Raw genomic sequence first — 57671 nt, 5'->3', positions numbered from 1 at the left:
TGCTGGCCGCCGGAGAGCTTGTCGAAGCTGGTCCGGCGCTGTTCGGTCAGCTCGACCAGGTCGAGCAGTTCGGCGGTGGGCCGGGGATCGGGGTAGAAGCTGCGGTAGAGGTCGACCAGCTCGCCGACCCGCAGCGCGTGATGCAGGTGGGCCTGCTGCAACTGCACGCCCAGAACCTGTCGTAGCCGGGCCCGGTCGCGGCGCGGATCGAGGCCGAGTACGCGTACCCGCCCCTGTTCGGGTACGCGTAGCCCGGCGATCATCTCGACGGTGGTCGTCTTGCCCGCGCCGTTCGCGCCGACCACCCCGACCGCCTCGCCGACCTCGACTCGCAGACTCACCTCGACGACCGCCCGGGTACCGCGGTAGCTCTTGGCGAGCTGCTCGGCGAGGACCGCCGGTTCGGCGCTGTTCATGTCTCGACGCTACGAACGCGCCCGGCCGGTGTCGGGTCCCGAAAGTCATCACCTGCGGGCATTACTTCCGGCACAGGTGGGCTCGTCACGGCCCGACCTACAGTGGGGTTCATGCGACGGGTCGGGACTGACGAGTGGTCCGGCCTCGCGATGCTCGTGGTGGCGGTCGCCGTCGCCGGTCCCGGCCTCGTCGGTGCCATCGGCACCACGATTGCGCGTGGCTGGTGGATCGCGATCTTCGCCGGCTACCTGGTCGCCCTCCTCGGCGCGGTCGCCACCCGGGTGTCCCGGCTGGTGCGGTACGCGGCGTTCGCGGTGACCGTCGTCGCCGCCTGGGCCCTGCTGTTGACGGCGTCCACCCTGGGGCTGCTGCCGGTGCTGCTGGTCCTGACCGCCGCCGTGAGCGTGTACGTGGTGCCGGTGCCGGTGGGCCTGGCGGTGGTGGTCGCCAACACGCTGGTGATCACGTTGGGCGCGGCGTCGCTGACCCGGGCCCCGGCCGACGGCGCCATGCTGCTGATCTTCTACCTGCTGATCCAGGTGGCGACGCTGCTCAGCTCGGTCACCCTGCTGCGCGAACAGCGCATGCGCCGCGAGTTGGCCGAGGCGCACGTCGAGTTGCAGGCCGCCAGCGTCCTGCTCTCCGAGTCGGCCGCCACGGCGGAACGGCTGCGCATCTCCCGCGAACTGCACGATCTGATCGGCCACCAACTGACCGTGCTGACCCTGGAGCTGGAGACCGCCCGCCATCTGGAGGGGCTGGCCGTGCGTACCCACCTCGAGCGGGCGGACCGGGTCGCCCGGGACCTGCTCGGCGACGTGCGCGCCACGGTCGGGCGACTGCGCACCGAAAGCCCCGATCTTGAGCAGGCGTTGCGTCGGGTGACACAGGACCTGCCCGGTCTCGACGTGACGATCGACGTCTCGCCGGGGGTCCGGATCGACGAGGACGACAGCGCGGCGTTCGTCCGCGCCACCCAGGAGATCGTCACCAACACCATCCGGCACGCCGACGCTCGTACCCTGCGGATCGCGGTGACCGGCGACGAACGGGAGATAGTGCTGGATGCCCGCGACGACGGCCGGGGGGCACCGGAACCGTCGCTCGGCAACGGGCTGCGTGGCCTGGGCGAACGGTTCGCCGCCCTCGGCGGTGAGCTGTCCGTGGACGGGTGCGACGGGTTCCGGGTGACCGCCCGGGTGCCGGCGCGATGACCAGGGTGGTGGTGGTCGACGATCAGACCCTCATCCGGCAGGGCATCCGTGGGCTGCTGGAGGTCGCCGGGATCGACGTGGTCGGCGAGGCCGACGACGGTCGCGCCGCGCTGCCGGTCGTCGCGGGTAGCGCCCCTGACGTGGTCCTGCTCGACCTGCGGATGCCCCGCTTCGACGGCATCTGGACGCTGGAACGGCTACGCGCGGAGGGCATCGACGTCCCGGTGTTGGTGCTGACCACGTTCGACGACGACGAACTCGTGCTCGCCGCGCTGCGCGCGGGCGCCCGGGGTTATCTGTTGAAGGACGTCACGCTGGAACAGCTCACCCGGGCCATCCGCACACTCGCCGACGGTGGCACGCTCATCGCCCCGTCGATCACCGACCGGATGCTGCGGGCGATCCGCTCCGGGCCGTCCCCGGCCGGACCGCAGGCGCCACCGGTGCAGAGCCTCACCGAACGCGAACAGGAGGTGTTGCGGCTGGTGGCGCATGGTTACAGCAACCGGGAGATCGCCGAGGGGCTGTTCCTCGCCGAGGGCACCGTCAAGAACCACGTCTCCATGATCCTCACCAAGCTCGGCGCCCGGGACCGCACGAACGCGGTGCTCCGCGCGCTGCACGAGGGCATCCTCGGGTGAGCGCCGACCGCCCGGGCCACCGCCGGTGCGGGACGGCGGCCGGGCGGTGGTACGGCTATCCGGTACTGAGCCCCAGGCTGATCGTCCTGGTCAGGGTGGCGCGGTCGTCGTCACCGTCGAGCGACCAGATCATCGCTCCGCCTAGGCCCGCCCGGCGGATGTAGAGCATCTTCTGCAGCACCACCACCGGATCGTCGTACGTCCAGAAGGTCGTGCCGTCGAACAGCCAGGCGTGCCCGGCGCGCAGGTCGCGGTGGACGGTGAAGCCGTCCCGGTCCAGGTTCTTGAGCTGCTTGTAGTCCTCGAACCCGGCGGCGTGGGTGGCCGGAGCGGGCCCGGTGGCCGGCTGGAACAGCCCGTCGCCGCCGCCGGTGACGCCGGTCCAGCCCTGGCCGTAGTAGGGGATGCCGAGCACCAGCTTGTGCCGGGGCGCCCCACGGGCGATCCAGCCGTCGACCGCCACCTCGACGGAGAAGTCCGGGTCGTCCGGTGCGCCCTTCGGTACGCGCAGTGCGGACTGCTGGTTGGTCACCGCCTCCCAGGTGCCGTGGAAGTCGTAGCCCTGCACGGTGGCGAAGTCGAGGTACTTGAAGATCTTGCGTCCCTCGTAGCCGGCGTCCATGGTGGCCGGGTTGGCCGGGAGGAAGGCGGTCAGCGGGTGATGGCGGCGAGTCTGCCGGCCGTACGCGTCGAGCTGCCGGCGGAATTCGGCGAGCAGCTTGGTGAAGTTCTCCCGGTCTTCGGGGCGGATGACGTTGCCGGGCTCGCCGGGCCAGTTGGGCCACTCCCAGTCGAGGTCGATGCCGTCGAAGACGCCCGCGGCGGCACCGGGACCGCCGCTGCCGCCGTCCAGCACCGGCAGGTTGCCCTTGAGGTAGAGGTCGATGCAGGAGGCGACGAAGGCCCGGCGGGAGGCGTCGGTGCGGGCGGCGTTGGAGAAGTACGTCGACCAGCTCCATCCGCCCAGCGAGATCATCACCTTAAGGTCGGGGTGCTTGGCCTTCAGCTTGGCCAGCTGGCCGAAGTTGCCGTTGAGCGGCTCGCCCCAGGCGTCGGCGACCCCGTCGACGCTCTCCTCCGCCGGGACGGGTCGCTGGTAGTCGGCCCACGCGTCACCCTCGCCCGGACCGCCGTCCACATGGCACCGTCCGTCCGCACTGACGTTGCCGAAGGCGTAGTTGACGTGGGTGAGGCGGCTCGCCGCGCCGGAGGTGTCGAGCTTTTTCACCGGGAACGCTCGGCCGTAGATGCCCCACTGGGTGAAGTAGCCGACCCGGTGGTAGCCATCGCTGCGGCCCGGCTTTCCGGTCGCGTTGGCGGCGGCCGGCGGCGCGGCGGTGATCAGCAGGGTGCTCAGGGCGAGGAGGGCGGTGAGGCGGCGGGGACGGAATGATCGCATCGGCACTCCCGGGAGGGGTGAGGCGAAATCAGTAAAGAGACCTTCCTGATCGATGAAGCTAAGCCGATCACGGTTTGACGGTCAAGGGCCGCCACGGGTGTACGCACGCTGCAGGTCAGTCCCGCGCTAACATCCGGCCAACCTCGACGACGGCGGGAGTCACGTGGTGCTGGGTGTACGGGTCCGGGAGTTGCTCGGCCGATCGCGCAGGTTGGTGCTGATCGAGCTGATGGTGTTGGCGGTGCTGGTCGTCGGGGTCACGCTGGTCCTCCGGTGGCCGAGCGGCGATTCGGAGCCGGCGGCGACGTCGGGTGGTACGCCCGCACCGATCGAGCTGCCGGGGATGCCCGACGTCACCGCGCCGGTGCTGATGCCCGGACGCCCCGGCGAGCCGGCGACGTCGCTGCCGGCGAACGAGATGTCGGCGATGCCGCGCCCACCGCACAACAACGCCGACGTCCGCTTCGTCACCATGATGATCCCGCATCACGAGCAGGCGCTCGTGATGGCCCGGTTGGCGCCGGAGCGAGGCGAGAACCCGCAACTGAAGATCATCGCGGACCGGATCCTGGCCGCCCAGGGGCCGGAGATCAAGGTGCTGGAGGCGTGGCTGGCCGACCGTGGCCTCGACCGCGACTCCGGTGGCGACCACGAGCATGACATGTCCGGCATGCAGTCGGCGGCGGCGCTGAACCGCCTCACCGCCGCTCGGGGGGCCGAGTTCGATCGCCTGTTCGTCGAGATGATGTCCGATCATCACCAGGGCGCGATCGACATGGGCAAGGAGGCGTTGACGCTCGGCTCCGACGTGACCGTCAACGAGCTGGCCAGCAGCGTCGTGGTGGAGCAGGGTGTCGAGATCAACCGGATGCGCGAGGCACTGACGCAGGGGACTGTCGGGGGTGGCCAGTAGCATCCGGTCGATCGCCGACGAAGGGCCGACCATGACCGGAACCGACCTGCCAGCCGAGCGTGCCGACCTGCTCCAAGCCCTGCGCCAGCACCGCTTCCTCCTGCGCAACACCGCCCGGGATCTGACCGACCAGCAGGCCGCCGAGCGCAGCACCGTGAGCGAGCTGTGCGTGGGCGGTGTGATCAAGCATGTCGCGCACACCGAGCGCGACTGGGTCGACTTCATCCTCAAGGGCCCCACGGCGATGGGCAACTCGGATGACCCGGGCGCCTACGAGCGCCACGCACGGTCGTTCCAGATGCTGCCGGGGGAGACCCTGGCCGGCATTCTGGCGGCGTACGACGAGGTGGCCCGCCGCACCGACGACCTCGTCGGCACTCTGCCCGACCTCGACGCCGGTCAGCCGTTGCCGGAGGCGCCCTGGTTCGAGCCGGGCGCCCGCTGGTCGGCCCGCCGGGTGCTGTTGCACATCATCGCGGAGACCTCCCAGCACGCCGGGCACGCCGACATCATCCGTGAGTCCATCGACGGCGCCAAGTCGATGGGATGATCCCGCGTGACGGACGGAGTTCCGGCACCCGGTCCTGATGCGACACCCGCCGTCGGGTCCGGACCCGGTCCGCCGGACCGGCCGGTTGTATCGAGGGACGTCGACTGAGAGACTCGGGCTCATCGACCGCATCTGGGAGCCGGTGCGGTCTCTCGACGGGCGTCGGCGCGCCTGGTGTGCCACGCATCCGGGCAGTGCTCTCGCGCGTGCCGCCACCGTGACATCTGCTGTCGACGCCGTCAGCGGTCCGTTGGCCGGTGCCCGACCACCTATCGGCCGTCGGCTGGAGGTCCGGCCGACTCCGCCGTCCCCGTCCCTTGGAGGTAACGGATGCTTCGCACGATTGGCGTGCTGCTGACCGCAGTGACGCTGGCCGCTGTCGCCGGAGTCACGGCGGCCGGTGCCGCCGACACCCAGGCCGCCCCGGCCCCCGTCCCCCTGTGGACCCCGAGCCCGAGCCCCAGCCCGACTCCGACTCCGACTCCGACGGTGGCGTGCCCACCGGCACTACCGATCAGCGGCATGGTCACCGGGGTCACCGCCACCACCGTCACCATCAGCTACTCGCTGATGTTCAGCGGCCCGCCCTGCGGTTACGACCTGCCGATGACGGTCCTGCTCTTCACCAGCCGCGATGACGCGGCGACGTGGCAGAATCCGGTGGCCGAGGCGGTCACCGGGCTGGAGCGCAACGGGCAGGTGACGCTCGACGGGCTGACCCCGGACACCGAGTACTGGTTCCGGTTCAGCGACGTCGAGGCCCGGCGTGACCCGTACGTGATCGGTGGGCCGGCGCGGACCGAACCGTTGTCGACGTGCGGCGCGACGGCGACGATCGACGCTCGTTGGGGCAGCGGCTTCGTCGCCACGGTCACCGTACGCAACACCGGCAGCGAGTCGCTCGACGGCTGGCTCGTCCGCTGGCGGTGGACCGGCGACGAGCGGATCCAGTCGGTCTGGGGTGGCGTGTCCGACGGCGCCGGCGCCGACGTCACGATCCGCAACGCTTCGTACAACGGCACCGTCGCGCCGGGCGGCACCACCACGTTCGGGCTGCTCGCCTCGGCCAGCACGGTGCCGTCCGGGATCACGGCGACCTGCGCAAGCTGACAAGCGATCACGTTGGTCTGCGGACCGCTGACCGGTCCGCAGACCAACGGGGTGCACCGCGCCGCCGGCAGGCTCACAGTCAGCGCGCTTGACTTTGCGGTTTAAAGTAGTTTGCGTGATCGCCGACGATGATCTGCCCCCCGAGGACCCGGCCGCCGCCCTGCGCCTGATCGACGAGCAGCGGGCGACCGCCGCCCGTCAGTTGGAGCCGGATCCACGCGCCTACTACTGGCCCTGGGGAGTGGCCTGGCTGATCGGCTTCGGGCTGCATTTCCTCTACTACTCGCCGGGTGACGCAGCCCTGGTGGAGATGCCCTCCTGGCTGCCGCTGACCACCTTGTTCGTCCTGCTGGCCGCCGCCGGCGCCGTCACGGCGACGGTCGGCACGCGGGCGTACGGGCAGGTGGCCGGGGAGTCCGCCCGGCGGGGCGCCTGGTACGGCTGGTCCTGGGGGCTGGGTTATCTCACCCTCTTCGTGCTCGCCGGCCGGCTGTCCGACAGCCTCCCGCCGGAACTGGTCGGCCTGCTCTGGTCGGCTCTCGCGGTGGGTCTGACCGGCATCCTGCACATGGCCGGCGGCGCGATCTGGTTGGACCGCACCCTGTTCCTGCTCGGCGTCTGGATCACCGTGGTCAACCTGCTGGGCACCATTGCCGGTCCCGGCTGGCACGCCCTGGTCGTCGCGGTGGCCGGCGGCGGTGGAATGCTGCTCGCCGGGCTGCTCGGCTGGCTGCGTCGTCGGGACTGGCAGTGACCGAACTCGATCCGGTGATCCACGCTCAGGCCCGGCTTCGAGTGGTCGCCTCCCTGTCCGCCCTGCCCGATTGCGATCAGGTGGCCTTTCCCCGTTTGCAGGAGATCCTCGGGATGACCGCCGGGAACCTCTCGGTGCACCTGCGGCGGTTGGAGGAGGCCGGCTACGTCGCCGTCACCAAGACCCACCGGGGTCGGACCCCGGCCACCCTGATCGCTCTCACCCGTCGCGGTCGCCTGGCCTTCGAGGAGTACACGGAGGCGATCCGTGCGCTGCTCGCACCCGCCGACACCAAGGAGACGCCATGATCCTCGCCCGGGCCGAACAGGCCACCCGACGCTACGGAGACGTCCTGGCCCTCGACCGGGTGGACCTGGACGTCCGGGCCGGCGAACTGGTCGGTCTGCTCGGGCCGAACGGCGCCGGCAAGAGCACCCTGCTCAACCTACTCGTCGGGCTGCGCCGCCCCACCGGTGGCCGGGTGCTGCTGTTCGACGGCGACCCTCGGGATCCCGCGCACCGCCGCTGGGTCGGGGTCACCCCGCAGGAGACCGGCCTGCCCGGCTCGCTGCGCGTCGGCGAGGTGGTCGACTTCGTCGGCGCGCACTTTCCCGACCCGGTTCCACGGGCCGAGTTGCTCGACCGGTTCGGGCTGGCCGATCTGGCCCGGCGGCAGACCGGTGGTCTGTCCGGCGGACAGCGGCGTCGGCTGGCGGTGGCGCTGGCCTTCGTCGGCCGGCCCCGGCTGGTTCTGCTCGATGAGCCGACCACCGGGCTCGACGTCGAGGCCCGGCACGGGCTGTGGGAGGCGATCCGGGCCTTCCACGCCGACGGCGGCACGGTCCTGCTCACCAGCCACTACCTGGAGGAGATCGAGGCGCTGGCCCAGCGGGTGGTGGTCATCGGGCACGGTCGGGTGCTCGCCGACGACAGTGTCGCCGCGATCCGCGGCGTGGTCGGCCTGCGTCGGGTCAGCCTGACCGCCGACGAACTGCCGACCCTGCCGGACGTGGTCCGGGTGGAACGGGACCGGGACCGGGTCCACCTGCTCACCAGCGATGCCGATCAACTGGTCCGCGACCTGGTCACCGCTGGTGTGGCCTTCCGCGACCTGGAGGTCCGACCCACCTCGCTGGAGGAGGCGTTCCTCACCATCACCGCCGAGAGCCGGCCGGCGGAGGCCGGCGTACCGACCACCGCCTGAGGAGACCGCCGTGCAGTACGCCCTGGCCCACGCCCGCTATCAACTGCTGGAACTCGTCCGGACCCCGGTCGCGGTGTTCGGCAGTGCGTTCTTTCCCGCCGTCGCGATGCTCTTCTTCGTGGTACCGGCCGTCGGCGACGACGCCGTCGGAGCCACCTACGCCACCGCCGCCATGGTCACCTTCGCGGTGCTCAGCGCGAACGTCTTCCAGTACGGCGTCGGCGTCGCCGAGGACCGGGCCCAGCCGTGGGACCCGTACCTGCGGACCCTGCCCGTGGGGCCGACACCCCGGTTCGCCGGCCGGGTGCTGGCCGGCCTGACGCTCACCTACCTGTCGCTGCTGCCGGTGGTGCTCATCGCGGCCCTGCTGACCGAGGCGCGCACCACCGCCGCGGGGTTCGCGCTCGCCGCCGCCACCGTCGCGCTGGTGTCGGTGCCGTTCACGCTGATGGGGCTCGCCATCGGGTACGCCCTGCCGAGCAAGGCGGCGATCGTGGTCGCCCAGCTGGTCTTCTTCCCCCTGGCCGTCGGCGGTGGTCTGCTCACCGCGCCCGGGCAGGCACCCGCCTTCATCGAGGCGATCGCGCCGTTCCTGCCGACCCGGGGGGCCGTGGAACTGATGTGGACGGCGGTCGGCGACTTCCGGCCCGAACCAGTCTCGATGATCATGCTGGCGGTGTGGATCGTCGGGTTGGCGACGCTGGCCGGTTGGGCGTACCGGCGTGACGAGGGGCGCCGTTTCTCCTGACCTCGTCACCGACGGCACCGAGGTGATCGCGCGTGTCACCATGCAAAGGTGAGTCGACTTCGGTACCGAGGGGTGGCGCATGCAACCTGATCATTCTCGGCGCAGACACGTGGAGCCGATCCGCTCCGGTCAGGTGGAGTTCTTCGCGGAACTGCTGGACGGTGGTGGCCCGGAGAACGTCTCACCGGCGAGACTGCTCTCCTTCGACGGCGTCCGCGAGACGGTCGAGGTCATCGCCGACGAGCTGTCCCGGGCCTGGCAGCAGGCCAAGCCGACGGAGGCGACCGTCGAGTTCGGCCTGTCGCTGACCGCCAAGGCGGGCCCCCTGACCGGGCTCATCGTAGCCGGCGACGGCGCGGCCACCTTCAAGATCACACTGGTCTGGAAAGGCGGTTCGTGACCCGGGCCGGTCAACCGCCCGGCGGTGGCCCGGTCGCCTCTCGCCAGCTTCGCCGGCACGTGGTCCGGGTGGCTGGTCCGCACGGGACGTTGCTGGGCACCGGATTCTTCATCGCCCCCGGCTGGGTGGTGACGGCCGCGCACGTCGTGTTCGACCGCGACCGGCAAGGCTTCCGCGAGGCGGTCCGGGTGACGCCGGCCGCCGCTGATGTCGGTGACGGTGCGGTGCCCGCCGACGTGGTCGCCCACTCCGACCCGCCGGAGCGCACCATCCTGTGGCCGTTTCCGGATCTGGCCCTGCTGCGCCTGAAACCCGTCCGGCCATGGGTGGGCCGGCACCCTGTGGTGTGGACGGCGAGCGGTGAACCACTCGGCGACGACTGCCACGCCTACGGATTCGCGGCGCGGGAGTCGACCGGCCCGCCGCCGGGCGCACCGGCACGGTTCGTCTTCGAGGGGGTCGACGGCGACGGGTTCTTCCGGCTCAAGTCGGGCCAGGCGGCCCCCGGCCTGTCCGGGGCGCCCCTGCTGTGCCCGACCCGGCGAGCCGTCGTCGGGGTGCTGACCGGCACCCGGGACCGCGACGGTGACCTGGGGGGCTGGGCGGCACCGATCTCGGCGCTGCTCGGCGAACTGCCCGGTGTGCCCGAGGCACTCGTGGCGCACGGGCGCGATCTGCTGCGGCTCGGGGCGCAGGCGGTGCTGGCCGACCGCCGGACGTGGCACGCGGTCCTACCGGTGCCGGAGGCCACGGCCCTGCGGCCGAGCTGGGAGGGGTTCGTCCGGATGCCCGGCTCGCTGCCGGCCGAGATGCTGCTCGCCGACGCGCGCGTGGTGCCGTACCGGCTGCGCGACGAGGATCTCGCGCACGCCGTGCGGTGGTGTGAACGGCCCACCGCGATGGAGGTGTGGCGTTTCGCCGGGGTCGGGGGCGCCGGCAAGACCCGGCACGCCATCGAGTTGTGCCGGGCCATGGATCGGCGCGGCTGGCTGGTCGTCCGGTGGACCGAGCTCACTGCCCTGCCCAGCGCGGTGCAGGAGGTCGCCGGACTGCCACTGCCCCGGTTGATCGTGATCGACTACGTCGAGGCGATCGCGATCGACACGCTGCGGGCGCTGCTCGACAAACTGCGACGCAACGCCAGCCAACTCGCGCCGGTACGGGTCGTGCTGCTGACCCGGACGACGGCCCGTGGCGCGGCGGCCAACGGGGACCTCCTCCGGGAACTCGGCAAGGGCGCCGAGCCGGCCCTGCGCACGATCCTCAGCGGCAGCGGGGACCCGATCGCGATCCGTGGTCTGCCGCTGGCCGAGCGTCGTGATCTGTACGGGGCGTCGTTCAAGGCTTTCCGGCGTGCCTGGTTCGCCGAGAAGTCACCGCCGCCACCTCCGGTGCCGCCGCTCGGCGGAAAGCGGTACGAGGTGCCGCTGGAGGTGCTGCTTGAGGCGTTCGACCGCGCGCTGTCCGACCAGGACGCGCCTCGTGATCGAGCGCCTGTGGACCGCGCGCTCGATCACGAGGCGCGTCACTGGAACGGGCAGGCGCCGGCGGCACTTGCCGAGCGGACCCGCCGGGCCGCGGTCGCCCTGGCCAGCCTGGCCGGCGCCGAGGACGACGACCAGGCCGACGAACTGCTCCAGATCCTGCCCGAGCTTCGCGGTGAGCGCAGGTCGGCCCTGCGCGGCGAGACCCTGCTCTGGCTCTCGGCGCTGTACGCCGGGCCGTTGCAGATCAATCCCGTCCGTCCGGACCTGCTGGGCGAAGCGCTGGTCGCCGAGACACTGGCCGGCCAGCGTGACGCGGGACGTGGACTACTCGCGGCGGTGTTCGACCTGGCCGACGACGGGCAGGTCGCACGGAGTCTCGACCTGCTCGCCCGCCTGGCGGCCAGCGACGCTGTGGCCGCCACGGCGGTGGCGGCGGCGCTGTTCGACAGGCACACCCGCCTCGCCGACCGGGCGGAGGTTCGGGCGCACGGCGGCGGTGACCGGCCGGGCAATCTCGACCTCGCGATCGGTCTGCAACGGCTGCTCACCGGCGGGGTGGAGGCGCAGGTGGAGGAGGCGGCGCGGTCCGGTCAGGCCGACGACAGCAGGATGATCGAACTCTCCACCTCGTACAACCGGATCGGTGACCTGGCCCGGGACTCCGGGCAGAGCGAACGCGCCGAGGCCCTGTACACCCGCGCGCTGGGCATCCGGGAGCGCCTCGCCTGGGCGCGGCCCGACGACGAGCAGCTCGCCCGGGAGCTGTCGATCTCGTACAACAAGCTCGGGCGGCTGGCGGCCTGGCTGGGCCAACCGGAACTCGCGCGTGGGCTGTACGAGAAGGGCCTGGCCATCCGGGAGCGACTGCACAAGGCGCACCCCGGGGACAGCGCCTCCGCGCGTGACCTGGCGGTGTCCCGGCAACGGCTCGCCGAGGCCATCCGCGAGACGGGTGATCCCATCCGGGCGGAGGCGTTGTACCGGCAGGTGCTGGACATCCGCGAGCGGCTGTTCACCCAGGAGCCGAACAATCCGACCTTCGCCCGGGACCTGTCCATCTCCTACGACGTGCTCGGTGATCTCGCCCTGGAGAGTGATCCCACGCAGGCGCGGCACCTGTACGAACGCGGTCACCAGCTGCGGGAGCGACTGGCGAGTGACGATCCGGACAACGTCACGTTCGCCCGGGATCTGTCGGTCTCCTACGAGCGTCTGGGGGATCTCGCGGCGAAGGCGATGCAGTTCGCGGAGGCCCGGCGACGCTACGAACTGGCGTTGGACATCCGGCGTCGGCTGCGGGACGTGCAGCCGCGCAACACCGAGTTCTCCCACGATCTGCTGGTGTGCCACGGCGGGCTGGGCGAACTCGCCGCCCGGGAAGGGCAACCAGCCGACGCCGAGCGGCACTACCGGCTGGGGCTCGATGTCGCCGAGGACCTGCTCGCCGTCGAACCTCGCAATGCGACGTTCGTCCGGGACGCGCTGTTCTTCTACACCGGCCTCGGCGCACTCGCCGCCGAACGCGGCGATGGCGAGGCGGCGGAGCGCTTCTACCGGCTGGGGCGGACCAGAGCCGAACGGATGCTCGCCGCCGAACCAGGGAGCATCCACTTCGCCCGGCACCTGGCGTCCTTCTACGAGAGGCTCGGCGAACTCTCCCTCGGCGGCGTCACCCGGCCGCGTTCCGGCAACGCGGAGACGTTGCTCAGCGCGGCGGCGCACGTCCGCCGTGACCTGCGGGGCAGGGAACCGGCGAACGTGGAACTGGCTGAGGAACTGGCGCAGTCGCTGCTGCTGTTCGGTCGGGTTCTCGCGGAGCCGGCACGGACGGCGGCGCTGGCCGAGGCGCGCGAGGCGCTGGAACCCTTCGAACATTCGGGGAGACTCAGCCGAGGCGGACGGGAGTTGTTGGATAGACTGCGCCCGCTGGACCCGGCGGCACCCTGGTGATCCCAGCCTGCCGCCGACATCTCGGCATGTCGGGCTGGGCAGTATCGACCGATTGACTATGTTCATCCCGATGCTGAGGAATCATGCTGAGCTGGGAAGGACCTGGGCCGTTCGTCGGGGGTGAACGCCCGTCGGTCCCGCTCCGCCCCCTGAACATCGCCAAACATCCAACCCGGATCGTGGTGCCCGCGCTCCGCCGCTCCGCCCAGAAAGAGCAAGACCATGAACATAGTCGAGAACGAGCAAGTCAGCATGGCCGAGCGGCTCTCCGAGCTGCGACGTCGGCCGTTGGGTGAGATCCCGGTGGCCCGGGCGTTGGACGTGACCCGGACGGTCATGCGTCATCGCGACGACGCCGAGGGCGGCGTGGAGGTCGCCCGGTTCGGATCCGTCGCGTAGGCCCCGGTCGTCGTGCCGACCAGCGGGTCACCGGGGACGGCGTGGCCCATCAGCCAGTACGTACTGAAGGTCCACAGCCGGTGCGACCTGGCCTGTGACCACTGCTACGTCTACGAGCACGCCGACCAGAGCTGGCGCGGTCGTCCGATGGTCATGGACGCCCGTACGGTGGCCGCGGTCGCCGACCGGATCGCCGAGCACGCCGCGACCCATCGGCTGCGGCGGGTGAGCGTCGTCCTGCACGGCGGCGAACCGCTGCTGCTGGGACCGGAGCGCATGCGGCAGGTGCTGGCGGCGCTGCGCCGACGGATCGATCCCGTCAGCCACCTCGACCTGCTGATGCAGTCCAACGGAGTCCGGCTGTCCGAGCCGTACTGCGACCTGCTGGCGGAGTACGACGTCCAGGTGGGGATCTCCCTCGACGGCGACCGGGCAGCCAACGACCGGCACCGGCGGTTCGCCAACGGTGCCGGCAGCCACCGCCAGGTGCTGCGGGCCATCGAGCTGCTGCAAACGCCGACTTACCGTCGGCTCTTCGCCGGCATCCTCTGCACGGTGGATGTCCGCAACGACCCGATTGCCGTCTATGAGGCATTACGCGCCGTCCGGCCGCCGCGACTCGACCTGCTGCTGCCACACGCGACCTGGGCGAACCCGCCGATCCGGCCGGCCGGCCGGGCCACGCCGTACGCGGACTGGTTGCTTGCGGTGCACGAGCGCTGGACGGCCGACGGCCGGCCCATGCCGATCCGGTTGTTCGACGCGCTGCGGTCCACGGCGGCGGGTGGCCACAGCGGCAGCGAGTGGGTCGGTCTCGATCCCGCGGACCTGGTGGTGGTCGAGACCGACGGCACCTGGGAGCAGGTCGACTCGTTGAAGACGGCGTACGACGGTGCCGCGACCACCGGCCTGAGCGTGTTCACGCACACCGTCGACGAGGTGTCGCGGCTGCCCGAGATCGCGGTCCGGCAGACCGGGCTGGCCGGGCTGTCGGCACAGTGCCGGGCCTGCCCGGTGGTGACCCAGTGCGGCGGCGGGCTGTTCGCGCACCGGTACCGCGAGGGCACCGGCTTCGACAACCCGTCGGCCTACTGCGCCGATCTCAAGGAGTTGATCGTGTCTCTGAGCGCCCGACGCGACGTCGAACCGGTGCCGGTCACCGCACCTGTCGATCAGGATGGCACGGACCTGCCGGACGGCCTGCTGGACCGGATCGCCGCCGGCCGCACCGACGCCGACGCCGTCCGGTTCCTCGCCGAATCCCAGCTCGCGATCACCCGGGCGATGCTCGTCGAGGTCGCCGACGGCATGCCGGTCACCGAGCGAGCCGGCTGGGAGGTGTTGGTCCGGCTCGATCGGGAGGCGCCCGGTGCGGTCGAGGAGACGCTTCGACATCCGTACGTGCGCGTGTGGGCGGTCGACGCGCGGCGGCAACTCGGCACCGACTCCGCCCTGACCGCCCAGCTCTGCTGTGTCGCCGCGGCGGCCGCGGTGCGGGCCGGCGCCACAGTGGAAATCGACGTGCCGATGCGCGCCGGGGTGCTGCACCTGCCGTCGCTCGGCACGTTGACGGTACCGGAACCGGTGACCGGCGCCGCCGTGCTGACCGTCGAGCCGGGCAGGTGGCGCCTGCGGCACAAAGCCGGCACCACCCTGGTGTCCTTCGACGGAGAGCTGTACGCCACGGCGCCGCAGGTGACGGGGGGCCACTGGCGGGCCAACCGCCGGCTCGCCTTTGCCGGTAGGACGATCCTGTTCGAGGACCTCGACCCGCATCGGGACTGCCACGACTGGAAGGCCGCGGAGCGCCCCGACGCTTCGGCGCTGGCCCGTTGGGGCGAGGTGCTGTCCGGTGCGTGGTCGAGCATCGAGGCCGAGCTGCCGCACCAGGCCGCCGCCGTGCGGATCGGACTGCGGGCGGTGGTGCCGCTCGTCGACGATCCCACCGGTACGCTGCGCAGCTCCACCGCCCGGCAGGCGTTCGCGTCGGTCGGCGTCGCGTTGGCCGACGCTCCCGCCACGGCCGTGATGATCGCCCACGAGTTCCAGCACAGCGTGCTCGGGGCCCTGCTCGACCTGTGTGACCTCTTCACTCCCAGTCCCGCCGTCCGACTGACGGTGGGCTGGCGAGCCGACCCACGGCCGGTCGAGGGGGTGCTGCAGGGCACCTACGCGCACCTCACCATCACCGAGATGTGGCGGCAGCGGGCCAGCCGGGAGGCGCCGGGCGGCCCGGCGCACCAGCGCCACGAGCAGTTCCGGGCCTGGACCGCCGATGCCGCCGACGCCCTGCTAAGCAGCGGGGCGTTGACGCCGGCCGGCGACCGGTTCGTCCGTCGACTCGCGGCGGCGTTGACACCGTGACCACCACCGTGCGGGTGGCCACCGCGACGGAGCTGGCCGACCAGCTCGCGGCGGCGGGACTCGCCCCGGGACGCCACGTACTTGTGCACGCGTCGATGCGGGCGGTCGGTCCGGTGGACGGTGGCGTGGCGACCCTGCTCACCGCGCTGCGCCGGGTCGTCGGTCGGGCCGCCGTCGTGGTACCCGCACAGACCGCCTACAACTCCACGTCCAGCCCCGAGTTCCGCGCAGCGACCAGCGGACTCACCCCCGACGGGGTGGCCCGGCACATCGACCGGATCGAGGCCTTCGACCCCGCCGGCACACCGTCGCGCGGGATGGGGGTGCTCGCCGAGCAGGTCCGCCGGAGCCCGTCCGCCGTCCGCAGCGGACATCCGCAGACCTCCTTCGCCGCCGTCGGTCACGGCGCGACCGACCTGATGCGGGTGCACGACCTCGACTGCCACCTGGGGGAGCGGTCCCCGCTGGGCGCCCTGTACGACGCCGACGCGACGGTGCTGCTGCTGGGGGTCGACCACCGGGTCTGCACCGCCTATCACCTCGCCGAGTACCGGCTGCCGACGCCGCGGACCCGCGCCTACTGCTGCTTCGTACGCGACGGCGACCGTCGGCTGCGAATGGACTTCACCGGCCTCGATCTCGACGACAGTGACTTCGGCCGGCTCGGCCGGGCGTTGGAGCGGTCGCCCGATCCGGTGGTGGTCCACGGCCGGGTCGGCGGCGCGGTCACGCGCAGCATGCCCATGCGCCGCACGGTCGACTTCGCGGTCGGCTGGATGGCCCGTCACCGTCAACTTCGTGACGCTGGTGAGTGTTGGTCCTTTCACGTATCGTGATGCTCGCCTGACGTGCGGACGGTTGGGGGAGCGGCGGTGCGACTCGGCTCAGCCACTCCCAATCGGGAGCGGCCTCGATGACGCCAGACGAGACAGAGTCGCCCTCCGGGCAGCAGCCCTGCTACTTCTTCCTCAGTCACGCACATCCGGCCACCGTCGATCGCACCGTCGAGCTCGACTACTACGAGCGGACGGTGTTCGAGGATCTGGCCCGGGTGGTCGGTGAGCTGCCGAGGGAGCGGCCGCACTGGCGTACCGGCATGTTCCGGCCGTGCGGCGACCCCTCGACCAGGTCGGCGGCTCGCGTCGAGCGGGCCCTGGCCACGGTCGCGGTCTTCGTCGCACTTCGTTCGGAGTGCTACGACACCGACGGGGTGGCCGCCGCGGAACGCGCCGCTTTTCTCCGGCAACCGGCGACCCTGCACTCCCGGCTGCCGGGCCAGCGCCTGTTGCCGGTGCTGTGGGAGGTGCCGCCGGGCAGCGCGGGTGCGGCCACCGTCGCGGCCATCCCGGATGTGCCGCAGTACGCCGAGACCGGACTGATCGCCCTCAGTCGCCGACGCGGTGAGCGCGATGCGTACGAGCGGGTGTTGGCGTACCTCGGTGACTCGATCATCGAGCTGGCCGAGGGTCGGGCCGGTGCCCCGCCGCCCACCCCTTGGCCGCCGCGGCCGCCCCAGGCGCGACCGGCGTTCGTGATCGCGACGCTCGCCGTGCCACCGGGAGCCGATCCGGCCGGCGACGCTGCGCCTGCGGCACGGCAGGACGACTCCGGCCGTCTGCGACAGATGGCGAGGCAGGTCGCCGCAACCGTCGACCGCACCAGGTTCGCCGTGCAACTGGTCGAGGTGGGCGCCGGGTACGAGCAGTTGGGGCGCCGGCCGGCCGTGCTGCTGGTCGCGGAGCGGGCGTGGGCCGACCCGACGATCGGGGTGAACGTGCGGCGCCTGTTGGCGGCGCTGCCCGCCTGGGTGCAGCCGTTGATCGTACCGGCCGGCGACGAACCCCTCCGGGCTCCCGAGGACGACGGGTGGGTCGGGCGGCCGGCCCGGGCCGCCGTCCGGCACCGGGTGCCTCGACCCCGCATCATGGCCGCCGTCGACGATCCGCTCACGATCATCGCGGTCGCGATCGGCCGGGCCGTCCGCCATTTCGACGACGAACACCTGGTGGAGCGCCGGTACCCGCCCCGACCTCGGTCGAACAGCCATCCGGAGGAGTAGCCGACATGACGGACACCCGGGACGGTCAGATCATCACGTTCTACTCCTACAAGGGCGGCACCGGCCGGACCATGGCGCTTGCCAACACGGCGTGGATTCTCGCCGCGAACGGCCATCGGGTGCTCGTCGTCGACTGGGATCTGGAGTCGCCGGGACTGCACCGCTTCTACCGTCCGTTCATTCACGAGGGCATGCTCCGCGGCGCCGGTGGTGTGATCGACATGCTGGTGGGCTACGAGGGGGCGGCGAAGGAGGCGGCGGGTCGCGACCCGGCTGCGCCCGGCGAGCTACGGCACGCGACCTTCGCCGACGTGCGACGGCACGCCTTCTCGATCAACTGGCGGTGGCCTCCGGGTGGAACCCTGGACTTCCTCGGCGCGGGCCGGCACAACCACAGTTACAGCCGCTCGATCTCCGGACTCGACTGGGACCACTTCTACGAGGTGCTGGCCGGCGGCGCGTTCTTCGACGCGCTGCGCGCGGACATGAAGCGCAACTACGACTACACGCTCATCGACAGCCGTACCGGGCTCAGCGACGTGGCGGACATCTGCACGGTGCACCTGCCGGACACCCTGGTCGCCTGCTTCACCCTCAGCGAGCAGGGCATCGAAGGCGCCGCCGAGGTGGCCCAGTCGATCAACCGCAAGACGATGCCCCGGCGGATCCGGGTGCTGCCGGTGGCGATGCGGATCGATCCGGCCGAGAAGCTCAAGGCGGACACCGGCCGGTTGGTGGCCCGGCAGCGCTTCGACGGCCTGCCGGCGCACCTCGGCGACGAGGCGCGGGAACGCTACTGGGCCCAGGTGCAGGTGCCGTATCTCGCCTACTACGCGTACGAGGAGACGCTGGCGACGATCGAGGACAGTTCGGGTGCGCCCGGCAACCTGCTCGGTGCGTTCGAGAAGCTGACCGATGTGATCAGCGAGGGCCGGGTGACCCGGCTGCCCACCATGGACGAGGCCGACCGCGTGCGGGTCAAGGCGCAGTTCGTGCGGATGGCGGCGGTCCGCGAGACCGAGGTGGCGCTGCGGTACGACATCGCCGGTGTCAGCTGGGCCGAATGGATCTCCTGGATCCTGCGTGAGGTCGGCGTTCAGGTGCACGACCCGGGTCCGGTGGGGCGCCTGGAGGGTGTCGCCGTGGCCGCGCGTCCACTGGTGATCAACACTGTCTCGGAGGAGGTCGAGCTGGGGCTCAACGCCGCCCTGATGCGCCCCTCGCGCCGGCCGCTGATCGTGCACGTCGGCACGGCCCAGTCCACCGTGCTCCCGGTGACCGCCGCCAACTCCATCCGGCTTGGCCGGCTGGACGAGCGTCCCGCCGCGGAGCAGCTGCTGCAACTGGTCGGCTTCCCGCCACCGAAGACCGAGTTCCTGATCGGGGCGCCGCGCTTCCCCGGCCGACCGCAGACCGTCTTCCAGGCGCCGCCACGAAACCTGCTCTTCACCGGCCGGGACGGGCTGCTCGGGTCGCTGCGCGGGCTGTTGCGCGCCCAGAGCGACGCCGCCGTGCCCGTGGTGTTGCAGGGCATGGGCGGGTTCGGCAAGACCCAGCTCGTCACCGAGTACGCCCACCGGTTCCGGGGCGCGTACGACGTGGTCTGGTGGATCGACGCGGACGGCGCCGCGGACGTCGACGGTGGGCTCTACGATCTCGGCCGTCGACTCGGCATGAACCTCTCCAGCAGCGTGCGCGAGGGGGCGCAGACGGTCAAACAGGCGTTGTCCCGTGGCGAGGGCGGACTGCGCTGGCTGGTGGTCTTCGACAACGCCGAGCGGCTGGACCGGATCCGGCAGTTGCTGCCCAACGGCCCGGGGCATGTGGTCATCACCTCCCAGGGCCCGGGTTGGCTGGAGCAGGCGCACGTCGTACCGGTGGACGTGTTCGACCGGACCGAGAGCGTCAACCACCTCCGCCGCCTGCTGCCCGATCTCGGCGAGCGGGACGCCGACCGGATCGCCGAGGCGCTCGGCGATCTGCCGATCGCCGTGGCCGCCGCCGCGGCGTGGCTGGTCGAGACCCATTCGCCGGTGTCGGAGTACCTGGCGGCGATCGAGCAGGGTGACCTCGGTGCCCTGGGCTCGGAGGCGGACATCGGTCGGGTCGAGGCGGCGTGGCGGCTGTCGCTGGACCAGTTGGCGACCCGCCGTCCGGCCGCCTACCGCCTGTTGCAGCTCTGCGCGGTGATGGCCCCCGAGGTGTCGCTCGACATCGTCTACAGCACCGCGATGGCCGAGCACCTGCGGGCCATCGACCCGACGGTCACCAGCCGGCTGATGATCAACAGGCTGGTGGAGCAGATCAAGCGGCTGGCGCTGCTCCGGCTGGACCAGCAGAGCGAGTACGACAGCCAGGGCACCGAACGCGAGAGCACCCGGATCGTGATCCACCGCCTGCTGCACTCGGTGGTGCGATCCCGGATGACCGAGGACGAGATCGAGGACGCCAAACACCAGGTGCACCTGCTGATCGCGTCGGCTGCCCGCACGCTCGGCGAGGTGGATCTGCAGGACGAGTGGCGCAAGTACCGGATGCTGTGGCCGCACGTCGAGGTCTCCGACGGCACGACCTGTGACTTCGCCCCGGTCCGGCAACTGCTCGTCGACCAGGTCCGCTACTTCTTCGTGCGTGGCAATCCCGACGGCGGGCTGGAGGTGGCCGAGCGGGTCGAGGCCGCCTGGACCGAGGCCCTCGGTCGGAACCTCGCCGAACCGGTGCGCCGCGAGGTGCTCGTGCAGCTTCTGCAACTGCGGTTCAACAAGGCGAATGTGCTGCGCGACAAGGGTGCGTTCCAGGAGTCCTACGATCTGGACCGGGACGTGCACGCCCAGCAGGTCGAACTCCTCGGCGGCGACCACGCCGACGCGCTGATGACGGCCGGCAGCCTCGGCGGGGACCTGCGTGGGCTCGGGCGCTACCCGGAGGCGCTCCAGCGCGACATCGACACCTACCACGCCTGGCGTCGAGAGTTCGGTGACGACCATGCGCGTACCCTCAACGCCCTGAGCAACCTGGCGGTCTCGCGGCGGCTGATGGGTGACGTGACCGAAGCGCTGCGGCTGGATCAGGAGGTCTACGAACGACGCCGGCAGCTGCTCGGCGAGGACAATCTCAGCACGCTGCAGTCTGCGACGTCACTCGGGCGGGATCTGCGCGACGCCGGTGACTACCCACGCTCCGTCGAGTTGTTGACCCAGGTGCGGGACGTCTACGCGACGGTGATGGGGGAACAGGCCCGGTTCGTGTACGACGCCAACGCCAACCTGGCCGTGTCGCTGCGCAGCGCCGGCCGGACCCGCCAGGCAAGCGAACTGCTGGAGGTGGCCTACCACCGACTGGCGGAGATCCTCGGGCCGGACCACCCGGAGACGCTGGCCTGCCGGCTGAGCCGTTCGGTGACCCTGCTCGAACTGGGGGACTGGGAACAGGCGGAGACGGAGACCAGCGCCGTACGCCGCGCGTACGCGCGGCAGCTCGGTGAGCGGCACCCGCACAGCCTGGTGTGCCTGAACAACCACGCTGCCGCGGTGCGGGCGCGCGGTGACATCGACGCGGCCCGGTCGCCGGCTCGGCAGGCGTGGGAGGGGCTCGGAGCGGTCCTCGGTGATCGGCATCCGTCCACCGTGGCCGCCCAGATCAATGTGGCCGTCATCGAGGCCGACCTGCATGAGCCCGCCGAGGCGCTCACCCTGCTCAGTGCCGCCGCCGACCTGCTGACGGACCTGCTCGGGCCGGCGCATCCGCACACCCTGCGCTGCCGGGCGAACCACGCCCTCATCCAGCGTCAGGTGCACGGTGTGGACCACCAGGCGCAGGTCGACGAGGCAATCGAGGCGGTGGTGGCCAGGATCGGCGGCAACCACCCGTCGGTGGCGGAACTGAAACGGGGACGCCCGGTACGCCGGATCATCGACCCGCACCCGTTCTGAGGCGGGCGTTCGGCTCACCAGTTCGACAGCCAGTCCAGCATCTCGGGCAGGATCTCGACGGCACCGAAGTGGGCGGCGCCCGGCTGGACGTCGACCTGCGCGGTGTGGATCTGCCGGGCGAGCCACATGGTGTGGCTCACCGGCGCGAAGTTGTCCTGTTCGCCGTGCCACAGCCGGACCGGAGCGGTGATCGCCGACAGGTTGAATCCCCAGTCCTGTCGTAGCGCCAGCACGTCGTCGATCCACCCCTGCGGGCCGCTGCGCAGCGCCTCACGGTACGCCTGGGCGATCAGGCGTCGGATCGCCAGATCCCGCACGACGCGCCGGTCCGGCCAGGTCATGTCCGTCTCCAACTGGGTAAGCAGACTCTCCGGGTCGCGCCGGGTCCGCGCGGCCTGTGCCCGCAGCCGCTCCGTCAGCCGGAGCCGATCGTCGGTGGCGGCGGTGAAGTCCCGCACGTTGCTGGCCGTCATCCCACCGAACCATTCGAGATCTGCAACGTCGGGTCTGGCAAAGCCCACGAGTACCGCCGTACGGGTGACCGCGTGGGGCAGCAGCGCCGCGCAGGCCAGCGCGTGTGGTCCGCCGCCGGAACGTCCGACCACGGAGAACCGGCAGATGTCCAGGTCCTCCGCGATAGCGGCGATGTCCTCGGCCGCGTCGGCGACGGTACGTCCGGGGCGGGGTGTGGAGCCGCCGTAGCCGGGCCGGTCGTAGCTGATCAGCCGGATGCCGTACCGGTACAGGACTCCGCTTCGTGGTTTCGGGCCGCTGCGGCTGCCGGGCGTGCCGTGCAGCAGGAAGATGGGTACCCCGTCGGGCTTGCCGGTGATCTCCACAGTCAACCGACGACCGCCGGCACCGGTCGCGAACCGCACCTCCGTTGCCAGGCGTGTTCCCCTTCCACTCGTCGGGGACCGCGATACCCGGCGGCGCCCAGGTCGCAGCCGTCGATGTCGTCAGGAGTTCAGCGTAGCCCGAGGTGCCAGCCGACTCGACCATCCGACACCCGAAACATCGAACGGCGGTCATGCGTGGCGGTGTCGACGTCGCGCCCGTGACCCGATCAGACACCGGTGACGTGACGTGCGGCCTAGAGTCGGGGCATGCCGGAGATCGTCCAGTTGCTGGCTTCACCCGTACACCGATTCGTGGGCCGGCCGGCGGACGGGCCGGAGCCGGCACCGGCCGATGAGCTGGTCGACGAGATCCAGATCCGGGCCGAGCTGGGCATCGTGGGGGACCGGTACTTCGGCAAGGCTGCGCACCGGCAGGCGAGCGTCACCGTCATCGCGGCCGAGTCGTTGCCGCCGGGGGCCGGCCTGGCTCAGGTCCGGCGCAACATCCTGACCAGTGGCATCACCGTGGACGACCTGCTCGGCTCGGTGCTGGTGCTCGACTCGGGACAGGGGCCGGTGCGGCTGCGGCTGAACCGGGCGGCACACCCGTGCGCCTGGATGGACGTGACCGTCGGGCCGGGCGCGTGGCGCGGCCTGCGCGGCAGAGGAGGCGCCCGCTGCACCCCGCTGACCGACGGCATCCTGCGGGTCGGTCCGGTCGACGTGGCGGTGGAGGCCGACCCGGCGCGGTGGACCTGAGCCCGACCGGTCCGGTCGGCGTGACGGCGCGGGCCCGGCCGGGTGCACCGCTGTGGGGGAGCGCCCGCCGAAGTACGGCGCGGCGACGTTTGCGCTGCCGTCAAGACATCGATCCGCATTCACCCGGGCCCATGACACTCGGTTGCCGTCACGCACCGTGTGCCTCATGTCCTGCCTCCCGATGCTCCCTCTCCTCGCTTTGCTCTGCTTCAACCCACGCAGTAGCCGCCGACCTGCGGTGACGCATCGGGAGCGATGCGCCATTCGACGAGCTGGCGACACGGAGCGTGACCGTTGCGTCGGTTGAAGCAGAGCAAAGCGTGGTGCAGGTGGGTTGCCGGTCGGGCGCGATGTTGCCGAGGGTGACGAATCCGCGCCGGCTGGCCGCTGGTGCGGTTGGCCATACCGGGCGATCTTGCCGAGCGCCGGGCAACGGGTGCCGGGTGGGGCGGGGTCAGCGGCGGATGCCGCCGGTGGCGAGCAGGCGGGCGATCGGGAGGGTGGCGGCACCGAGCGCCACCGCGTCGACGCCGAGCCGGCCCAGCTCGATGGTGGTCTGCGCGTACGGCGCGCGGAGGGCCTGGCGGCCGGCGGCCACGCGGATGGCGGGCAGCAGTCCGCCCAGCGCCATCGCGGCCCACCCGCCCAGCACCACCCGCTCCGGGTTGAACAGGTTGATCAGATTGGCCACACCGGCGCCCAGGTAGTCGGCGGTCTCGTCGAGTACCCGCCGGGCGGTCTCCGACTTCTCCGCCGCCGCCACCAGCGCGCCGAGCTGGGACTCCTCGTCCTCGCCGGGCACCGGCCGGCCGCGCCGGGCCTCCCGGTAGCGGTCGATGACCGCCTCGGCCCCGACGTACGCCTCCAGGCAGCCGCGAGCACCACAGCGGCAGGGCCGGCCGCCGTACACCAGGGTGGTGTGACCCCACTCGCCGGCGCTGCTGGACGCGCCCCGGTAGGTGACGCCGTTGGTCACCACGGCCGCGCCGACACCGGAGCCGACCAGGGCGAACACGGCGTGCCGGGCGCCCCGACCGGCACCGAACCACATCTCGGCCTGGCCGAGGGTCTTCGCGCCGTTGTCGAGGTGCAGTGGCAGGTCGGTGCCCTCGGCGACCAGCTGTTGCAGCGGCACCCGGTGCCAGCCCAGGGTCTGTGCGTCCACGATCGCGTGGGCGCCCTGTTCGACCACCCCGGAGACGCCGATGCCGACGCCCAGCACCTCGGACCGGGCGATCCCGGAGTCGGCCAGCACCCGGTCGATGCCGGCCAGCACGTGCCCGGCCACCGTCGCCGGCTCGGTGCCGTTGTGCTCCAGCGGGTACTCGACGCTGCCCAGCACGGTCATCGTGAGGTCGAACAGCTCGACGCGTACCCGGGTCTCGCCCACGTCGACGCCGATCACGACGGCGTGACGCGGTGCCACCCGCAACATCATGCTTGGCCGGCCACCGTCGGACTCGGCGGCGCCGGCCTCCATCACCAGGCCCTCGTCGATCAGGTCGCCGACCACGTTGCTGACCGCCGGCTGGCTGAGCCCGGTGCCCCGGACGAGATCCTGCCGGGTGAGCGGGCCGTCGAGGAAGATCCGGGACAGTAGGGCCGACCGGTTGCGTAACCGGACGCTGCGGTTCGTCGCCCGCACCAGCTCCACGTGTCACCTCATCCCGTCGGCCGCCCCCGGCGACTGTACGACCCCATGCTTGACGACCCTCCGCCGAACCATTTTAATGACGACATTAATTAAGCCGTGATGTAACTCCCCCCACCACCATCCTGAGATCGAAGGGGTAGACCGTGTCGAGACGACACCTCGCGATACTCACCGCGACCGTCCTGGCCGCCGCGTCGCTCACCGCCTGCGGCTCCGGCGACGAGCCGGGCGAGGGCGGCAAGACCCTCACGTACTGGGCCAGCAACCAGGGCGCCAGCCTGGAGGCCGACAAGGAGATCCTCCAGCCGGAGCTGGACAAGTTCGAACAGCAGACCGGCATCAAGGTCAATGTCGAGGTCGTGCCCTGGTCCGACCTGCTCAACCGACTGCTGGCCGCCGCCACCACCGGGCAGGGCCCGGACGTGGTGAACATCGGCAACACCTGGTCGGCCTCGCTGCAGGCCACCGGCGCGCTCGTCGAGTTCGACGACGCCACCCTGGACAAGGTCGGCGGCAAGGACCGATTCGTCCCGGCCGCGCTCGCCGCCGCCGGAGCACCCGACCAGCCCCCGGCCGCCGTGCCGCTCTACAGCCTCGCCTACGCGCTCTACTACAACAAGCAGTCGTTCGCCGACGCCGGCATCACCGCCCCACCCACCACCTGGGAGGAACTGGCCGAGGTCGGCCGGAAGCTCACCGGCGACGGCACGTGGGGTCTCGCCGTGGAGGGGGCCAACCCGTCGGAGAACGCCCACCACGCCTTCACCTTCGGCCAGCAGTACGGCGGCAACTGGTTCGACGCCGCCGGCCAGCCGACCTTCGACACCCCGCAGAACGTCGCCGCCGTCAAGCGCTACGTCGACCTGATGGCCGTCGACAAGATCGTCAACCCGAGCAACGCCGAGTACGCGCAGAACCAGTCCGTCTCCGACTTCGCCAACGGCAAGGCCGCGATGCTGCTCTGGCAGGCCGCCGGCGCGAACCTCAAGTCACAGAACATGGCGGCCGACGCCTACGGGGTGGCCCCGGTGCCGTTCCTGGCCAGCCCGCCGGCCGGTGGCAAACAGGTGAACAGCATGGTCGCCGGCATCAACATCGCCGTGTTCAAGCACACCAAGAACCTCGACGGGGCGCTGGAGTTCGTCAAGTTCATGACCAGCGACACCGAGCAGGTCACGTTGAACAAGACGTACGGCTCGCTACCGGCGGTCGGCACCGTCGCCGCCGACCCCGCCTTCGCCGCCGACGAGCAGCAGGTCCTCGCGCAGACCCTGGCCACCACCGCGGCACCGCTGCCGCAGGTGCCCGAGGAGAGCACCTTCGAGACGCTCGTCGGCACCGCCATCAAGGAACTCTTCGCCGACGCGGCCAGCGGCAGGCCGGTCACCGAGGACAGCGTCCGGGAGAAGCTGACCCGGGCCCAGCAGCAGATGCGCTGACCACGGACCGCTGGCCGTGGGAGGTGCCGCCGACCCTCCCACGGCCAGCCCGCGAAGGGACCTCGATGACCACCACCACCTCGCCACCCGCCGCCGACCGTGCCGCCGGCACCGGCCGCCCGACCCGCCCCGCAGCCCGCCGGCCCCGCCGGTCCCTGCTGCCGTACCTGCTGCTCGCCCCGGCCGTCGTGCTGGAGCTGGCCATCCACGTCGTCCCGATGCTCGTCGGTGCCTGGATGAGCCTGCTGGAGCTGACCCAGTTCCACATCCGCGACTGGTCCGGCGCACCCTTCGTCGGGCTGGACAACTACCGGGTGGTGTTCGACCTCGACTCCGCCGCCGGAGCCGAACTGCTGCGCTCGTTCCGGGTCACCGTCGTCTACACGGTGCTGTCGGTGGGCCTGTCCTGGGTGCTCGGCACCACCGCCGCCGTCCTGCTGCAACGACCGTTCCGGGGCCGGGCCGTGCTGCGGGCGCTCTTCCTCACCCCGTACGCGCTGCCGGTCTACACCGCCGTGATCACCTGGACCTTCCTCTTCCAGCGCGACACCGGCCTGGTCAACCACGTCCTGGTCGACCAGCTGGGCCTGGTCGACGAGCCGCCGTTCTGGCTGATCGGCGACAACAGCTTCGTGGCTCTGCTGATCGTCTCGATCTGGCGGACCTGGCCGTTCGCCTTCCTCTGCGTGATGGCCGGCCTGCAGAACATTCCCGACGAGCTGTACGAGGCCGCCGCGATGGACGGCGCCGGGTTCTGGCGGCGACTGCGCTCGGTGACCCTGCCGATGCTGCGTCCGGTGAACCTGGTCCTGCTGCTGGTGCTCTTCCTCTGGACCTTCAACGACTTCAACACCCCGTACGTCCTCTTCGGTGGCTCCGCACCGGCCGAGGCCGACCTCATCTCGCTGCACATCTACCGCAGCTCGTTCCAGACCTGGGACTTCGGCACCGGCTCGGCCATGTCGGTGGTGCTGCTGCTGTTCCTGCTTCTGGTCACCGCCGGATACCTGCTGCTGACCAACCGACGGAGGAACGATGCGTGAGACCGCCGCCGAACGCTTGTCGCGCCGGGTCGTGCTGACCCTGCTCGCCGGCTTCGTCCTCGTCCCGCTCTACGTGATGGTCAGCTCGGCGCTCAAACCGTTGCAGGACGTGCAGGGCGCCTTCACCTGGTGGCCCCGGCGTCCCACCGGGCAGGCGTTCGTGGACATGTGGTCGACGGTCCCGCTCGGCCGCTACCTGCTCAACAGCCTGCTGGTGGCAAGCGTCGCCGCCATCTTCTCGGTCAGCGTGGCGATCTTCGCCGCGTACGCGGTCAGTCGCTACCGGTTCCGGGGCCGGCAGGTCTTCTCGGTGACCGTGCTGTCGACGCAGATGTTCCCCGGCATCCTGTTCCTGCTGCCGCTGTTTCTGATCTACGTCAACCTCGGCAACGCCACCGGCATCGCGCTCTACGCCAGCCGCACCGGCCTGATCATCACGTACCTGACCTTCTCGCTGCCCTTCTCGATCTGGATGCTGGTCGGCTACTTCGACTCCATCCCGCGCGGGCTGGACGAGGCCGCCCAGGTCGACGGCGCCGGACCGCTGCGCACCCTGTTCCAGGTGGTGCTGCCGGCCGCCGTGCCCGGCGTGGTCGCGGTGACCGTGTACGCCTTCATGACCGCCTGGGGTGAGGTGCTGTTCGCCTCGGTGCTGACCAACGAGGACAGTCGCACCCTCGCCGTCGGCCTGCAGGGCTACTCCACCCAGTTCAACGTCTACTGGAACCAGGTGATGGCCGCCTCGCTGGTGGTCAGCGTGCCGGTGGTCGCCGGGTTCCTGGCGTTGCAGCGCTACTTCGTCGCCGGCCTGACCGCCGGAGCGGTCAAGTGAGCCCGTCCACCCGAACCGAGGAGAACCGACCCGTGCCGGACCTGTCCCCGCTGCCGCCCGACTTCCTCTGGGGTGTCGCCACTTCGGCCTACCAGATCGAGGGCGCCGTCACCGCCGACGGCCGCAGACCCTCCATCTGGGACACCTTCTGCACCCGACCGGGCGCCATCGACAACGGCGACACCGGGGAGGTGGCCTGCGACCACTACCACCGGTGGCCGCAGGACGTGGCGCTGATGCGGGGTCTCGGCGTCGGGGCGTACCGTTTCTCGGTGGCCTGGCCCCGGGTCCGGCCCGACGGGGTCGGCCGGGTCAACGCCGCCGGCCTGGACTACTACGACCGCCTGACCGACGGGCTGCTGGCCGCCGGCATCCGGCCGTACGTCACCCTCTACCACTGGGATCTGCCGCAGGCGTTGCAGGACCGGGGTGGCTGGCCGCGCCGGGAGACCGCCGAGGCGTTCGCCGACTACGCCGCCGTGGTCGCGGCCCGCCTCGGCGACCGGGTGAGCGACTGGTGCACCGTCAACGAGCCGCTCTGTATCGCCTGGATCGGCCACCTGGAGGGACGGATGGCCCCCGGCGAGCGGGACCTGGGCCGGGCCGTGTCCGCCGCCCACCACGTGCTGCTCGGCCACGGTCTGGCCACCGCCGCGATCCGGGCCCACGCCGCCCGGCCGGCGTCGATCGGCCCGGTGCTCAACCTCAGCCCGATCGACGCGGCAAGTGACAGCCCCGCCGACGTGGCCGCGGCCCGCCGGCTGGACGGGCACGTCAACCGCTGGTGGCTGGATCCGCTGCACGGCCGCGGCTACCCGGCCGACATGGTCGCCACCTACGGCGTCGAGCCGCCGGTACGCGGCGACGACCTCGCGGTGATCGCCGCGCCGGCCGACTTCCTCGGCGTCAACTACTACTTCCGGCAGGTGGCGGCCGACGACCCGGACGGTCCGGCACCGTACGCCCGGCAGGTCCCGGTGCCCGGCGCGGCGCACACCGCGATGGACTGGGAGGTGCACCCCGAGGGCCTGGAGCGGCTCCTGGTGGAGGTGAGCCAGGAGTACGCCCCGGCCCGGCTCCTGGTCACCGAGAGCGGCTCCGCCTGGCCGGACGTGGTCACCGCCGACGGCACCGTCGACGACGCCGAGCGTACCGACCACCTGGAACGACACCTGGCCGCCTGCGCCGCGGCGGTCGGCCGGGGTGCGCCGGTGGCCGGCTACTTCGCCTGGTCGCTGCTGGACAACTTCGAATGGGCGTACGGCTACGACAAGCGGTTCGGTCTGGTGCACGTCGACTACGCCACCCAACGGCGGACGGTCAAGGCCAGCGGTCACCGTTACGCCGAGCTGATCCGCTCCCACCAGCGGCGCAGCGCGACGGCCGACACCGTCGTGGTGCGCGGATGAGCCTGCCGACGGGGCCCGGGACGCCCCGGGTGCCGCGCCGGGCGGCACCTGGGGCACCCGTGCGTCGGCCGTCGGCACCCGGATGGTCAGGAGTCGGACTCGTCGTGGCGCTTCGGCAGCGCCCAGGGGTCGACCGGGACGGGCAGGACGACGATCTCGTCGGCTCGGGCGCGTAGCTTACGGGCCAGGCCCTGGCTGGCGAGGCTGAAGCCGATGGTGAAGCTGTCGGTCATCCCGGCGTTCGGTGTCACCGAGTCGGCCTGCTGGCGCAACTCCCTGGCCAGCGCGTTGCGCCAGCGTATTTCGGGCTCGGTGAGCCCGCAGTTCGCCTGCTCCTCGGCAAGTCGCTGCCAGAGAGAGCGCAGCTCGTCCTCGCTGGCCCGCAGGGCGTCCAGGACCTCCGGCAGGGTGTCGATCTCCGGTAGCGCGGCCAGCACGAGATTGGCGATGGTCGACGCCAGCTCGGTCGAGTTGACCCCGGTGTCGAGGCCGTAGCGAACGAGTTCGTTGCCGACCAGGGTTCGCCGATCTTGCGCTCGCAGAGCCGGATCGGTCGGCAGCCCCGCGACGTGTAGCTCGACGGCGAGCCGTACCTTGTTGGGGCGGTCGTCCGGCACCGAGGGTGCCGGGCTGTTGCCGGCGGGGTCCGGGCGCGACTGCGCGGGCACGGTGGAGGCGCGTGCCTCCAGGGAGCGCACGAAGGCATCACTTCCGGCGGCGAATCCGATGGCATTGGGGCCGGTCCTCGTCGCGGTGTTGCGTCGCAGCAGCCGGGCCTCGTCCCGCAACGCCTCGCTGAGATCGGTCCCGGGCGGCGGCAACTCGACCGTCCAGGGGCTGCGGTCCAACTCCGCCTGTACCCGCTCGATCGTCTGCTCCATGGTGGCCTGGGCAGCGCGGGCGTCGTCGAGCAGACGCAGGTCGGGCAGCACGTCGAGGATCTCGCGGGCCATCGCCAACGGCACGTCCGCGGCGGTCCCGGGCAGCGCCCTGGCCAGCACCGTGGCGACGGTGCTGCGGCGTTGTTGATCTGCGTCGACCATTCCCGACCTCTACCCTGTGACTGTCAGATCGTCGACCCGCAGTGGTCACCCGACCTCCGTCGGCGGATCGGCCCGGCTGTCGGGGACTCTACTGAAGACGGTGAACAGCCACCGCTGGCGCTCAGCCGCTGAACTCGGCGCGTTGCACGGCGAGGAGGGCGCCGGACCGCCGGTGAAGACCAGGTAGAAATCGACGTTCGCGAATCAAGGCTAGGAGCTTGCGCCTCGGCGGGCAAGGCGAGTGCCTGCTGCGCGTCCCGGGATCGGCCGATGTTGTCGCACCCGCGGTTTAAGGTCGCCGCGATTCGTCGACAGGAGGGGGCCGCATGGTTCAGAACCGGGTCGTGGAGTTCGTCGACCGGGACCTACAGGGGGCACGGTTCGACAGGTCGACGTTGGCCGGGGCGGTGATGCGCGGCGTCGACGTGCGGGGGCTCGACATCGACGCACCCTGGCTGGCGGACGGGCCGCTGCTGGTCAACGGGATCGATGTCGTGCCGTTCGTCGAGTCCGAGCTCAACCGGCGGTTCCCGGGTCGGGAGCTGAAGCAGGCCGGGGACCCGGAGGGACTGCGGGCGGCGTGGGCGGCGCTCGAACGGGCCTGGGCGGCCGCGGTCGAGCGTGCGAACGCGATGCCGGCCGGTGTCCTCGACGCCTCGGTCGACGGCGAGTGGTCCTTTACGCAGACGCTGCGGCACCTCGCGTTCGCCGCCGACGCCTGGCTCGGCAAGGCAGTGCTACGCCTGCCGCAACCTTTCCATCCGCTCGGGCAGCCGCACGTCGAGTACACGACGGACGGCTTCGACACCTCGATCTTCGCAACGGAGCAGCCGACGTTGGCCGAGGTGCTCGACCTGCGGGCCGGGCGGCAGGCCATGGTGCGCGAGTTCCTCGCCACCGTCACCCCGGAACTGCTCGCCGAGCCTCGACGGAACCCGTGGTCAGCCGAGACCGAGGTGTCGGTCCTGCACTGCCTCCACGTGATCTTCGATGAGGAGTGGGAGCACCTCCGCTACGCCCTGCGTGACCTCGCGACTGTCGGCGCCGCGCCGGCCGACGGCTGACCACCTCGACTCAGCGGACCGCCGCCGAACGATGGTTTGGCGGCGCGATCGCTGAGCTCCACGAAGCCGGCGGCGGCGCGCCGGCTTCGTTGGCACGCAAGCCAGCGCGTCTATCTGCGCAGGATCTCCACGTATCCGTCGGTGGCGTGCACCCGGATCCGCTGCCCGTCGGTGATCAGCGTGGTGGCATCCGCCACCCCGACAACGGCTGGCAGGCCGTACTCCCGGGCGATCACCGCGCCGTGGGTCATGTGTCCGCCGACTTCCGTCACCAGGCCGGCGACGGCGACGAACAGGGGTGTCCAGCTGGGGTCGGTGTGGGTGGTGACGAGGATGTCGCCCGGTTCCAGGTCGGCGCGGCCCAGGTCCAGGATGATCCGGGCGCGTCCCTCCACGGTCCCGGTGGAGACCGGCAGGCCGACCAGGGCACCGGCCGGCACGTCGTCACGCCGGTACACCCCGTCGACGGCTTCACCGTCGGAGGTGAGCACCCGGGGCGGCCGGAGCGCCTGGTACGACCGGAACTCCTCCCGGCGCCGTCGGACGAGGCCGGCGTCGACGTGGTGGGTGCGTACGGCGTCGTGGAATTCACCGAAGGTGAGGAAGAAGACGTCCTCCGGCTCGCGGATCACCTGTGCCCGCACCAGACGTTCGGCCTCGGCCAGCAGGGCCTGCTTGTAGAGGAAGTAGCGGCTGATGATGTCGTACTTCGGGTACTCCCGATAGCCGGTGAAGGTCCGGACCCGGTCGATCATGCGCCTGGCCTCGGTCGCCTTGCGCTCCCCGTCCGGCAGGCGGCGCAGCCGGGACAGCACCTCCTGCGCCTTCTGTTCCGCAGCCTGCCGTCCCTGCTCGAAACGACGCTCGGCCGCACCTGGCTCGGCGCGCCGGACGTGTTCCAGGAGCACCGGCAGCAGCGTGGTGGGACGTTCGCGCCACCGTGGCCGGGTGATGTCGATCTCGCCGACGCAGCGCATGCCGTACCGGTCGAGGTACGCCTCGATGGCCCGACGTGCCTCGGTGCCGCCGGGCAGCTTCGGCAACTCGTCCAGGAAGTTCTCGTCCGCCACGTCGTGCAGGAACGCCACCACCTCGGGATGCACGCGGATGACGTCGGCGACGTCGAGCAGCGCCAGTCCCATCTCCGACGTCACGTTGCCGGGGGCGGAGAGCGTCAGCGTGTCGGCCGCGTTCCTCTCACCCAGCCACTCCCCGAGGTAGTCGTTGAGCCACCAGGTCGCCTCCATCCCCGCCATGATCACCTGCATGCTCAGCGGGTCACCGAGGACTCGCTTGTGCTCGGCGAACGCGGTCGTCAGGAAGTCGAACAACCCGGTGCCGGTCTTCGTCCGGATGTCGCGCCGCAGGGCGGCGATGGAGGCTCGGCTACGCTCGATCAGCCCGGCGACGATGGCCGGGTCCGTGTCGATCGGGGTGCGGCTCGGACCAGCTACCGCCTCGGCGGCCTGTGCCCCACCGGCCCGCACCTCGGCGGTCGGTGCCCCGCCCACCGTCGCGTCAGGCCGCGTCGCCACGGATGGGTCCGGGCGTGCCGCGAGCAGGTCCGGCCCCGTCGGGATGAAGTCGGCGCGGTCGAGGATGGTCGCCAGTGCGTCCCTGACCAGCGGATCACCCCTACCCATGATGTCCAGCAGGGCGGCGCGGCTCGCGGGTGACGCCAGGCGTTGGGTGACGTCGACGAACAGTCGACCACCGGCCACCCGCATCGGTGCCATGGCCGTCAACTGCCACATCGACAGCCCCAGCGGCCTCATGGCATCGGTCATCATCTGCTGATGGCCGACCGAGACGTAGACGTGGTTGTCCCGGTCATCGGCCGCCGGGACGGGGAACAGCGTCGTGATGGGCCGGCTCTGCACGATCTGGAAGTCGTCGCCGACCAGGCACCACTCGATGTCCTGCGGGCGACCGAAATGTGCCTCGATTCGCCGGCCGAGCTGCGCGAGCCGTACGACCTGGTTGTCGGTCAGCGCCGGCTGCTCCCGCCGCTGCGGTTCGATCGCCTGTTCCCGGGTGCCCCCGGCCGGTAGGGCGTGGATGGTCCGCTGCTTGCTGGCGACCGTCCGGGCGACGATCTCGCCGTCGCGCACCGTGTACACGTCCGGGTTCACCAGGCCGGAGACCAGGGCCTCGCCCAGACCGAAGCTGGCGTTCACGGAGGAGACTTTCCGGTTGCCGGTGACCGGGTCGGCGGTGAACAGGATGCCGGCCGCGTCCGGGACGACCATCCGCTGCACGACGACGGCCATCCCGACCGTACGGTGGTCGACGCCGTTGCGTTGGCGGTAGGTCACCGCCCGCTCGCTGAACAGCGACGCCCAGCACCGGCGGACCTGCGCGACGACCGCGGTCGGGCCCACCACGTTCAGGTACGTGTCGTGCTGGCCGGCGAACGAGGCCGCCGGCAGATCCTCGGCGGTGGCGCTGGACCGGACGGCGTACCCGGCCCGCCCGTCGAGTGCGTCGACGGCGCCGATGATCGCCGCCGCCAGATCGTCCGGTACGGGGACGGCCTCGATGGCGTGCCGGATCTCGGCGCTGCGCGCCCGGATCGCATCCCGGTCCTCCGGATGCAGCCGCGCCAGCCGATCGAGCCGATCCTCGATCGACGGCAGCTCGGCCATGATCCGCCGGAAGGCGTGGGTCGTGACGCAGAAGCCGGCCGGCACCCGGACGCCGTCGATCCGCGACAACACTCCCAGGTGCGCCCCCTTACCGCCGGCGACGTCGCCCTGCGTCTCGCCGATGTCGTGCAGCCCCACCACGTACTGCGTGGTCGTCTCGTACGTCGACAGCTCCCGCACGTGTTTCCCCCGTTTCCTCGTCCGGCCGACGATTCTGCGGCAGAACCCGGGTCTTGCCACAAGCCCCCCGGTGCGCTATACGTTAGGAGTGGCAGGGAGGTGACTCTCTGCCTTTTGTCGTTGTCACCCGTCGCGGGGCTCCGCCACCGATCGGGCGGGGGAGGCCCACCATGGATGTCACCTCGCGTCGCGAGCCGCCCCGGATCGGCCTGGACGGGCCGTTGGGCGGCAACGCCGCCTCGATGCAGGCCACCGCCCGCGCTCTGGCGCAGGCCGAGTCCGCCGAGGCCGTGGTGCTCGTCGAGGGCATCAGTGACCAGATCGCCCTGGAGGCACTGGCGGCCGGCCGCGGCCGCGACCTCGCCGCCGAGCGAATCGTCATCGTGCCGATCGGCGGGGCCCACGCGATCGGCCGCTTCCTGACCAGGCTGGGCCCGCCGGGCATCGGTGTACGCCTCGCCGGCCTGTGCGACCTGCGCGAGGAGGAGATCTTCCGGCGCGGCCTGACCGAGGCGGGCGTCGGTACGCCTGGCACCCGCGCCGAGATGGCGCAGCTCGGCTTCTTCGTCTGCGTGGACGACCTGGAGGACGAGCTGATCCGTGCCGTCGGCAGTGCGGCCGTCGAAGCCCTCTTCGAGGCGCAGGGCGACCTGCGGCTGTTCCGTGGGTTCCAGAGCCAGCCCGCCTGGCGCGGCCGGGATCCCGACGCGCAACTGTGGCGATTCCTGCGCAGCAGCTCCCGCCGCAACCAGCGCTACGCCCGCCTGCTCGTCGAGGCCGCCGTCGCCCGGGACATCGTGCCCCGCCCCCTCGACGCGCTCCTCGCCGGCGTCTGAACCGGCATGGCGTTGCTGAGATGAGTTTCCGGCTGGCCGCGTACGCCGTGTGCATCGACGGTGCGCGGGTGCTGCTCGTCCGTTGCGGACAGCCGTCGGGTGGCACGAACCTGTCCCTCCCGGGCGGCCGGGTCGAGCACGCGGAGGATCCGGTCGATGCGGTGATCCGGGAGGTTGCCGAGGAGACCGGCTGCGACGCGGTGGTCGAACGTCTGCTGGGTGTGGACTCCAGAGTGATTCCCGCCGCCGAGGCACGCTCAGGACTCGTGCACCAGAACGTGGGCATCTTCTACCAGGTCCGCATCACGGGCGGGGTCCTGCGGCCGGAGCCGAACGGCGAAACTGCCGAGCCGGTCTGGATCCCGATACCGGACGTGGTTCACCTCCGCCGATCCTCCCTCGTGGACGTCGGCCTTGCCCTGGCGCGGACACGTCCGGCAACCGGTCACGTCCCGTCGGTCCCGGTCGGCGGGCTCGTCCAGCACTGAGAGCACGCTCTGCCGCCGGCGTTCGTGGCAGTCGTGCATGCGTGGCCGGGGCCGCGATCGGCTGGCTGCGGCCGGCGTAGCCAGCGGGCCGCGTCGATGGCACGGTCGAAGGTGAGCGCCAGGTGCAGGTCGCGGGCGGCCACCCCGGCGGCGGGCAGCCGCGTCCGCGCCCGCTCGATCAGCCCCGGGGGACCGCAGACGACGAACGCCTGACCGGGCCGATGGTGGTAGAGGGCCGCCGTGAGCAGGTCACCCTGGGCGGCCGGTTCCACCGCCGGGTCGTGCGAGAACGTCGGTACGACCGTCAGCCAGCGCCGGTGGGCGTCGGCGAGCTTGTCCAGCGCCACCGCATCGTAGAGGTCGAACAGGGTGCGGGCACCCGCCACCAGGGCCACCCGACGGTCGCCCGGCGATTCCGCCACCTGCTCGACCATCGCCCGCAGTGGTGCCAGGCCGGTCTCGCCGGCCGCCAGCAGCAGATCCGCCCCACCTATCGCGGCCAGCGACAGCCCGACGTCGGCCGGTGGCCCCAGCCACAGCGTGTCGCCCGGCGTCACCGCACCGACCAGCATCGGCGACACCACACCCCGGGCGACGGCGCGAACATGGAACTCCAGTCGCCCGTCCGGGCGGGGCGCATTGGCCGGGGACAACCACCGCCACACCCCGGGCAGCCTCGGCGTGCACACCGGCAGCGCCTCACCCGGTTCGTACCGCAGTCGCCGCACCGGCCGTACCGTCAGCACCGCGACCCCCGCCACCGGCTCGGTACGCGACTCGACCTCACCCACCATCACCTGCGGCCCGTCGCCGACCACCCCGGCGGCCCGCTCCGCCAACCGCAACGCCCGCCGGCAGCCCTGCTCCCACCGGCCCGCCGAGGCCGGACCCCAGGCGGTACCCGCGAACCGGCCCACCGTGTCCACCATGGCCGCGCTGATCGCGGTGTCGTGATAGGGCTGAAGCCCGAACCGGTGGTACGTCCGCCCCAACACCGCCAACGCCGCCCGCCGCCCCGCCGGGTGGTCCCGACCCGCGATCACCTGCCCGAGCGTGGTGAAGAACATCGCCGCGTACCGGTGCGGCAGAAACCGCACCGACCGATCCTCCATGAACGCCCAGAAATGATCGGCGGCCCGTTCATGCATCCCACGAACAGCCACCCACGACAACCCCGACTCAGCCATGCGCCCGGACCGTGGATGTCGCGTACCGCCTCGTGTCCGTCGCCGCGATGGGTTTTCCGGCCAGCGGTGACGTTTGTCGTCGGGCACTGCAAAGCCAGCTCGGCGGTCGCCCGCGGCGACCCGTAGGCGCCACCGGAGTCGGCGTGGACCACGGTGATCTGCTCGGCGAGGGCGTCCTCGTCGGCGGCGCGAGCCTGCCGGGCCGGCTCGCTGGCGCTCCAGCGGTAGAACCCGGAGCGGGATACCGCCAGGATCCGGCACAGCCGCTTCACGCCGAACCTGGCGCGGTAGGTGGAGATGAACCGGAAGCGGCTGGTCACCGATCCATCTCCTTCGCGAAATAGGCGGCCGCCTTACGCGGGATCTCCTTCTCCTGCCGCAACTCAGCCACCTCACGCCGCAACCGGGCGATCTCGGCTTGAACACGCGTGAACAACCCGGCCTCCCGATATGACCGGGATCAACCTAAACCGGCCGTTATCAACAAGTCGAGCAAGACCGGCGAAGCGGGCAGTCCCGCGTGTCGAGGCTGAGGTTGGTACCGGATCGCCGAATGAACACCAGCAGGAGGCGCGACCCCCTGACCCGGGGGAAGCCACCAACCGCCCCATCGGTAGCTCTTCGAAGAGGCCGGGTTCGAGGCCCTCGCCAGGACGGCGTGTGGCCTGTCGCCCCAGGCCGGGACGGCAGGCCACAAGGTGTTCGGTCGAAGGGCAGCGGTCAGGAACTCTTGGGGAGTTCGTCGGGCCACCGCTGGCGGTCGACGCTGTCCTGCCACTCGGCCACCGGGTTCGAGCCCCCAGCGCGGGCCGCGGCTCGGTCGACGACCGGGAAGTTCGCCCCGCCCACCAGCTGATGCGTTCCACGCCCCTGCTCCGTCTTCGCGGCCAGCACGTAGGTCGTGCCGGGCCGCAGCAAGGGCTCGCCGTCGACCCGCCAGGTGTCCTTGCCAAGGGTTCCACCCAGCTGGACCACTCGCAGCGTCTTGGTCGGCTCGCCCTTGAGAGTCTTGTCCACGGTGACGTCAAAGACGGTGTAGGGCGCGCCGTCGCGTTCCTGCACCTCGGCGATACGGTCCACCGTCGCAACGACGACGTAGTCGGCGAACCCCGCCACCTTCGTCTCATCCTTTACGTCGAACGCGTAGGACGAGTGCACCGAGTGCGTTTCACCCGCGCGCAGCGAGTCGTAGGCCAACCACCCGCCAGAGGCCACCGCAACGGCGGCGGCACCTGCGACCAGCGGTCGAGCAAGGCGGCGGTTCATGCTCAGTACCCCCATACGCTGTGATACGAGTTGATGTCCCACGACTGCAGGTTGTTGCTCATGTTCGGGTTGTAACAGGCCGGGCACGAGTCCATCACCGCGATCTCCGGCCCGTGGCCGAGCTTGAGGGAATGCCCGAACTCGTGGGTCATGACGGCGTGCTTCTGCGACTCGTTGTAGCCGTCCATGTGGTGTGTGTTCAGTTTGATGTCGTCCGCGCCCGCACTGCAGTCGAACCAGCCCGCCCGACTGTCGCTCGAAGAGGTGTAGTCGGACACGTCGACGTCCGCGTAGGTCGAAGCCGTATCAGCTTTGACGTTGATCGGGTTCAGCGAGTTCCACTGATTCACCGCATGCGACAACGAGTTGTTGTACTTGGTGAAGTCGTCGTAGACCAGATCCCCGCCATCGACCGATGTGCAGTGATCCAATGGCCCCACATCGGCCGATGCCGCTGATGCGAATCCCCCCGTGGCAACCAGCGTCGAGGCCACCACAAGGGCGGCCAACCGCGCCGATCGAAGCCTGTTCCCTGACATCCATCTTCCAGCTGATTGATAGTTGTCAACGAATCTAACGATCAACTAAGGCCAACGCAAGGAGTCGCGAAGAAGTTACACAGAGTGCCGGGCGGAGCTGGGCGCTGGTACCAACCATGATGCCGATCATGGCCAGTTGACGCGAGTTGGCGCCGAATCAAGGTGCCGATCTTGCTCAGCGACCAGCCACTCCCCACCGAGCTCATGGGCCACCTGGTGCCCAAAGAAGCTACCGGTCTGGTGCCCGCTCAAGGTGCCGAACTCAGGGCAGGGGATGGCCTACCGGGGATCACCCGCGCGTGCGCGGGGAGCGGTGACCGAGCAGCCCGTACCACTGGCTCAGCGGGGGATCACCCCCGCGTCCGCGGGGAGCGGACGGATGCGGGCAGTGTGCGCCGCTCGGCGCAGGGATCACCCCCGCGTGCGCGGGGAGCGGAAAACGCCACCCGAGTGAAGTACCCGAGTGGCGGGATCACCCCCGCGTGCGCGGGGAGCGGTACGGCCGGCAACATCCCGGACACCGCGTACGGGGATCACCCCCGCGTGCGCGGGGAGCGGCTACGGGGTGTCGCTGTGACCAAGGGCGGCGTGGGATCACCCCCGCGTGCGCGGGGAGCGGAACCCGACGATTACCGCGACCAGATAACGATTGGGATCACCCCCGCGTGCGCGGGGAGCGGGGCGAGGGCGGCGGCTTGGTCCTGGTCCCACTGGGATCACCCCCGCGTGCGCGGGGAGCGGTGCGTGACGCCCTGACGGCGGACACGTACCACGGGATCACCCCCGCGTGCGCGGGGAGCGGTAGATCACGGCGCGGAATTCGGTGGAGGTGACGGGATCACCCCCGCGTGCGCGGGGAGCGGCGACCGGCGGATCGTTCGCGTTCATGCTGCGTGTGGATCACCCCCGCGTGCGCGGGGAGCGGTGACGGCGGAGACCCGGCCTCGCGGCACGGACAGGATCACCCCCGCGTGCGCGGGGAGCGGACACCCTCGGGCCAGTAGTTGGGGCCGGCGGGGGGATCACCCCCGCGTGCGCGGGGAGCGGGCTTACCACAGCTTCACCGTCTGCCGGACCCTGGGATCACCCCCGCGTGCGCGGGGAGCGGGGCGACCCGACCCTCACCCACTCCGCCCCGTTCGGATCACCCCCGCGTGCGCGGGGAGCGGGACATCCTGGGGGACCACGGCATTGGCCGGTTGGGATCACCCCCGCGTGCGCGGGGAGCGGGACCTCAACGAATGGGACCCGGTCAACCCGATGGGATCACCCTCGCGTGCGCGGGGAGCGGGATGCGGTCACGGCATCCACGGCGGCCTGGTAGGGATCACCCCCGCGTGCGCGGGGAGCGGAAAGGCCAGATCCTGAACGAACGGGCGGATGCCGGATCACCCCCGCGTGCGCGGGGAGCGGACACGGACCCGCGTGGCCTGGTACTCCTTCCGGGGATCACCCCCGCGTGCGCGGGGAGCGGATCAGCACCTCCTCAAGTACGGAAGGGGCCGCCGGATCACCCCCGCGTGCGCGGGGAGCGGAGTTCGTCCGCGAACAGGACCATGCCTTCACGGGGATCACCCCCGCGTGCGCGGGGAGCGGACCAACGCGCTTGCGGTACTGGTTTCGAGCAGGGGATCACCCCCGCGTGCGCGGGAGCGGGGCCCGACGACCGGGTCGACGACGAGTTGCTTGGGATCACCCCCGCGTGCGCGGGGAGCGGAACGGACGAATCAGTACCTGCTTCTTGTCGCCGGGATCACCCCCGCGTGCGCGGGGAGCGGGGTCGGCTCTGAGGGATGTACTCCGGTCCGGAGGGATCACCCCCGCGTGCGCGGGGAGCGGGAGCCGCCCGCCGCTTTACCGGCGTGGCGTCAGGGATCACCCCCGCGTGCGCGGGGAGCGGCGATCAATCGTCAGGGACCGGCCACCCTCCTCGGGATCACCCCCGCGTGCGCGGGGAGCGGTCGCTGTTCTGGCAGTTCATCGAAGCGCGGCCGGGATCACCCCCGCGTGCGCGGGGAGCGGAAGTCGGACGGGCCGCCGGTGACCGACATACCGGGATCACCCCCGCGTGCGCGGGGAGCGGGTACCACACGCACACGGCGGGGCCACTAGAAAGGGATCACCCCCGCGTGCGCGGGGAGCGGCGGTTGTTTCCATGGTGCCGGGAACAGTGACCGGGATCACCCCCGCGTGCGCGGGGAGCGGGAGGGATGCCTGTCTTTTCGTGAAGGTTAGTAGGGATCACCCCCGCGTGCGCGGGGAGCGGCCCGTAAGAGTTGTCTAGTCCTCTGCCGTTGTGGGATCACCCCCGCGTGCGCGGGGAGCGGCACGATCAGCCCGTTCGCGGTGCCGGTCCACGGGGATCACCCCCGCGTGCGCGGGGAGCGGTGCGACCAGGTGACGCACGCCCAGCGCGCCGCGGGATCACCCCCGCGTGCGCGGGGAGCGGGTCGGCGAAGTTGACGTTCAGTTGGACGTGGAGGGATCACCCCCGCGTGCGCGGGGAGCGGTATCCCGCTGAACCAGCTGCTGTCGTTGGTGGGGGATCACCCCCGCGTGCGCGGGGAGCGGGGTCCCTGGATCGCCCAGCACCGCACGACGTTGGGATCACCCCCGCGTGCGCGGGGAGCGGGGATTCCTCGTCATGGATGTACTCCCTCGTCCGGGATCACCCCCGCGTGCGCGGGGAGCGGCCGATCCGCGCCGCGAAGGACACGCCGACATCGGGATCACCCCCGCGTGCGCGGGGAGCGGGGCGACGAATACTTTCTGAGTGTTCCATCCGGCGGATCACCCCCGCGTGCGCGGGGAGCGGGTACGCCCGGTCACCGCCGCCGGATGGTTTCCCGGATCACCCCCGCGTGCGCGGGGAGCGGAGCGTCCCCACCATGAGCACGGCCAAGAACACGGGATCACCCCCGCGTGCGCGGGGAGCGGGCCGGAATCGGCTGCTCCCGGTCGGGCCGGTCGGGATCACCCCCGCGTGCGCGGGGAGCGGCGGCCGACCGCGCGCAGGACTTCCCGTTCCACGGGATCACCCCCGCGTGCGCGGGGAGCGGTCGCCCGGCTGGCCGCGTACCAGCCCTTCGGCCGGATCACCCCCGCGTGCGCGGGGAGCGGGCCGTCGACAACGGTGTGCTGATGGAGGACGGGGGATCACCCCCGCGTGCGCGGGGAGCGGGGGAAGTCGTCGGCCGGCTGCTCACCGTCCAGGGGATCACCCCCGCGTGCGCGGGGAGCGGATGTCCCAGCCGGCGAACCACGTCGTGATGTTGGGATCACCCCCGCGTGCGCGGGGAGCGGGCTTGTTGACCTGCGGGGCTAGAGATCAAGTACGCCGTTTTCGTTCACTTTGGTTTGCAAGATCGTCCCTTTCGGGCCGGCGTGGGAGGGTGGCGCGTGGCCGTTGGGGCGCGGTTGGGTGCAGCGTACCGGGCGGGTGGGGTGCCGGTCTGCTCAGGAGGAGATGCCGAGGTCGCCTGAGGTGAGGCCGTCGCTGATCTCACGGGCGAGGGTGGCACCGGTCGCTGATGCTCGCTCCAGGGTGGCGCGGAACTCGACGAGGCGGCGGAAGGCTTCGCCGTACGCCCGCTGCTGGCTCAGCGGTAGGACCGGGATGGACAGTCGACGGACGTCGATGCGGACGGCGCCGTTGCCGGTGCTGGCGGCGCGGCCGGCGATTCTTAGGTTGTCGGTGCGGGAGATGACGCCCGAGATGAACCACGGGTCGAAGCGGGTGGTGTCGACGCGGATCAGTTGGGTGCCGGGGCCGAGTTCGGCACCGACCTGCTCCGGGGCGGCCACCCGGGCGCTGATTCTGCGGCCGATGACCGGGACGAGGATGTCGCCGGGGCGTACCTCCGGTCCTGGTTCGTCGTCGGTGCGGGTCGTGGTGCCGGTGGCCGGGCTGCCGGAGAGGATGTCGGCGGCGGTCAGTACAACGGCGGTGGCGGTGGCGGTGGTGCCGGTCGATCGGCTGCGTGCGGTGGCGCGGTGTACGGAGATGCTGCCGGAGCGGATGAGGTCGGCGACGTCGGCCTGTGGGGCGTCGCGCAGGGGTGTGTCCGGTGTCTGTCGTACTGCCGGCAGGCCGCGGCGTAGCTGGTCGAGCAGTTTGTCGAACTCGCTGATCCGGGCGATGACCCGGGCCGGGTCGGCGGCGAGGTCGCCGGTGTGTGGGAGGTGGCGTTGCGGGGTGAGGTCGACCTGGTCGTCGAGGACGTCGATGGCGGAGACGGTGCGGTGCACGCCGGGTAGTTCCGCGTACGCGGGGGAGCGGTAGGCGCTCCACGCGGTGGCCACGGTGTCGGCGAGTGGCTGGTCGGGGGCGGTGGTGGTGTTGACCACGAGTAGGTCGCCGGGCGGTGGCTGGTGTGGGTCGGGTTGGGTGAGCACCCAGACGTGGAGTCCGATGCCGGTGGGCGGCATGAGTCCGGCGGGTAGGGCGACGACGGCGCGTAGCGCGCCACGGCGGATCAGTTCGGCGCGGACGCGGCGGCCGGCGGGGCGTGACGCGGCGGCGGGGGGCATCAGGACGACGGCGGTGCCGCCGGGCGCGAGGTGGGCGAGGGCGTGCTGCACCCAGGCGAGTTCGGGTTCGGTGCGTGGGGGCAGGCCGTAGGTCCAGCGGGGGTCGTAGGCGAGCTTGTCGTGGCCCCATTCGTGTACGCCGAAGGGGAAGTTCGCCACGACGACGTCGGCCCGCAGGTCGGGCAGTGCGTCGGCGAGCAGGCTGTCGCCGACGTGGACGACGGGTGGCGCGGCGTCGGGCCTGCTGCGTCGGGTGCGCAGGTGCAGCAGCCACAGCCGCAGCATGGTGATCAGGGCGTACCGCGGGTTGATTTCCTGGGCGTAGCACCGGGTGGCCGCACCTCGGGTCAGCGCCCGGTCGGCGGCCATCCGCAGGATCGACCCGGTGCCGCTGGTGAAGTCGAAGGTGACGTCTCCCGGCCCGGCGAGGGCCAGCATCACCTCGGCGACGGTGTCCGGTGTCCCGGCCAGGCCGGACATGGAGTGGGCCGAGGAGACGTAGCGGTGGTGCAGGTATTCGAAGGCCGACTCCGGGCCCTGTTCGACACCGAGTTGGTCGACTGCGCCGAGCAGGGTGCTGAGCTGCGCGGTCCACTGTTTCGGCAGCAGGGTGCCGACCATGGTGGCCAGACCGGGATCGAGGGCGCGCAGCCGGGTGACGAGCTGTTTCGGTGCGGGCGGGGCGGTGCCGGCGGCGGGGGACTGGTCGGCGCGGACGAGCAGGAGCGCGCCGGCGATGCCGAGTGCGTCGCTGAGCTGCGCCGCCGGCTGGTAGCTCTCGATGTGCCGCCAGGCCCACTCGTCGGTGCCGGCCTGGTGCAGCCGGCCGTGTCGGCGTAGCCAGTGCTCCACCTCGCGGGCGTCGAAGGACGGGCTCGTCGGAGTGCCGCCGACGGGCGTCGGGAAGTCGGCGTAGCGCCGTCGCCAGTTGCTCACCGCGGCCCGGCCGACGTTTGCCAGGCGGGCGATGCCGCTGGCGGTCAGGGTGGTCTCGCTCGGGGCCAGCGTCGGCTCTGTCGTCACGGCGTGAACGTTAGCATAATGATCGAGATTGTGGATACGGTTCACAGGCGCTACAGTTCCGCTCGATCAGTTCACAGACCTCCGGGAGGCTCCGCATGCCGCGTCGCGGCCGCAGCACCACCGTCGGAAAGATCGCCCAGCTCTGCCAGGCCCGTCGCGCCTCCGAGATCCGGATGCTCGGCGAGCTGCTCCGGCGCGAGCAGCGCGCCGACCCGCGCGAGGGCGCGTACCCGCAACCGGCGCGGGACGGCTCGACGCCGCGCTGACCCGCACCTACCGAATCCCGTCGACCTGAGGAGGACCATGAACACCCTTGCGCGAACCGACGCCGTCACCTGTTGCGTCCCCGTGCTTCCCGCCGGTCGCGTACGTCTGTCGCGGCGCGCGGCGCTACGCTCCCGGCACCACGTCCCAGGCGTACGCGCGAGTGCGCCTTGACCCCGTCGTCGGCGCGGCCATCGCCGACGCGTACCTGGCAGCCCCGCAGCGTGACGAGCGGGCCTACGCCGCCTACGCGGCGTTCTGCCGGGAAACCGTCGAGCAGTACCACCTCCTGGTCGGGCGGGCGGAGTTCGGTGGCCTGGGCGTGACGGTGCGCATCGTCGACGAGGACCCGTACCCCGACGTCGAGTCGATGATCGACGACGTGCGGCAGCGCCGGTTGAAGGTGTTCGCCAGTGCGGCGAGCGGCAACCCCCACCCGTACCTCAGCGACGGGGAGAACGACATGTTCCGCGCGGTCCACGACGTGTTCGGGCACGCGGCGAGCGGCCGGGGATTCGACCGGCACGGCGAGGAGGCGGCCTGGTTGAAGCACGCCACCATGTACTCGCCGCTGGCGGCACGGGCGATGACCACGGAGACGCGGGGGCAGAACTGCGCCCAGATCTTCCGTTACGGGGGTCGCCGGTTCGCCGAGCAGAAGGCGGCGCTGCTGCCCCGGCTGTTCAGCGATCCGCGTCTGGCGCGTACTGCTGCGGCAGCGGAAGCGGGCCGGCTCGTTCCACGCTGAGCCGGGCGATCTCCTCGCGTAGCTCCCGCACGGCCGGGTGATCCGGCCCGTCCACCCGCTCCCGGCCCGCCAGCAGGGTCGTGAGCTGTCGCACCGCCCGGTCGTGCTCGCCGAGCGCCAGATGGGTACGCGCAGCACGCAGACGAAGATCGAACACCTGGGGATCGTCGTCTCCGTGCTGCCGTGCCCGGTGCTCGGCGAGCCGCCGCCACTGCCGGGCGGCGGCGCGGAACTCGCCCGCGGCCTGCATCTGCTCGGCCTGCCGGACGGCCTGCTCCAGTTCCACATCGGACGGCTGGTCGGTCGGTGTGACGGAGGCTCCGTGCGGCGGCGGGGTGCGCCCGACGATCGCGGCGTACGCCTGGACCGCGGTGACGGACTCGTCGAGCACGCCTGGAATCGGCGGTAGATCCGCCGCCAGCGGGGCCAGCGCGCGGTACACGTCGGCGGCGCTGTCCGGCCGGTCGTCGGGGGTGGGCGCCAGCAGCGAGTGCACCAGGTCGTCGAGCGCGGCCGGGGTCTCGGGTCGCAGGGTGGCGGGTCGGGGCGGAGTGGCGGCTATCTGCTGTCGCACGGTGGTCATGGTGGTCAGGCCGTCGAAGGGTGCGCTGCCGGTGAGCAGATCGAACAGGGTGGCTCCGAGACCGTACAGGTCGGCGCGGTGGTCGGCCTGCTGGCCGAGGATCTGCTCCGGTGCCATGTAGCCGATCGTGCCGAGCGCCTGCCCGCTCTGGGTGATCCGGGAGTAGCGGTCGTCGTCGGGCATCACGGCCAGGCCGAAGTCGAGCACCTTCACCGCCCCGCTCGGCTCCAGCATGGCGTTGCTGGGCTTGATGTCACGGTGCACGAGCCCGAGCCGCTGGGCCGCGAGCAGGACGCTGCCGATCTGGGCTCCGACGGCGGCGACCCAGGCGATCGGCAGCGGACCGTGTTCGGCGACCAGGTCCGACAGGGTGACGCCGGTAATCTTCTGAAGGACCGCGTAGGGGTGGCCGGCGTGTTCGCCGAGGTCGTAGACAGCCGGCACGCCGGGGTGGTCGAGACGGGCGGTGAGCAGTGCCTCGCGGCGGAAGCGGCGGACCAGATCCAGCTCCGTGACGGCGACGAACTTCACGATGACCGGCCGGTCGAGCAGCGCGTCGTGGGCCGGCCAGACCTCGCTCATTCCCCGGTGGGCCAACGGGAATCGGGCCAGCCGATAGCGGTCCTTGAGGCTCGTGCCGGGCACCACCGGCTCAGCATAACGACCGGGCCGCATCCGGCCGGGCACATCCGTCCGGCACGCCGCATCTCATTCGGTGAACATCGCCAACAAGAACGCTCTTGCAAGCATGGTTCACAAGGTGCATCATGGGCTCGACGCGGAGCGGTGCGCGCTCGTGCCGCCGTCCATGCTGCGTGAACCAGACCGCCGGTCGTGTCCGGCACACGACAGTTCGTTCATCTCGCTCCTGGCCGTGTCCGGGTGCCCGTCATCGGGGGATGTATGGCTGAGTTGGCCATCGGCAGAGGCTTCCTGCCCGCCTACGCCCGGCTGCAACGCCGGGTGCAGCGCGCCGTCGACGCCGCCATCGGCAAGTTCGCCGAGCACACCCACGCGGGCCTGCACCTGGAGAAGCTGACCGGTGCGCGCGACCCGAACATCCGCACCATCCGCATCGACCAGTTCTACCGGGGAGTGGTGCTCGCGCTCGGCGAGGACCGGTACGCACTGCTCGACGTCCTGCCCCATGACGACGCGATCGCCTTCGCGGTGAGCCGCCGTTTCACCGTCAACCAGACCCTCGGGGTGCTGGAGATGCGCGACCAGGTCGGCATCGAGGAGTTCGCCCGCGCCGAACCGTCACCGGCGAGCGCCGGGCTGTTCGCCCACGTCTCGGTGGCTGACCTCAACCGGCTCGGCGTGGACGCGGACCTGCTGCCGCTGCTGCGCGTCATCACCACCGACAAGCAACTCGAAGGCCTGGGGGGACGCCTGCCGGAGAGCCAACTCGACGTGCTGCTCGGCCTGGCCAGCGGGCTGTCCGTCGAGGAGGTCTGGGCGGAACTGGCCGACCGGACGGTGTCCGGGGTGGACACCGACGATCTGCTGACCGCGGCGCGACGCACCCCCGAACGGATCGCCTTCGTCTCGGGGCCGGTGGAACTCGCCGCCATTCTCGCCCACCCGTTCGACGTGTGGCGCACCTTCCTGCACCCGACCCAGCGGGACGTGGCCTACCGCGACACCTACAGCGGGCCCGCGCTGGTCACCGGCAGTGCCGGCACCGGCAAGACCGTGACCGGCCTGCACCGAGCGGTGTTCCTCGCCCGGCGGCTGCCGGACGGCCAGAAGGTCCTGCTGACCACGTTCACCCGCGCCCTCGCCGAGGCCCTCGCCCGACAGCTCCACCGGCTCACCGACGACCCGGCGGTCCGCGCCCGCATCGACGTGATCAGCGTCGACAAGCTCGCCTACGAGATCGTCACCCGGAGCCGTGGCCGGGTCACCGTCGCCGATGCCGAGATCGTCGACCAGCTGTGGGAGACGGCGGCGAAGGCCGGCCCGACCTACCTCGACCGGGCCGGCCAGATCACCACGTACAGTCCCGCGTTCCTGCGGCACGAGTGGGAGCAGGTGGTGCTGGCCCAGCAGGTGACCACCCGGGAGGCGTACCGCGAGGCGACCCGCCGGGGACGCGGCGCCGGCCTGCGCGCCGCGCAGCGCGACCAGGTGTGGACCGTGATCGAGACGGTGACCGGCGAGCTGGCCAGGCGGCGGCTGCGCACCCACACCCAGCTCGCCGACGACGCCGCCGCCATCGCCCGCCACGCACCGGCGCCGTATCGGCACGTCGTCGTCGACGAAGGACAGGATCTGCACCCGGCCCAGTGGCGCCTGCTGCGGGCGCTGGTGGCACCCGGCCCCAACGACATGTTCCTGCTCGCCGACCCGTACCAGCGCATCTACGACAGCCACGTGTCACTGGCCCAGCTCGGCATCGAGGTCCGGGGCTGCACCCGCCGGCTCAGCGTCAACTACCGGACCACCCACGAGATCCTCGACCTGTCGGTCAAGGTGCTCGGCGGGGACGCCACCGTCGGGCTCGACGGACAGGACGACACGCTGCGCGGCTACCGCTCGGTCACCCGTGGCGGGACACCCCAACTCGCCGCGCACGTCAGCCGCGACGGCGAGTGCGAGGCGCTGATCGAGCGGGTCGGCACCTGGCTCGACCAGGGCGTCGAACCGCACGCGGTCGGCGTGGCCGTGCGTACCGGACAACTGGTCAAGACCGTCGGCCGGATCCTGAGCGACGCCCACATCCCCGTCGCCGACGACAAGCGCGGCACCGACGGGGTGCGGGTGGCCACCATGCACCGGATGAAGGGGCTGGAGTTCCAGTGCCTCGCGGTCGTCGGGCTCGACGCGGGCGTGCTGCCGGCACCACACGCGCTCACCTCCGCCGCCGAGGACCCCCACGCCCACCGGCAGGATCTCCAGCGGGAACGCTGCCTGCTGTTCGTCGCGCTGACCCGGGCCCGGGACGTGCTCTACCTGTCCCACAGCGGTACGCCGAGCCCGCTGCTGCCGGTGGCCCGATGAACGCCCGGGTCAGCGCCGACGCCCCGCCGCTGGGCGTGGCGGCCCGCACCGTCTGGGGCAAGACCGACCGGCTGGGCACCTCACCCGTGGGGTGGCTGCCGCTGTGGCGGCACCTGGCGGACACCGCCGACGTGGCCGGACAGCTGTGGGATCACTGGCTGGGCCGCGCCGCCCGGCACCGCATCGCCGACGAGTTGCCCGGCACGGAAGCCGACGCCCGCACTCTGCTCGTCTGGCTCGCCGGCATCCACGACATCGGCAAGGCCACCCCCGCCTTCGCCTGCCAGGCGTACAACCTCGCGGAGCGGATGCGTGACCACGGACTCGGCTACCAGCGGGACCTGATCAGCGCCGACCGCAGGTACGCGCCGCACGCCATCGCCGGGCACGTGCTGCTGGCCGACTGGCTGCACGAGCAGAACTGGGCCGACCCGCACCCGTACGCCGTGGTCGTCGGCGGGCACCACGGCGTGCCGCCGACCGACCTGGGCCTGCGGGACGTGCGGGTGCGCCCCCACCTGCTCGGCGGCGACGCCTGGCGGCCCGTGCAACACGAGCTGCTGACCTGGATGACGCAACGGTCCGGTGCCGGCGACCGACTCGCCGACTGGCGCGGCGTCGCCCTCTCCCAACCGGTGCAGGCCCTGCTCACCGGCCTGGTCATCGTGGCCGACTGGATCGCCAGCAACGAGGAGTACTTCCCGTACCTGCTCACCGGCAGCGACGCCGATCGGCTACGCACCGGGTGGGAGCTGGTGGACCTGCCGGTGCCCTGGCGACCCGCCGCCGCGCCGGCCAGCGTGGACGAGCTGTTCACGGCACGGTTCGCGCTGCCCCCGGAGGCGACCCCACGCCCGGTGCAGCGCATCGTCACCGACCTGGCCGGGACCATGCCCACGCCCGGCATGATGATCGTCGAGGCGGCGATGGGGGAGGGCAAGACCGAGGCGGCCCTGGCGGCGGTGGAGATCCTGGCCCGCCGTACCGGCGCATCCGGCTGCTACCTGGCCCTGCCCACCCGGGCCACCAGTGACGCCATGTTCGGCCGGATGCTGTCCTGGCTGCGCCGGCTGCCCGACACGCAGGTCGGCCGGGGCGACCGTGACGTGCGGCTGGCTCACGGCAAGGCCGCCCTCAACCCCGACTACGGCGACCTGCGGACGACCTCGCTGCCCAGCGGCATCGGCGAGGACGCCGGAGGCGCCGACATCGGTGTGCACCGCTGGCTCGCCGGGGCCAAGCGGACGATGCTGTCCAGCTTCGTCGTCGGCACCGTCGACCAACTGCTGTTCGCCGCGCTGCGCAGCAAACACCTCGTGCTGCGCCATCTCGGCCTGGCCGGCAAGGTCGTCGTCATCGACGAGGCACACGCCTACGACGTCTACATGGGCCGGTTCCTCGACCGGGCGCTGGAATGGCTCGGCGCGTACGGCGTACCGGTGGTCGTGCTCTCCGCGACGCTGCCGGCACACCGGCGGGCCGAGCTGATGAAGGCGTACGACGACGGCCGCCTCGGCCCACCCCCGCCGCTCACCTGGCGCGACCGGGGCAAACCACGAATCGACCCGTACGCGCCGCTGCGCACCGACCTGCGGTACCCCCTGGTGACCGTCTCCACCGACAGACGCGGCGCCACCGCCACCAGCTGCGGCGACTCCGGACGGGGCATCGACGTGACGCTGCGGCGGCTGCCCGACGACCTGCCCGCACTCCTGAACCTGCTCCGCGACCAGCTCGCCGACGGTGGGTGCGCCCTCGTCGTCCGCAACACCGTGGCCCGGGTCCAGGAGACCGCCGCGGCACTGCGCGCGGCCCTCGGGCCGGACACCCCCGTGTCGGTGGCGCACTCCCGCTTCATGGCCGTCGACCGGGCCGCCAAGGACCGCTGGCTGCGCGACACCTTCGGCCCGCCGGGCAGCAGCGGCGACCGCCCGCACCGGCACGTGGTGGTGGCCAGCCAGGTCGCCGAGCAGTCCCTCGACATCGACTTCGACCTGCTCGTCACCGACCTCGCCCCGGTCGACCTGGTGCTGCAACGTATCGGCCGGCTGCACCGCCACCCCCGCGCCGATCGGCCCGCCCGGCTCGCGACGCCGACCTGCTGGATCACCGGCGCCGACTGGACCGCCGAACCACCCCAGCCGGTAAGCGGATCACGACGGGTCTACCAGCCGGCGACCCTGCTGCGCAGCGCCGCCGTGCTCCTGCCCTATCTGGACGGCCAGCCGGTGCGGCTACCGCAGGACATCGCGCCGATCACCCAGACCGCCTACGGCGACACCCCGGCCGGCCCCGAGACCTGGCAGCCCGCCATGGCCGAGGCGGAGGCGAAACAGCGCGACGAGATCGCCACCAAGGAGTCGAAGGCAGACAGCTTCCGCCTGGCCGGTGTCGCCGAACCCGGCGTACCCCTGATCGGCTGGCTCTCCGGCGGTGTCGGCGACGCCGACGAGCGCGTGGCGCAGGGCCACGTACGCGACACCGACGCCGAAACCCTCGAAGTCCTGCTCCTGGTACGCGCCCCGCAGGGCCTGATCCTTCCACCATGGATCGACGGGGGTGGGGTAACGGTGCCGACCGGCAGTCTTCCCAGATGGCCGCTACCTCGGATGATCGCCCGCTGCACCCTGCCGCTGCCGCGAGCGATGACCGCCGCCGGCATCGTCGACGAGGTCATCGCCGAACTGGAGCAGCGGAACGACCTGCGGGCCTGGCAGGACAGCCCGTGGCTGGCCGGGGAACTGGTGCTCGACATCGACCCGAACGGGATCGCCTCGGTCGCCGGCTTCGAGCTGCACTACGACCCGGACGAGGGGTTGCGTACGACGCGCACCACTACCTGAGTTGGAGGTGATACCGATGACCGGAACACCACAGCACGCCGGGTTCTCGCTTGTTGACCAGGCGTGGATTCCGGTGCTTGACGTTGCGGGGACACGCCGCGAGGTGTCGCTGCTCGGTTTGTTCGAGCAGGCCGACGACCTACGCATGATCGCCTGCGAGTTGCCCACGCAGAGTTTCGCGATCCTGCGGCTCGCGTTGGCGGTCCTGCACCGCGCCACGGACGGTCCGCCGGGGGAGGCCGCCTGGCGCACGCTGTGGCGGGACCGTCGACTACCGACCGTGGACATCGCCGAGTATCTCGACGCCTTCCGCGATCGGTTCGACCTGCTGCATCCGCGACAGCCGTTCTACCAGGTGGCCGACCTGCGAGCGGCGAAGGAGAACACGTACGGCCTGGAACGGCTGATCGCCGACGTCCCGGCCGGCATGCCGTTCCTGACCACCCGGGCCGGGCCCGGCATGGAGTCGATCTCTCCGGCCGAGGCGGCCCGCTGGGTGGTGCACTGCCAGGCGTACGACACCTCCGGCATCAAGACCGGTGCGGTCGGCGACCCGCAGGCCAAGAACGGCAAGGGTTATCCGATCGGCGCGGGATCCGTCGGGTGGCTTGGCGGCGTACACCTGGAAGGCGCGAACCTGCGGGAGACCCTGCTGCTCAATCTGGTGCCGATCGCGCCCACCTGGCGGGAGGCCGACGATCGGGATCTACCGGTGTGGGAGCGCGAGCCGCACACCGCCGCCGAGGAGACCGTCTCGACTCGTGGACCGTACGGGCTGCTCAGCCTCTACACCTGGCAGTCCCGCCGCATCCGGCTGTTCGGGAACGCCGGCGGCATCACCGGAGCCATGATCGCCAACGGTGACCGGATCGAATGGCAGGACCGGCACCTGATGGAGCCCCTGAGCGTGTGGGGCCGCAGCGCACCCCGCGAACGCGACCAGAAACGCACCCCGATCTACCTGCCCCGACCGCACGCCCACGGCCGGGCCCTGTGGCGCGGGCTGCAAACCCTGCTGCCCGCGCCGCCGACCCCCGGTGGTGAACCGCCGCAGCGGCTGCCGCCGATGGTGGTGCAGTGGCTGGCCCGGCTCACCGTCACCGGCGTCGTGGGTACCGACTTCCAGACCCGCACCCGTGCCGTGAGCATCACCTACGGCGCCAAGCAGTCAGTTGTCGAGGAGGTGTTCAGCGACGCGCTGACCATGAACGTGCTGCTGCTGGTGGCGGACTCGGCGCTGCGCGCGACAGCCGTCGACGCGGCCGGCGACGCCGAGGCCGCGGTGACGGTGCTGCGCCGGCTCGCCGACAACGTGGCCCGCGCCGCCGGGAGCCGGGACACCGAGGGCGGCGCCGCCGACCGTGCCGCCGAGCGCGCGTACGCCCTGCTGGACCGCGCCTTCCGCGACTGGCTTGCCCGGCTCGGGCCGGACAGCGACCCGGCCGCCGAGCGAGGCGAATGGCAGCGGCTGGTCTGGCGGGCCATCAGGCAGCTCGGCTCCGACCTGGTGGCGGCGGCCGGCCCGACGGCGTGGGTCGGCCGCACCGGCAAGGACCGGGCCGGCCGGGACGTCCACTACTCCAGCTCGCAGGCCGAGGCGTGGTTCCTGACCGGCCTGGCCAGGGCGTTGCCGATGGGGGTCGAGTCCCCGCAACAGAGACAGGAGCAACCAGCATGACCACGGCAGTGGAAGCCGATCCGGCGGGCCCGGTCCAGAAGGTGCGGTACCGGCGTCGCCGGGAACTCGGCGAGCATGTCGCCAGGACCGTCGGGCGCCTACAGGCGCGGGCGTTGAGCACCGTGCCGCAACCCGAGGCGGTGAGCGCGCTGGCGCGGCTGCGGCGCGGTATCGGCCGGACCCCCGGCTTCGACTTCACGCTTGAGCGGTACGTGCAGGTGCCGGAGGAACTGCTCGGTCACCGCCCGGCCGACGATACCGAGCCGACCGATGCCGAGCAGGCCGCCCACGACGCGGTCACCCTGTACGCGCTGCACCAGCAGTCCCGCCGGGAACGCATGCACGCCGACGGACGCGGGCTGGGCCAGGCCATGGCCGAGTTGGCCCGCAGGTCGGCCGGGCCGGACGGGGTACGGCGGCGGTTCGCCGCCCTCGGCACGGCCAGCACCTACCCCGAGAGCATCTACCACCTGCGCAGCCTGATCACGATGCTGCGGGAACACCAGATCCCACTCGACTACGGCCTGCTCGCCGACGACCTCCAGACCCTCCAGCACCCCGATCACCGCCCGAAGATCCAGGCGATCTGGGGGCGGGAGTTCTTCCGCAGCCGACCCAGCACCGACGTTGACGCCCCCACACCTGACCAGCCCGAGGAGGATCTCCCATGAGCCGCACCATCATCGACGTCTACGCCCTGCAGACCGTGCCGCCGAGCAACCTCAACCGCGACGACACCGGCTCACCCAAGACCGCCGTCTACGGGGGTGTACGCCGTGCGCGGGTGTCCAGCCAGGCGTGGAAGCGGGCGATCCGGCTGGCCTTCGCCGACCTGCTCGACCGCGCCCAGCTCGGCGAGCGGACCAAGCGGGTGGGGGAGTCCCTCGCCGTACGGATTCGGGCGCTCGACCCGAGCCTGTCCGAGGAGGCTGCCTCGACGTTGGCCACCGAGACCTTCGTGGCCGGCGGCCTGGCCAAAGTCGACAAAAAGAAGGGCGAGCTGAAGGACGTCGAGTCCGGCTACCTGCTGTTCCTGAGCCACCGGCAACTGGACAACCTCGCCGCCGCCGTGCTGGCGGCGGCGCAGGCCGGGGGCACCCTCGACAAGGCCCGGTTCAAGGCGCTCGTCGACTCGGAGCATTCCGTCGACATCGCGATGTTCGGGCGGATGGTCGCCGACATGACCGACATCAATGTCGACGCCGCTTGCCAGGTCTCCCACGCCATAAGCGTCCACGCCGTCGACAACGAGTTCGACTACTTCACCGCCGTCGACGACCGGAAGGCCGACGCCGCCGAAACGGGCGCCGGCATGATCGGCACCGTCGAGTTCAACTCGTCCACCCTGTACCGGTACGCCACACTGGACGTCGACGCGCTGCACCGTACCCTCGGCGACGCCGCAGCCACCCGGGCCGCCGTCGAAGCGTTCCTGACCGCGTTCGCCCGCAGCATGCCGACCGGGAAGCAGAACACCTTCGCCCACCGCACGCTGCCCGACGCCGTGCTGGTCCGGCTGCGCGACACCCAGCCGATCAACCTCGTCGGTGCCTTCGAGACGCCCATCCGGGAGACGCACGCCGCCGGGCGCATCGCACTGGCCGCCGAGGCACTGGCGAAGCACACCGTGGCGGTCGAGAGCGCCTACGGGGAGCGGCCCGTCGGCAGCTGGGTGACCCAGGTCGGCGAGCGGACCGCGGTGCTGGCCGACCTGGGTAAGGCGGTCACGTTCAGCGAACTCGTCGCCGGGGTGGGGGAGCAGGTCACCGTGGCGCTCGGGCAGCCGGCATGAGTGTGCTGCTGCTGAAACTGGCCGGTCCGCTGCAATCCTGGGGCTCGTCCAGCCGCTTCACCAGACGGGGCACCGAGGTCGCTCCGACCAAGAGCGGAGTCATCGGCCTGCTCGCCGCCGCGAAGGGCATGCGGCGCACCGAACCGCTCACCGACCTGCTGGGCCTCCAGTTCGGCGTACGCCTGGACCAGCCCGGTCAGATCCTGCGCGACTTCCAGACGGCGCGGTCCCTCGACGGACGTCGCAGCGCACCCCTGACCTACCGCTTCTACCTCTCCGACGCGGTCTTCCTCGCCGCTGTCAGCGGCGAACGGACTCTACTGACCGGCCTGGCCGAGGCATTGGACCGGCCCCAGTTCCCCCTCTATCTCGGCCGTCGCTCCTGCCCACCGGTCGGCCCGATCAGCCTCGGCGTCCACGACCACACCCTCGACGACGCGCTCAACCTGTGGCCGTGGCGCGCCGCCGAATGGCACCGCAAAAAGGCCGCCCACACCGTCCGCCTGGAGATCATCCGGGATGCGCGGCCGGGGGAGCCGGTCACCGAAACCATCCCCGACGAGCCGGTCAGCTTCGACCCCGCGCATCGGCAGCACACCTGGCGGTCCGTGGTGCGCCGACACGTCGACGTCACGAATGATCTCGCGGAGCGGGCCGGTGTCGCCGAGCACGACCCGCTGAGCCTGCTGGGAGGCTGAGCATGTTCCTCACCCGGTTCCAGATCAACGCCGCCCGGCGCAACGCGCGCAGGCTGCTCGCCTCGCCGCACGCCATGCACGCGGCCGTCCGCGCCGCCTTCGCCGACGCTGCCGACTACGAGCGACCCGGAGCCCGTACGCTGTGGCGCCTCGACACCCCCGCCACCGCCACCGTTCACCTCTACATCGTCAGCCCCGGCCGACCCGACCTCACCCACCTGGTCGAGCAGGCCGGCTGGCCGACAAGCGGCGAAGCCTGGACAACCCGGGAGTACGACGGGCTGCTCGCCTCGCTGCGAGCGGGCCAGGAGTGGGCGTTCCGCCTGACCGCCAACCCGACCCACAGCGGGCGGAAGACCGCCGAGGCAAAGGAGACGCAACGGTTCGGCTACCTCCGCGAGCACGAACAGGCCGCCTGGCTGCTCGGGCGGGCCGAGCGACACGGCTTCACGCTGGCGGCCCAGCAGGACGGCCGCCCCAACCTGCGGTTGCATCGGCGTCAGACACAGTCCTTCAAACGCGGCATGGGGACCGTCACCCTCACCACGGCCACCTTCGACGGCATCCTCCACGTCATGGACGCCGAGCCGTTCCGGCGGGCGCTCACCAGCGGGATCGGGCACGCCAAGGCGTACGGTTGCGGGCTGCTGACCCTCGCCCCTGTCCAGGGTGGCCAGTGAAGATCCCGGGCGTCCCACCGGCGGAACTGGCCGACCTCAACCGGGTTCAGGATCGGCTCAGCTTCATCTACCTCGAACGCTGCGTCATCCACCGCGACAGCAACGCGATCACCACTACCGACGACAAGGGGATCGTCCACATCCCGGCCGCCACCCTCGGCGTGCTCCTGCTCGGGCCGGGCACCAGCATCACCCAGCAGGCGATGATGCTGCTCGCCGACAACGGCGCCACCGTGGTCTGGGTCGGCGAACACGGCGTCCGCTACTACGCCCACGGACGTCCCCTGGCCCGATCCAGCCGACTCCTCGTCGCCCAGGCCGCTGCCGTCGCGCACCGCGACCGGCGGCTCCAGGTGGCCAGGGCGATGTACCGGATGCGGTTCCCCGGCGAGGACACCACGGCGCTCACCATGCAGCAGTTGCGCGGCAAGGAAGGGGCACGGGTCCGTCGGTGCTATCGCGAACACGCCAATCGCACCGGCGTGACCTGGAACAACCGCATGTACGACCCGGACGACTTCAGCGGCGGCGACCCGGTCAATCAGGCGTTGTCCGCCGCCCACGCCTGCCTCTACGGCATCGTGCACGCCGTTATCGTGGCCATCGGCGCTTCACCCGGGCTCGGTTTCGTCCACACCGGTCACGACCGATCGTTCGTCTACGACATCGCCGACCTCTACAAAGCCGAGATCACCATCCCGGTCGCCTTCGACATCGCCGCCCGCGCACCGGAAGACATCGGCGGGGACACCCGCCGCGCCGTCCGTGACCGGGTGCACGACGGCGCGCTCCTGGACCGATGCGTACGCGACATCCGGACCCTGCTGCTAAGCCCGGGTGGTGCAATTGACGAGGAGTGGCTCGATGAGGAGGCGGAACGCGACACCGTACGCCTCTGGGACGAGAGCGGGTACGAGCTTGCCGGCGGCCACAACCACGGTGAGGATATCGACTTCTGATGACCGTCATCATCCTCACCGCCTGCCCCGAGGGCCTGCGCGGGCACCTGACCCAGTGGCTCCTGGAGATATCCGCCGGGGTGTACGTCGGGCACGTCAACAGCCG

46 protein-coding genes and 1 CRISPR repeat array (2 of these 47 cut by a window edge) are annotated in these 57671 nt (G+C 71.4%); of the genes, 35 read left to right on the top strand and 11 right to left on the bottom strand.

Features of this window, described 5'->3' with window-relative positions:
- Positions 1-416: the 5' portion of an ABC transporter ATP-binding protein gene (locus KBX00_RS11295; RefSeq protein WP_210825978.1), read on the bottom strand. 325 nt of this gene lie to the left of the window's left edge; only the first 416 of its 741 coding nucleotides appear in the window; it begins with the start codon at positions 414-416; its stop codon lies off the left edge, out of view.
- A gap of 111 nt (positions 417-527) precedes the next feature.
- On the opposite strand from KBX00_RS11295, the gene KBX00_RS11290 reads away from it, so the two are divergent.
- Together KBX00_RS11290 and KBX00_RS11285 are read left to right on the top strand one after the other, a co-directional pair.
- Entirely contained in the window at positions 528-1631 is a 1104-nt protein-coding gene (locus tag KBX00_RS11290) for a sensor histidine kinase (protein WP_210825977.1), read from the top strand.
- Positions 1628-2272, top strand: coding sequence for a response regulator transcription factor (locus KBX00_RS11285; protein ID WP_210825976.1), 645 nt, complete (start codon positions 1628-1630; stop codon positions 2270-2272). The genes KBX00_RS11290 and KBX00_RS11285 overlap by 4 nt, the downstream gene beginning before the upstream one ends.
- Positions 2273-2327: 55 nt before the next feature.
- On the opposite strand, the gene KBX00_RS11280 is transcribed toward KBX00_RS11285, so the two are convergent.
- Positions 2328-3671, bottom strand: a complete 1344-nt coding sequence (locus KBX00_RS11280) for a glycoside hydrolase family 18 protein (RefSeq protein ID WP_210825975.1) — start codon at positions 3669-3671, stop codon at positions 2328-2330.
- A 166-nt stretch (positions 3672-3837) separates the two neighbouring features.
- On the opposite strand from KBX00_RS11280, the gene KBX00_RS11275 reads away from it, so the two are divergent.
- The 14 genes from KBX00_RS11275 (at position 3838) to fxsT (ending at position 21541) form a co-directional block, all read left to right on the top strand.
- Positions 3838-4584 (top strand): DUF305 domain-containing protein, encoded by a 747-nt coding sequence (locus KBX00_RS11275; protein WP_307868457.1) that lies wholly within the window; start codon positions 3838-3840, stop codon positions 4582-4584.
- Complete coding sequence (locus KBX00_RS11270) at positions 4574-5134, top strand: DinB family protein (RefSeq protein ID WP_307868456.1); 561 nt, start codon at positions 4574-4576, stop codon at positions 5132-5134. The genes KBX00_RS11275 and KBX00_RS11270 overlap by 11 nt, the downstream gene beginning before the upstream one ends.
- A gap of 330 nt (positions 5135-5464) precedes the next feature.
- Entirely contained in the window at positions 5465-6244 is a 780-nt protein-coding gene (locus tag KBX00_RS11265; RefSeq protein ID WP_210825974.1) for a cellulose binding domain-containing protein, read from the top strand.
- A gap of 115 nt (positions 6245-6359) precedes the next feature.
- The gene (locus tag KBX00_RS11260; protein ID WP_210825973.1) at positions 6360-6998 is read left to right on the top strand and encodes a transporter; all 639 of its coding nucleotides are present in this window, start codon (positions 6360-6362) and stop codon (positions 6996-6998) included.
- Positions 6995-7306, top strand: coding sequence for a transcriptional regulator (locus tag KBX00_RS11255; RefSeq protein WP_210825971.1), 312 nt, complete (start codon positions 6995-6997; stop codon positions 7304-7306). Before KBX00_RS11260 ends, KBX00_RS11255 begins: the two co-directional genes overlap by 4 nt.
- Entirely contained in the window at positions 7303-8202 is a 900-nt protein-coding gene (locus KBX00_RS11250; RefSeq protein ID WP_210825969.1) for an ABC transporter ATP-binding protein, read from the top strand. The genes KBX00_RS11255 and KBX00_RS11250 overlap by 4 nt, the downstream gene beginning before the upstream one ends.
- Before the next feature lie 10 nt (positions 8203-8212).
- The gene (locus KBX00_RS11245; RefSeq protein WP_210825967.1) at positions 8213-8950 is read left to right on the top strand and encodes an ABC transporter permease; all 738 of its coding nucleotides are present in this window, start codon (positions 8213-8215) and stop codon (positions 8948-8950) included.
- A 109-nt stretch (positions 8951-9059) separates the two neighbouring features.
- Positions 9060-9350: a CU044_2847 family protein gene (locus tag KBX00_RS11240; RefSeq protein WP_210825965.1), complete on the top strand. Its 291-nt coding sequence runs from the start codon at positions 9060-9062 to the stop codon at positions 9348-9350.
- Complete coding sequence (locus tag KBX00_RS11235; protein WP_210825963.1) at positions 9347-12787, top strand: tetratricopeptide repeat protein; 3441 nt, start codon at positions 9347-9349, stop codon at positions 12785-12787. The genes KBX00_RS11240 and KBX00_RS11235 overlap by 4 nt, the downstream gene beginning before the upstream one ends.
- A 222-nt stretch (positions 12788-13009) precedes the next feature.
- Positions 13010-13186: a hypothetical protein gene (locus KBX00_RS11230; RefSeq protein WP_210825961.1), complete on the top strand. Its 177-nt coding sequence runs from the start codon at positions 13010-13012 to the stop codon at positions 13184-13186.
- A 12-nt stretch (positions 13187-13198) separates the two neighbouring features.
- Positions 13199-15550 (top strand): FxsB family cyclophane-forming radical SAM/SPASM peptide maturase, encoded by a 2352-nt coding sequence (locus tag KBX00_RS29650; protein ID WP_307868450.1) that lies wholly within the window; start codon positions 13199-13201, stop codon positions 15548-15550.
- Positions 15547-16386: an AAC(3) family N-acetyltransferase gene (locus tag KBX00_RS11220; protein WP_307868448.1), complete on the top strand. Its 840-nt coding sequence runs from the start codon at positions 15547-15549 to the stop codon at positions 16384-16386. Before KBX00_RS29650 ends, KBX00_RS11220 begins: the two co-directional genes overlap by 4 nt.
- Positions 16387-16463: 77 nt before the next feature.
- Positions 16464-17609: a hypothetical protein gene (locus KBX00_RS11215; RefSeq protein WP_210825959.1), complete on the top strand. Its 1146-nt coding sequence runs from the start codon at positions 16464-16466 to the stop codon at positions 17607-17609.
- Between the two features lie 5 nt (positions 17610-17614).
- Positions 17615-21541: an FxSxx-COOH system tetratricopeptide repeat protein gene (gene fxsT, locus KBX00_RS11210; protein WP_210825957.1), complete on the top strand. Its 3927-nt coding sequence runs from the start codon at positions 17615-17617 to the stop codon at positions 21539-21541.
- Positions 21542-21555: 14 nt separating this feature from the next.
- Here fxsT and KBX00_RS11205 read toward each other — a convergent pair whose 3' ends face one another.
- Complete coding sequence (locus KBX00_RS11205; protein WP_307868446.1) at positions 21556-22419, bottom strand: alpha/beta hydrolase; 864 nt, start codon at positions 22417-22419, stop codon at positions 21556-21558.
- Positions 22420-22647: 228 nt separating this feature from the next.
- Between KBX00_RS11205 and KBX00_RS11200 the strand changes: the two genes are divergently transcribed.
- Positions 22648-23139: a molybdenum cofactor biosysynthesis protein gene (locus KBX00_RS11200; RefSeq protein ID WP_210825955.1), complete on the top strand. Its 492-nt coding sequence runs from the start codon at positions 22648-22650 to the stop codon at positions 23137-23139.
- Between the two features lie 454 nt (positions 23140-23593).
- On the opposite strand, the gene KBX00_RS11195 is transcribed toward KBX00_RS11200, so the two are convergent.
- Positions 23594-24793: an ROK family transcriptional regulator gene (locus KBX00_RS11195; protein WP_210825953.1), complete on the bottom strand. Its 1200-nt coding sequence runs from the start codon at positions 24791-24793 to the stop codon at positions 23594-23596.
- A gap of 143 nt (positions 24794-24936) precedes the next feature.
- On the opposite strand from KBX00_RS11195, the gene KBX00_RS11190 reads away from it, so the two are divergent.
- The 4 genes from KBX00_RS11190 to KBX00_RS11175 all read left to right on the top strand — a co-directional run bounded on the left by KBX00_RS11190 (position 24937) and on the right by KBX00_RS11175 (position 29516).
- Entirely contained in the window at positions 24937-26232 is a 1296-nt protein-coding gene (locus KBX00_RS11190) for a sugar ABC transporter substrate-binding protein (protein ID WP_210825952.1), read from the top strand.
- Positions 26233-26297: 65 nt separating this feature from the next.
- A complete protein-coding gene (locus KBX00_RS11185; RefSeq protein WP_210825951.1) occupies positions 26298-27275 on the top strand; it encodes a carbohydrate ABC transporter permease in 978 nt (325 codons plus the stop codon).
- Positions 27268-28107 (top strand): carbohydrate ABC transporter permease, encoded by an 840-nt coding sequence (locus tag KBX00_RS11180; protein WP_210825950.1) that lies wholly within the window; start codon positions 27268-27270, stop codon positions 28105-28107. The genes KBX00_RS11185 and KBX00_RS11180 overlap by 8 nt, the downstream gene beginning before the upstream one ends.
- A gap of 32 nt (positions 28108-28139) precedes the next feature.
- A complete protein-coding gene (locus tag KBX00_RS11175; protein ID WP_210825949.1) occupies positions 28140-29516 on the top strand; it encodes a GH1 family beta-glucosidase in 1377 nt (458 codons plus the stop codon).
- Between the two features lie 86 nt (positions 29517-29602).
- Here the strand turns inward: KBX00_RS11175 and KBX00_RS11170 are convergent, their stop codons facing one another.
- Positions 29603-30559, bottom strand: a complete 957-nt coding sequence (locus tag KBX00_RS11170) for a hypothetical protein (protein ID WP_210825948.1) — start codon at positions 30557-30559, stop codon at positions 29603-29605.
- A gap of 326 nt (positions 30560-30885) precedes the next feature.
- Here KBX00_RS11170 and KBX00_RS11165 point away from each other — a divergent pair, with 326 nt between their 5' ends.
- Positions 30886-31623 carry a DinB family protein gene (locus KBX00_RS11165; protein ID WP_210825947.1) on the top strand — a complete coding sequence of 246 codons (738 nt, stop codon included), beginning with the start codon at positions 30886-30888 and terminating at the stop codon, positions 31621-31623.
- Between the two features lie 110 nt (positions 31624-31733).
- Here KBX00_RS11165 and rph read toward each other — a convergent pair whose 3' ends face one another.
- Entirely contained in the window at positions 31734-34448 is a 2715-nt protein-coding gene (rph, locus tag KBX00_RS11160; protein WP_307868444.1) for a rifamycin-inactivating phosphotransferase, read from the bottom strand.
- Between the two features lie 170 nt (positions 34449-34618).
- Here rph and KBX00_RS11155 point away from each other — a divergent pair, with 170 nt between their 5' ends.
- Together KBX00_RS11155 and KBX00_RS11150 are read left to right on the top strand one after the other, a co-directional pair.
- Positions 34619-35284, top strand: a complete 666-nt coding sequence (locus KBX00_RS11155; RefSeq protein ID WP_301547715.1) for a TOPRIM nucleotidyl transferase/hydrolase domain-containing protein — start codon at positions 34619-34621, stop codon at positions 35282-35284.
- A 20-nt stretch (positions 35285-35304) separates the two neighbouring features.
- The gene (locus KBX00_RS11150; protein ID WP_210825945.1) at positions 35305-35772 is read left to right on the top strand and encodes an NUDIX hydrolase; all 468 of its coding nucleotides are present in this window, start codon (positions 35305-35307) and stop codon (positions 35770-35772) included.
- Here the strand turns inward: KBX00_RS11150 and KBX00_RS11145 are convergent.
- The 4 genes from KBX00_RS11145 to KBX00_RS11130 all read right to left on the bottom strand — a co-directional run bounded on the left by KBX00_RS11145 (position 35730) and on the right by KBX00_RS11130 (position 44317).
- The gene (locus KBX00_RS11145) at positions 35730-36869 is read right to left on the bottom strand and encodes an FAD-binding oxidoreductase (RefSeq protein WP_307868442.1); all 1140 of its coding nucleotides are present in this window, start codon (positions 36867-36869) and stop codon (positions 35730-35732) included. The two genes, KBX00_RS11150 and KBX00_RS11145, sit on opposite strands and share 43 nt — an antisense overlap.
- 810 nt (positions 36870-37679) lie before the next feature.
- Positions 37680-38225: a hypothetical protein gene (locus KBX00_RS11140; protein WP_301547714.1), complete on the bottom strand. Its 546-nt coding sequence runs from the start codon at positions 38223-38225 to the stop codon at positions 37680-37682.
- Between the two features lie 2 nt (positions 38226-38227).
- Positions 38228-38734, bottom strand: a complete 507-nt coding sequence (locus KBX00_RS11135; protein WP_301547713.1) for a hypothetical protein — start codon at positions 38732-38734, stop codon at positions 38228-38230.
- A 315-nt stretch (positions 38735-39049) separates the two neighbouring features.
- Positions 39050-42067: direct repeats of the CRISPR family, unit length 29 nt; unit sequence GGGATCACCCCCGCGTGCGCGGGGAGCGG.
- Positions 42068-42220: 153 nt separating this feature from the next.
- Positions 42221-44317, bottom strand: a complete 2097-nt coding sequence (locus KBX00_RS11130) for a class I SAM-dependent DNA methyltransferase (RefSeq protein WP_210825938.1) — start codon at positions 44315-44317, stop codon at positions 42221-42223.
- 95 nt (positions 44318-44412) lie between these two features.
- On the opposite strand from KBX00_RS11130, the gene KBX00_RS11125 reads away from it, so the two are divergent.
- Together KBX00_RS11125 and KBX00_RS11120 are read left to right on the top strand one after the other, a co-directional pair.
- Complete coding sequence (locus KBX00_RS11125; RefSeq protein ID WP_210825936.1) at positions 44413-44583, top strand: hypothetical protein; 171 nt, start codon at positions 44413-44415, stop codon at positions 44581-44583.
- A 161-nt stretch (positions 44584-44744) separates the two neighbouring features.
- On the top strand, positions 44745-45329 hold the full coding sequence (locus KBX00_RS11120) for a hypothetical protein (protein WP_210825933.1): 585 nt from the start codon (positions 44745-44747) through the stop codon (positions 45327-45329).
- Here KBX00_RS11120 and KBX00_RS11115 read toward each other — a convergent pair.
- A complete protein-coding gene (locus KBX00_RS11115) occupies positions 45265-46560 on the bottom strand; it encodes a protein kinase (protein WP_307868441.1) in 1296 nt (431 codons plus the stop codon). The two genes, KBX00_RS11120 and KBX00_RS11115, sit on opposite strands and share 65 nt — an antisense overlap.
- Positions 46561-46815: 255 nt before the next feature.
- Between KBX00_RS11115 and KBX00_RS11110 the strand changes: the two genes are divergently transcribed.
- The 9 genes in view from KBX00_RS11110 to cas2e are tightly spaced (at most 16 nt apart) and all read left to right on the top strand, a layout consistent with a single transcriptional unit that may run on beyond the window.
- Complete coding sequence (locus KBX00_RS11110; RefSeq protein WP_210825930.1) at positions 46816-48915, top strand: UvrD-helicase domain-containing protein; 2100 nt, start codon at positions 46816-46818, stop codon at positions 48913-48915.
- On the top strand, positions 48912-51758 hold the full coding sequence (locus tag KBX00_RS11105) for a CRISPR-associated endonuclease Cas3'' (protein WP_210825928.1): 2847 nt from the start codon (positions 48912-48914) through the stop codon (positions 51756-51758). Before KBX00_RS11110 ends, KBX00_RS11105 begins: the two co-directional genes overlap by 4 nt.
- Positions 51759-51774: 16 nt before the next feature.
- A complete protein-coding gene (casA, locus tag KBX00_RS11100; protein ID WP_210825926.1) occupies positions 51775-53436 on the top strand; it encodes a type I-E CRISPR-associated protein Cse1/CasA in 1662 nt (553 codons plus the stop codon).
- Entirely contained in the window at positions 53433-54107 is a 675-nt protein-coding gene (gene casB / locus KBX00_RS11095) for a type I-E CRISPR-associated protein Cse2/CasB (protein ID WP_210825924.1), read from the top strand. The genes casA and casB overlap by 4 nt, the downstream gene beginning before the upstream one ends.
- Complete coding sequence (gene cas7e / locus KBX00_RS11090; RefSeq protein ID WP_210825922.1) at positions 54104-55228, top strand: type I-E CRISPR-associated protein Cas7/Cse4/CasC; 1125 nt, start codon at positions 54104-54106, stop codon at positions 55226-55228. Before casB ends, cas7e begins: the two co-directional genes overlap by 4 nt.
- A complete protein-coding gene (gene cas5e / locus KBX00_RS11085) occupies positions 55225-55926 on the top strand; it encodes a type I-E CRISPR-associated protein Cas5/CasD (RefSeq protein WP_210825921.1) in 702 nt (233 codons plus the stop codon). The genes cas7e and cas5e overlap by 4 nt, the downstream gene beginning before the upstream one ends.
- 2 nt (positions 55927-55928) lie before the next feature.
- On the top strand, positions 55929-56606 hold the full coding sequence (gene cas6e, locus KBX00_RS11080) for a type I-E CRISPR-associated protein Cas6/Cse3/CasE (protein ID WP_210825920.1): 678 nt from the start codon (positions 55929-55931) through the stop codon (positions 56604-56606).
- Positions 56603-57565, top strand: coding sequence for a type I-E CRISPR-associated endonuclease Cas1e (gene cas1e / locus KBX00_RS11075; RefSeq protein ID WP_210825919.1), 963 nt, complete (start codon positions 56603-56605; stop codon positions 57563-57565). The genes cas6e and cas1e overlap by 4 nt, the downstream gene beginning before the upstream one ends.
- A protein-coding gene (gene cas2e, locus KBX00_RS11070) for a type I-E CRISPR-associated endoribonuclease Cas2e (protein WP_301547712.1) crosses the window boundary here: on the top strand, positions 57565-57671 show its start. The gene runs 301 nt beyond the window's last position; the window shows 107 of its 408 coding nt (coding positions 1-107); its start codon is at positions 57565-57567; the stop codon falls past the right edge of the window. Before cas1e ends, cas2e begins: the two co-directional genes overlap by 1 nt.

This window comes from Micromonospora sp. C95, from assembly GCF_018070465.1.
Lineage (GTDB): Bacteria > Actinomycetota > Actinomycetes > Mycobacteriales > Micromonosporaceae > Micromonospora.
Note: the sequence above shows the minus strand (reverse complement) of the source record. Positions and strands in the feature narration are given on the sequence as shown.

Excerpts from the sequence above, each read along its gene's own strand:
- KBX00_RS11290 (WP_210825977.1), top strand. The coding sequence starts at position 528 with ATGCGACGGGTCGGGACTGACGAGTGGTCCGGCCTCGCGATGCTCGTG.
- KBX00_RS11285 (WP_210825976.1), top strand. The coding sequence starts at position 1,628 with ATGACCAGGGTGGTGGTGGTCGACGATCAGACCCTCATCCGGCAGGGC.
- KBX00_RS11280 (WP_210825975.1), bottom strand. The coding sequence starts at position 3,671 with ATGCGATCATTCCGTCCCCGCCGCCTCACCGCCCTCCTCGCCCTGAGC.
- KBX00_RS11265 (WP_210825974.1), top strand. The coding sequence starts at position 5,465 with ATGCTTCGCACGATTGGCGTGCTGCTGACCGCAGTGACGCTGGCCGCT.
- KBX00_RS11250 (WP_210825969.1), top strand. The coding sequence starts at position 7,303 with ATGATCCTCGCCCGGGCCGAACAGGCCACCCGACGCTACGGAGACGTC.
- KBX00_RS11230 (WP_210825961.1), top strand. The coding sequence starts at position 13,010 with ATGAACATAGTCGAGAACGAGCAAGTCAGCATGGCCGAGCGGCTCTCC.
- KBX00_RS11215 (WP_210825959.1), top strand. The coding sequence starts at position 16,464 with ATGACGCCAGACGAGACAGAGTCGCCCTCCGGGCAGCAGCCCTGCTAC.
- fxsT (WP_210825957.1), top strand. The coding sequence starts at position 17,615 with ATGACGGACACCCGGGACGGTCAGATCATCACGTTCTACTCCTACAAG.
- KBX00_RS11200 (WP_210825955.1), top strand. The coding sequence starts at position 22,648 with ATGCCGGAGATCGTCCAGTTGCTGGCTTCACCCGTACACCGATTCGTG.
- KBX00_RS11185 (WP_210825951.1), top strand. The coding sequence starts at position 26,298 with ATGACCACCACCACCTCGCCACCCGCCGCCGACCGTGCCGCCGGCACC.
- KBX00_RS11180 (WP_210825950.1), top strand. The coding sequence starts at position 27,268 with ATGCGTGAGACCGCCGCCGAACGCTTGTCGCGCCGGGTCGTGCTGACC.
- KBX00_RS11170 (WP_210825948.1), bottom strand. The coding sequence starts at position 30,559 with ATGGTCGACGCAGATCAACAACGCCGCAGCACCGTCGCCACGGTGCTG.
- KBX00_RS11165 (WP_210825947.1), top strand. The coding sequence starts at position 30,886 with ATGGTTCAGAACCGGGTCGTGGAGTTCGTCGACCGGGACCTACAGGGG.
- KBX00_RS11155 (WP_301547715.1), top strand. The coding sequence starts at position 34,619 with ATGGATGTCACCTCGCGTCGCGAGCCGCCCCGGATCGGCCTGGACGGG.
- KBX00_RS11150 (WP_210825945.1), top strand. The coding sequence starts at position 35,305 with ATGAGTTTCCGGCTGGCCGCGTACGCCGTGTGCATCGACGGTGCGCGG.
- KBX00_RS11140 (WP_301547714.1), bottom strand. The coding sequence starts at position 38,225 with ATGAACCGCCGCCTTGCTCGACCGCTGGTCGCAGGTGCCGCCGCCGTT.
- KBX00_RS11125 (WP_210825936.1), top strand. The coding sequence starts at position 44,413 with ATGCCGCGTCGCGGCCGCAGCACCACCGTCGGAAAGATCGCCCAGCTC.
- KBX00_RS11110 (WP_210825930.1), top strand. The coding sequence starts at position 46,816 with ATGGCTGAGTTGGCCATCGGCAGAGGCTTCCTGCCCGCCTACGCCCGG.
- KBX00_RS11105 (WP_210825928.1), top strand. The coding sequence starts at position 48,912 with ATGAACGCCCGGGTCAGCGCCGACGCCCCGCCGCTGGGCGTGGCGGCC.
- casA (WP_210825926.1), top strand. The coding sequence starts at position 51,775 with ATGACCGGAACACCACAGCACGCCGGGTTCTCGCTTGTTGACCAGGCG.
- casB (WP_210825924.1), top strand. The coding sequence starts at position 53,433 with ATGACCACGGCAGTGGAAGCCGATCCGGCGGGCCCGGTCCAGAAGGTG.
- cas7e (WP_210825922.1), top strand. The coding sequence starts at position 54,104 with ATGAGCCGCACCATCATCGACGTCTACGCCCTGCAGACCGTGCCGCCG.
- cas5e (WP_210825921.1), top strand. The coding sequence starts at position 55,225 with ATGAGTGTGCTGCTGCTGAAACTGGCCGGTCCGCTGCAATCCTGGGGC.
- cas6e (WP_210825920.1), top strand. The coding sequence starts at position 55,929 with ATGTTCCTCACCCGGTTCCAGATCAACGCCGCCCGGCGCAACGCGCGC.